Source organism: Pseudoalteromonas sp. SG43-7 (genome assembly GCF_014164295.1).
Classification (GTDB): Bacteria; Pseudomonadota; Gammaproteobacteria; order Enterobacterales; family Alteromonadaceae; genus Pseudoalteromonas; species Pseudoalteromonas rhizosphaerae.
The window spans coordinates 1-47,054 of record NZ_JACJEY010000034.1; the positions used below are offsets into that span (position 1 = coordinate 1).

The 47,054-nt window shown below is 39.4% G+C and carries 41 protein-coding genes; 26 read left to right on the top strand and 15 right to left on the bottom strand.

The features are described from left to right. Positions 1-128: 128 nt before the first annotated feature. From H5200_RS15130 to H5200_RS15180, 11 genes are all read left to right on the top strand, one after another. Positions 129-965, top strand: a complete 837-nt coding sequence (locus tag H5200_RS15130) for a viperin family antiviral radical SAM protein (RefSeq protein ID WP_182761760.1) — start codon at positions 129-131, stop codon at positions 963-965. Next, positions 962-2,269, top strand: a complete 1,308-nt coding sequence (locus tag H5200_RS15135) for a DUF4145 domain-containing protein (RefSeq protein ID WP_182761790.1) — start codon at positions 962-964, stop codon at positions 2,267-2,269. Before H5200_RS15130 ends, H5200_RS15135 begins: the two co-directional genes overlap by 4 nt. A 232-nt stretch (positions 2,270-2,501) precedes the next feature. Further along, positions 2,502-4,985, top strand: coding sequence for an EcoAI/FtnUII family type I restriction enzme subunit R (gene hsdR, locus H5200_RS15140; protein WP_182761761.1), 2,484 nt, complete (start codon positions 2,502-2,504; stop codon positions 4,983-4,985). 117 nt (positions 4,986-5,102) lie between these two features. After that, positions 5,103-6,575 carry an N-6 DNA methylase gene (locus H5200_RS15145; protein WP_182761762.1) on the top strand — a complete coding sequence of 491 codons (1,473 nt, stop codon included), beginning with the start codon at positions 5,103-5,105 and terminating at the stop codon, positions 6,573-6,575. After that, on the top strand, positions 6,575-8,359 hold the full coding sequence (locus H5200_RS15150) for a restriction endonuclease subunit S (protein WP_182761763.1): 1,785 nt from the start codon (positions 6,575-6,577) through the stop codon (positions 8,357-8,359). Before H5200_RS15145 ends, H5200_RS15150 begins: the two co-directional genes overlap by 1 nt. Positions 8,360-8,361: 2 nt before the next feature. Further along, positions 8,362-9,708 carry a DUF262 domain-containing protein gene (locus H5200_RS15155; protein WP_182761764.1) on the top strand — a complete coding sequence of 449 codons (1,347 nt, stop codon included), beginning with the start codon at positions 8,362-8,364 and terminating at the stop codon, positions 9,706-9,708. Further along, the gene (locus H5200_RS15160; RefSeq protein WP_182761765.1) at positions 9,701-11,635 is read left to right on the top strand and encodes a DUF262 domain-containing protein; all 1,935 of its coding nucleotides are present in this window, start codon (positions 9,701-9,703) and stop codon (positions 11,633-11,635) included. The genes H5200_RS15155 and H5200_RS15160 overlap by 8 nt, the downstream gene beginning before the upstream one ends. 380 nt (positions 11,636-12,015) lie before the next feature. Continuing rightward, positions 12,016-13,782, top strand: a complete 1,767-nt coding sequence (locus H5200_RS15165; RefSeq protein ID WP_182761766.1) for a MotA/TolQ/ExbB proton channel family protein — start codon at positions 12,016-12,018, stop codon at positions 13,780-13,782. Continuing rightward, positions 13,782-14,480 (top strand): OmpA family protein, encoded by a 699-nt coding sequence (locus H5200_RS15170; RefSeq protein ID WP_182761767.1) that lies wholly within the window; start codon positions 13,782-13,784, stop codon positions 14,478-14,480. Before H5200_RS15165 ends, H5200_RS15170 begins: the two co-directional genes overlap by 1 nt. Then, positions 14,480-15,616: an HNH endonuclease gene (locus H5200_RS15175; RefSeq protein ID WP_182761768.1), complete on the top strand. Its 1,137-nt coding sequence runs from the start codon at positions 14,480-14,482 to the stop codon at positions 15,614-15,616. The genes H5200_RS15170 and H5200_RS15175 overlap by 1 nt, the downstream gene beginning before the upstream one ends. A gap of 29 nt (positions 15,617-15,645) precedes the next feature. Continuing rightward, the gene (locus tag H5200_RS15180) at positions 15,646-16,155 is read left to right on the top strand and encodes a hypothetical protein (RefSeq protein ID WP_182761769.1); all 510 of its coding nucleotides are present in this window, start codon (positions 15,646-15,648) and stop codon (positions 16,153-16,155) included. Positions 16,156-16,259: 104 nt separating this feature from the next. Here the strand turns inward: H5200_RS15180 and H5200_RS15185 are convergent, their stop codons facing one another. Next, the gene (locus H5200_RS15185; RefSeq protein WP_182761770.1) at positions 16,260-17,228 is read right to left on the bottom strand and encodes an HNH endonuclease; all 969 of its coding nucleotides are present in this window, start codon (positions 17,226-17,228) and stop codon (positions 16,260-16,262) included. A 254-nt stretch (positions 17,229-17,482) separates the two neighbouring features. Next, positions 17,483-18,124, bottom strand: coding sequence for a hypothetical protein (locus tag H5200_RS15190; protein WP_182761771.1), 642 nt, complete (start codon positions 18,122-18,124; stop codon positions 17,483-17,485). A 226-nt stretch (positions 18,125-18,350) separates the two neighbouring features. On the opposite strand from H5200_RS15190, the gene H5200_RS15195 reads away from it, so the two are divergent. From H5200_RS15195 to H5200_RS15215, 5 genes are all read left to right on the top strand, one after another. Then, positions 18,351-20,369: an ATP-binding protein gene (locus H5200_RS15195; protein WP_182761772.1), complete on the top strand. Its 2,019-nt coding sequence runs from the start codon at positions 18,351-18,353 to the stop codon at positions 20,367-20,369. 54 nt (positions 20,370-20,423) lie between these two features. Continuing rightward, positions 20,424-21,170 carry a GIY-YIG nuclease family protein gene (locus H5200_RS15200; protein ID WP_182719079.1) on the top strand — a complete coding sequence of 249 codons (747 nt, stop codon included), beginning with the start codon at positions 20,424-20,426 and terminating at the stop codon, positions 21,168-21,170. A 12-nt stretch (positions 21,171-21,182) separates the two neighbouring features. Next, positions 21,183-22,157 (top strand): YafY family protein, encoded by a 975-nt coding sequence (locus H5200_RS15205; RefSeq protein ID WP_182761773.1) that lies wholly within the window; start codon positions 21,183-21,185, stop codon positions 22,155-22,157. 78 nt (positions 22,158-22,235) lie between these two features. Continuing rightward, on the top strand, positions 22,236-23,333 hold the full coding sequence (locus tag H5200_RS15210; protein ID WP_182761774.1) for a cell division protein FtsZ: 1,098 nt from the start codon (positions 22,236-22,238) through the stop codon (positions 23,331-23,333). Between the two features lie 80 nt (positions 23,334-23,413). Further along, positions 23,414-23,740, top strand: a complete 327-nt coding sequence (locus tag H5200_RS15215) for a cyclic-phosphate processing receiver domain-containing protein (RefSeq protein ID WP_182761775.1) — start codon at positions 23,414-23,416, stop codon at positions 23,738-23,740. A gap of 95 nt (positions 23,741-23,835) precedes the next feature. Here the strand turns inward: H5200_RS15215 and H5200_RS15220 are convergent, their stop codons facing one another. The 3 genes from H5200_RS15220 to H5200_RS15230 form a co-directional block, all read right to left on the bottom strand. Further along, positions 23,836-24,612, bottom strand: a complete 777-nt coding sequence (locus H5200_RS15220) for an alpha-ketoglutarate-dependent dioxygenase AlkB (RefSeq protein WP_182761776.1) — start codon at positions 24,610-24,612, stop codon at positions 23,836-23,838. After that, the gene (locus tag H5200_RS15225; protein WP_182761777.1) at positions 24,609-25,844 is read right to left on the bottom strand and encodes a hypothetical protein; all 1,236 of its coding nucleotides are present in this window, start codon (positions 25,842-25,844) and stop codon (positions 24,609-24,611) included. The genes H5200_RS15220 and H5200_RS15225 overlap by 4 nt, the downstream gene beginning before the upstream one ends. A 290-nt stretch (positions 25,845-26,134) precedes the next feature. After that, entirely contained in the window at positions 26,135-27,022 is an 888-nt protein-coding gene (locus H5200_RS15230; protein WP_182761778.1) for a LysR family transcriptional regulator, read from the bottom strand. A gap of 103 nt (positions 27,023-27,125) precedes the next feature. Between H5200_RS15230 and H5200_RS15235 the strand changes: the two genes are divergently transcribed. Both H5200_RS15235 and H5200_RS15240 read left to right on the top strand, forming a co-directional pair. Then, positions 27,126-28,241 (top strand): FAD-dependent monooxygenase, encoded by a 1,116-nt coding sequence (locus H5200_RS15235; protein ID WP_182761779.1) that lies wholly within the window; start codon positions 27,126-27,128, stop codon positions 28,239-28,241. 162 nt (positions 28,242-28,403) lie between these two features. Beyond that, entirely contained in the window at positions 28,404-31,325 is a 2,922-nt protein-coding gene (locus H5200_RS15240) for a TonB-dependent receptor (RefSeq protein ID WP_182761780.1), read from the top strand. A 38-nt stretch (positions 31,326-31,363) separates the two neighbouring features. Here the strand turns inward: H5200_RS15240 and dld are convergent, their stop codons facing one another. The 4 genes from dld to H5200_RS15260 all read right to left on the bottom strand — a co-directional run bounded on the left by dld (position 31,364) and on the right by H5200_RS15260 (position 35,060). Next, positions 31,364-33,052, bottom strand: a complete 1,689-nt coding sequence (dld, locus tag H5200_RS15245; protein WP_182761781.1) for a D-lactate dehydrogenase — start codon at positions 33,050-33,052, stop codon at positions 31,364-31,366. Positions 33,053-33,059: 7 nt separating this feature from the next. Continuing rightward, complete coding sequence (locus tag H5200_RS15250) at positions 33,060-33,458, bottom strand: ribbon-helix-helix domain-containing protein (RefSeq protein ID WP_149981898.1); 399 nt, start codon at positions 33,456-33,458, stop codon at positions 33,060-33,062. A gap of 30 nt (positions 33,459-33,488) precedes the next feature. Beyond that, positions 33,489-34,046, bottom strand: coding sequence for a DJ-1/PfpI family protein (locus H5200_RS15255; RefSeq protein ID WP_149981897.1), 558 nt, complete (start codon positions 34,044-34,046; stop codon positions 33,489-33,491). Between the two features lie 129 nt (positions 34,047-34,175). Continuing rightward, positions 34,176-35,060, bottom strand: a complete 885-nt coding sequence (locus tag H5200_RS15260) for a LysR family transcriptional regulator (protein ID WP_182761782.1) — start codon at positions 35,058-35,060, stop codon at positions 34,176-34,178. Between the two features lie 114 nt (positions 35,061-35,174). Between H5200_RS15260 and H5200_RS15265 the strand changes: the two genes are divergently transcribed. The 4 genes from H5200_RS15265 to H5200_RS15280 all read left to right on the top strand — a co-directional run bounded on the left by H5200_RS15265 (position 35,175) and on the right by H5200_RS15280 (position 38,760). Continuing rightward, positions 35,175-35,804 carry an NAD(P)-dependent oxidoreductase gene (locus tag H5200_RS15265; RefSeq protein ID WP_182761783.1) on the top strand — a complete coding sequence of 210 codons (630 nt, stop codon included), beginning with the start codon at positions 35,175-35,177 and terminating at the stop codon, positions 35,802-35,804. 469 nt (positions 35,805-36,273) lie between these two features. After that, a complete protein-coding gene (locus H5200_RS15270) occupies positions 36,274-37,203 on the top strand; it encodes a GGDEF domain-containing protein (RefSeq protein ID WP_182761784.1) in 930 nt (309 codons plus the stop codon). A gap of 17 nt (positions 37,204-37,220) precedes the next feature. Then, entirely contained in the window at positions 37,221-37,937 is a 717-nt protein-coding gene (locus H5200_RS15275) for a Sir2 family NAD-dependent protein deacetylase (RefSeq protein ID WP_182761785.1), read from the top strand. Between the two features lie 25 nt (positions 37,938-37,962). Beyond that, positions 37,963-38,760, top strand: a complete 798-nt coding sequence (locus H5200_RS15280; protein ID WP_182761786.1) for a response regulator — start codon at positions 37,963-37,965, stop codon at positions 38,758-38,760. Between the two features lie 44 nt (positions 38,761-38,804). Here H5200_RS15280 and H5200_RS15285 read toward each other — a convergent pair whose 3' ends face one another. Then, positions 38,805-40,397: a carboxylesterase/lipase family protein gene (locus H5200_RS15285; protein ID WP_182761787.1), complete on the bottom strand. Its 1,593-nt coding sequence runs from the start codon at positions 40,395-40,397 to the stop codon at positions 38,805-38,807. Positions 40,398-40,676: 279 nt separating this feature from the next. Here H5200_RS15285 and H5200_RS15290 point away from each other — a divergent pair, with 279 nt between their 5' ends. The 3 genes from H5200_RS15290 to H5200_RS15300 all read left to right on the top strand — a co-directional run bounded on the left by H5200_RS15290 (position 40,677) and on the right by H5200_RS15300 (position 41,927). Next, the gene (locus tag H5200_RS15290; RefSeq protein WP_182740471.1) at positions 40,677-41,093 is read left to right on the top strand and encodes a hypothetical protein; all 417 of its coding nucleotides are present in this window, start codon (positions 40,677-40,679) and stop codon (positions 41,091-41,093) included. 129 nt (positions 41,094-41,222) lie between these two features. Continuing rightward, a complete protein-coding gene (locus tag H5200_RS15295; protein WP_182740470.1) occupies positions 41,223-41,759 on the top strand; it encodes a hypothetical protein in 537 nt (178 codons plus the stop codon). Next, the gene (locus H5200_RS15300; RefSeq protein WP_182740469.1) at positions 41,760-41,927 is read left to right on the top strand and encodes a hypothetical protein; all 168 of its coding nucleotides are present in this window, start codon (positions 41,760-41,762) and stop codon (positions 41,925-41,927) included. It abuts the gene before it with no gap. A 58-nt stretch (positions 41,928-41,985) separates the two neighbouring features. On the opposite strand, the gene H5200_RS15305 is transcribed toward H5200_RS15300, so the two are convergent. Further along, positions 41,986-42,666: an SDR family oxidoreductase gene (locus tag H5200_RS15305; RefSeq protein ID WP_182761788.1), complete on the bottom strand. Its 681-nt coding sequence runs from the start codon at positions 42,664-42,666 to the stop codon at positions 41,986-41,988. A 346-nt stretch (positions 42,667-43,012) separates the two neighbouring features. On the opposite strand from H5200_RS15305, the gene H5200_RS15310 reads away from it, so the two are divergent. Beyond that, positions 43,013-43,867: a mechanosensitive ion channel family protein gene (locus H5200_RS15310; protein ID WP_145242032.1), complete on the top strand. Its 855-nt coding sequence runs from the start codon at positions 43,013-43,015 to the stop codon at positions 43,865-43,867. A gap of 253 nt (positions 43,868-44,120) precedes the next feature. Here H5200_RS15310 and H5200_RS15315 read toward each other — a convergent pair whose 3' ends face one another. The 4 genes from H5200_RS15315 to H5200_RS15330 form a co-directional block, all read right to left on the bottom strand. After that, positions 44,121-44,654, bottom strand: coding sequence for a GNAT family N-acetyltransferase (locus H5200_RS15315; protein WP_145242030.1), 534 nt, complete (start codon positions 44,652-44,654; stop codon positions 44,121-44,123). 3 nt (positions 44,655-44,657) lie between these two features. After that, positions 44,658-46,004 carry an N-succinylarginine dihydrolase gene (astB, locus tag H5200_RS15320; RefSeq protein WP_145242028.1) on the bottom strand — a complete coding sequence of 449 codons (1,347 nt, stop codon included), beginning with the start codon at positions 46,002-46,004 and terminating at the stop codon, positions 44,658-44,660. Between the two features lie 64 nt (positions 46,005-46,068). Beyond that, a complete protein-coding gene (locus H5200_RS15325; protein WP_182719062.1) occupies positions 46,069-46,299 on the bottom strand; it encodes a helix-turn-helix domain-containing protein in 231 nt (76 codons plus the stop codon). Positions 46,300-46,659: 360 nt separating this feature from the next. Next, on the bottom strand, positions 46,660-47,054 hold a 395-nt coding region (locus tag H5200_RS15330), incomplete at its 5' end, for a zinc-binding dehydrogenase (RefSeq protein ID WP_182761789.1).

Here is a 47,054-nt window from a genome sequence, read left to right on the forward strand (position 1 = left end):
GCGACGGCGAGATTATTTGGAAGGACTAGCCTATTTCGTACAGGTAGTAGTGCAAATCGATTGGAAAAATATGGATGTGAGTGATGTAATTGAAACTTAATAATTATTTTTGGGGATCCCTTAGGTTAATGCTTGAAAAATTAGCCGGTTACTTTTTTGACGATAATACCAACCAAGTAAAAACGGTTTTCCCTTATAAAAGTGTACGTATCAATTTCGCAGGAGGCGAGCCGTTAATTCTTAAAAAACGTTTTGCACAGTTAATTATAAAAACAAAGTCACTAGGCTTTAATTTATCGCTAATTACTAATGGCCATTATCTAACTGACTCTTTTATAGACAACTATGGTGCTATGTTTTCAATGATTGGGATCAGTTTTGACAGCCAATATTTAACTGCACGTGAAGATATTGGTCGAATAGATCGCAAGGGTAAGTCTTTTGGAAGTCACGATTTAATTAAAGCAGTTACACAGCTTCGTAACGTTAACCCATCCATCACAATAAAAGTAAACACCGTTGTTAATAACCTAAATTTTCAAGAATCATATGAGGAGCTAATAGCAGAAATAAAACCCGAAAAATGGAAAGTTTTTCAGGTTCTTCCTGTCTTAAATAACAACTTATTAGTTTCTGATGAGCAGTTTTCTGGGTTTGTAAAACGCCATGCTTCATTAAAAGAAGTCATGGTGGCAGAAGACAACGAAGCAATGACAAATTCTTATTTAATGATTAATCCTCAAGGGCGTTTTTATCAAAATAGCTCAAATCAAAATGGGTATGTTTATGGTGATTTAATTTTAGATGCAGGGGTAGAGCAAGCATTACAGGTCTGTGAAATAAACTGGGAGACGTTTACTAGCCGATATAAAAAGGATAATACAATTAGTCTCATTAGTAATAGCGAGTATCAGCTTAAAAATAAACAAAATAACGCCGCGTTAAAACAGGGAGCATTAGCATGAGCACTATAAATAATGATGAACAATTCGCAGCCTTGTTTAAAGAGTCCATAGCATCAGACTACAAAAATGCACTATTACTAATGAACGTAAGCCCTGATGTTAGCTTGTTTAAATTTCGTAAGATACTAGAGACGTTATGTCTACTATATGCGCAACGTCATAGCTATGAATTTACTAATAAAAACCTATGGGAGCAAATAAATGAACTAGCAGATATCAACGCAATTCATGGAGCTAATAGAGAGCTATTTCATGTTGTTAGAGACTTAACAAATGATGGAGTTCATAATAAGGAGTTAAGTAACGAGGTATTACTAAGTAAGGCGTTAGCCTCAAGAACAAAAGTCTTAGACTTATTGGAAAGTGCTTACCTGAGCTTAGGGCTTGGTGAGCGCATACCTAAATACGAGTTAATAAATGTGGGAGGCCAAGAGCACAAAGACTTGTGGTTTAACTGCTTAATCTCTTGTGATTATAAAGAGTATTTAAGTTTAGGTGTTTTCTACGAAGAAATGGGTGATGCTTTTGAAAGCCAAGCGTTAGATGATAAGTCTTTTAGTGTGCGCGCACAGGCTATGTATTCTTTTGCAGCTGAGTCTTATAAAAGTGCTTTTAAACTTTGCTCAAAAAAAACGATAACCGATGTTATTAGCTCTGATGATAAACAAATAACGATAGCTCAGGAGAGTCATCAAGTTCTGTTCAAGTACGCTTTTTTATGCCTAAACAATAAAGTAGATACGTTACAATTAAGTGAGGTAACAACAATACTCAGTGTATTAGCAAAAAGAGGCTTTTACGCTGCATACGCCTATTTGGGTTGGTGCCATTACTTAAGTGAAGACTATAAAAACGCACATAAATACCTTACCCATAAAAAAGCCGAGAATACAGTTTTTCTATTTCAAAGGTTAGGTGTTTTATATTCTTCAGGCAAAGCTTGCTCAATTAATGGTGATAAAGCCGTTGCGTCTTTTCAAAAAGCAGTAATGCTAGGCTGCAATAAATCAATGTTTGAACTAGGCAAATTATACCACCGAGGTGAGTTAGTCCAAAAAGATGACGGACTAGCTCAAAATTACTTATGCCAAGCAATTGCAACTGGTAACTTAGGTGCAGTTTTGTACCTTGATGAAAAGTACTTGAAAATACGTGAACTATTTTCTGGATTGCTAGACGAAATTAAAGATGCCAAAGTAAAAATAGGGCCACAAAAATCTTGTATTAAAACAACTAAATTAGGACGAAATAAACCTTGTTCGTGCGGCTCTAATGTAAAGTATAAAAACTGCTGCGGAAACTAAATACATTTATTCATAGTGTTAAGTGATTATATTTAATCAATGAATAATTGCAGCGCACCTAAAAAGGTAAACCTCAAATTAAAAACGAGAGACAGTGTCTCTCGTTTTTTAGTTTTACCTTTTATTTTTGCTTATTCATCATATTTTATATAGCATCACTAAATAGCATGAAACGCGTTGAATCAACGAGTTGTGCGCACTCATAGCGTAGTAATTAGGGATGGTATAAGTTATGGATAAAAGAAAGCTCAGCGAAACCGATATAATCAGTAAGTTTATTCTACCCGCAGTTAAAACAGCAGGGTGGGACGACATTACCCAAATACGCCAAGAAGTTAAGCTACGCGACGGCAAAGTTATTGTCCGTGGACAACTCGGTGTACGTAAATCGGTTAAATCGGCTGATATAGTGCTTTACCATAAACCTAGTATGCCACTTGCTGTCATTGAGGCTAAAGCTAATAAGCACGAAGTAGGTAAGGGCATGCAACAAGCGCTCGATTATGCCAATTTACTTGATGTGCCTTTTGTTTTTGCCTCTAACGGTGATGGCTTTATATTCCATGATAAAACCACCTTAATTAAAAACGAAAGCGGCACGCCTGATGCGCATAACCTTGAAACCGAAATACGCTTAGAAGACTTTCCATCACCTCAAGAGCTTTGGGCTAAGTATTGTGCCTACAAAGGCTATACCGAATCGCAACTCCCTATAATTAACCAAGCTTATTACGATGATGGTAGCGGTAAACACCCGCGTTACTATCAGCTTCAAGCAATTAATAAAACAGTAGAGGCTATATCGTCAGGTAAAGACCGTGTACTCCTTGTGATGGCAACTGGTACCGGTAAAACCTATACCGCGTTTCAAATCATTTGGCGTTTATGGAAATCACGCGCAAAAAAACGCATATTGTTTTTAGCCGACCGAAACATATTGGTTGATCAAACTCGCATTAATGACTTTCAGCCGTTTGGTACGTCAATGACCAAAATTACTGGAAGAACAATCGACCCCGCATACGAAATACACCTAGCACTTTACCAAGCACTAACAGGGCCAGAAGAATCTCAAAAAGCATTTAAGCAAGTAGACCCTGATTTTTTCGACCTTATTATTATTGACGAGTGCCACCGTGGTAGCGCAAGTGAAGATAGCGCGTGGCGCGAAATACTTACTTATTTTAAAGGCGCAGCACAGGTCGGTTTAACCGCAACACCGAAAGAAACCGACGAAGTGTCAAACACCGATTACTTTGGTGACCCTGCTTATACCTATTCCCTTAAAGAGGGTATAGAAGATGGTTTTTTAGCACCCTACAAAGTGGTGCGTGTTGATCTTGATGTGGACCTACAAGGCTGGCGACCCACTAAGGGCCAGGTTGATAACAACGGTGAAGTAATACAAGACCGGATATACAACCAAAAAGACTTTGACCGCACAATGGTAATTGACGAGCGCACACAACTAGTGGCCGAAACCATTACCAACTACTTAAAGCGTACCGACCCTATGGCTAAAACCATTGTGTTTTGTAACGACATAGACCACGCCGAACGTATGCGACGTGCCATTGCTAACCTAAACCCAGAGCAAATGGCTAAAAACGATAAATACGTGATGAAGATCACCGGCGACGACGAACTAGGCAAAGGCCAGCTCGACAACTTTATAAACCCTAAACGCCCATACCCCGTAATTGCCACCACCTCAGAGCTCATGACCACAGGGGTAGACGCAAAAACCTGTAAGCTAGTGGTGCTTGATCAAAACATTCAATCAATGACCAAGTTTAAGCAAATCATTGGTCGTGGTACCCGTATTGACGACCGTTACGGCAAGCTTTGGTTTACTATACTCGACTTTAAAAAAGCCACTGAGTTATTTGCCGATGAACGTTTTGATGGCACGCCAGAAAAAGTAATTAAGGTAACGCCAACCGACATTGAAAACGAAGGCGTTGATATTGAATCACAAGACGATACAACTGCCGAAGAGCAGCCTGATAGCGTATTCGATGATCAATCAACCGGCGATGAAAGCAGTGCCAATAACGACACCATAAATGACCCTAAAGGCGATGGCACCTTTTCTGATGGGGAGTATGGCGAATGGGACGATGAAACAACCAAAATGGTTAAGTACCGCGTGTCCGGTGTTACCGTTAATAAAGTCGCAGAGCGAGTACAGTATTACGATACCGACGGCAAACTTGTTACCGAGTCATTTATAGATTACACCCGTAAAACCATGAGTAAACAATTCAGCTCACTGGATGACTTTGTAAAGCGCTGGAACGAGTCAGACCGTAAACAAGTAATTATCGATGAGCTTGCACAAGAGGGGATTATTTGGTCAGCGCTTGAGGAAGAAGTAGGCAAAGATATGGACCCATTTGATATGATCTGCCATGTAGTTTATGACCAACCACCACTTACCCGAAAAGAGCGCGCAGATAACGTACAAAAGCGTAACTATTTCACTAAATATTCGGGTACCGCCCACACCGTACTCGAGAACCTTCTGTTAAAATACGCCGATGTAGGCGTGCAAGAGATTGAATCTATACAGGCGTTAAAAGTAGCGCCGTTTACTGATATAGGTAATACCAAAGAAATCATTAAAAATGGATTTGGCGGTAAGGCGCAATACGAGCAAGCACTAAAAGAGCTTGAAGCCGAAATTTACCATATGCCAGCACCTAAAACAGCCTAAATTTAAGTTTGCTGTTGCTATGTATCAGCTACAGCAAACATTGAACCATTTAAATTAAACAGCTTTCATACTCGCTTTTAGCCGCTGTTTATTAAAGTAATCAAACAAGAGAATACTATGTCTATCAGTTCAGCTATTAAGTCTATTCAAGATATTATGCGTAAAGACGCCGGTGTCGATGGCGACGCACAACGCCTTGGCCAAATGTCGTGGTTACTATTTTTAAAAGTATTCGACGCGCAAGAAGAAGAACTGGAGCTTGAATTAGACGATTATCGCGAGCCAATCCCAGGCCAATTCTTGTGGCGCAATTGGGCGGCAGATAATGAAGGCATAACGGGCGATGAGCTATTAGAGTTTGTAAATGACAAGCTATTTTTTGAACTTAAAAACCTCACTGCACCCATAGATAAAAACCCTCGGGGTTATGTAGTTAAAGAGGCATTTTCTGATGCCTTTAACTACATGAAAAACGGCACGCTACTGCGTCAGGTGATCAACAAACTAAACGAAATAGACTTTACCGACTCAAAAGAGCGCCACTTATTTGGCGACCTGTACGAGCAAATATTAAAAGATTTACAAAGCGCAGGCAACGCGGGCGAATTCTACACTCCGCGCGCAATTACTAAATTTATAGTAGCAGTAACCGACCCAAAACTGGGCGAGTCTATTATGGACCCCGCTTGTGGTACAGGTGGTTTTTTAGCGTGTGCGTTCGACCACGTAAAAGCAAACTATGTTAAGTCGGGCGACGACCATCAAATACTGCAAAAGCAAATACACGGCGTAGAGAAAAAACAACTCCCGCACTTACTGTGTACTACCAACATGATGCTGCATGGCATTGAGGTACCCGTACAAGTTAAACACGGCAATACCCTAAATAAACCACTTTCAAGCTGGGACGACCAAGTAGATGTCATCATCACCAACCCTCCATTTGGCGGCACCGAAGAAGACGGCATAGAAAAAAACTTTCCAAGTGACATGCAAACTCGCGAAACAGCTGATTTGTTCTTGCAACTCATTATTGAAGTGCTAGCAACGAAGGGGAGAGCCGCAGTGGTATTACCCGACGGCACCTTATTTGGTGAAGGCGTAAAAACCAAAATTAAAAAGCTATTGGTAGAGGAATGTAACTTACATACCATAGTACGCTTACCCAATGGTGTGTTTAACCCGTACACAAGCATTAAAACCAACATCCTATTTTTTACCAAAGGCACACGAACAAAAGACGTGTGGTTTTACGAGCACCCTTACCCAGAGGGCGTAAAAAATTATAACAAAACCAAACCAATGAAGTTTGAAGAGTTCAAAACGGAGCTCGAATGGTGGGGCAGCGAGGCAGACGGCTTTGCAAGCCGTACTGAGACCGAGCAAGCCTGGAAGGTATCAATCGACGATATTATTGCTCGTAATTACAACCTAGACATTAAAAATCCGCACGTAGGCGAGGTAATCAGCCACGACCCGCAAGAGCTACTAGCCGATTATTCGAAGCAACAAGCCGACATACAAGCCTTGCGTGACCAGCTTAAAGGCATATTATCAGAAGCACTGTCTAAAGATGCTGAGGGCAAGTAATGGCTGAGTCAAAAGCACTAAGCACAGGCGCAGAGCAGTTAATAACAGAACACCTTGATATTTGGACTACTGCCATAGAGCAAAAGTCGTCATCAGGGCGCGGTTCATCTAAAAAGCTTTCACTTTATGGCATTAAAAAACTGCGTGAGCTTATTTTAGAACTCGCAGTACGTGGCAAATTAGTGCCACAAGATCCAAACGACGAACCGGCCTCAGTACTGCTTGAGCGAATAGCCGCTGAAAAGGCGCAATTGATTAAAGATAAAAAAATCAAAAAGCCAAAAGCACTGCCAGAAATTAGTGATGAAGAAAAATCGTTTGATATACCTAGTGGGTGGGAAAGAGAAAGGATAGGCACTTTCGGGATTGTTGGTACTGGCTCTACACCCTCTAGAAGCAATCCAGCGTACTGGGAACCAGCAGAAATAAATTGGGTTTCCAGCGGGGAAACTTCGGGGTTTTTTGTTGGTTCAACAAAAGAGAAAGTGTCGCAACTTGCTATAAGAGAAACAAATGTTTCTGTTTATCCTATTGGTACATTAATTGTTGCTATGTATGGACAGGGCAAAACAAGGGGCCAAATAACAGAGCTCAGTGAGCCTGCCGGAACAAATCAGGCTTGTGCTGCGATAAGACTTGTCGATACTTCACCACCACACAAGAACTTTATAAAGCTATTTTTTAGAAAAGCGTATTTAGAATTAAGAAAGCATGCTGCTGGTGGGGCTCAACCTAATTTAAATGTGGGAAAAATTTCTAATACGGTTATACCAATTCCCCCACTAGAAGAACAAAGCCGTATAGTAGTTAAAGTCGATGAGTTAATGGGCTTGTGTGATGCGCTTGAGGCGCAAACAGAAAACAGTATTACGGCACATCAAACATTAGTTGAAGTGCTGTTAGAGGCCTTACTAAAAGCACCAGAGCAAACCGTAACACCAGAACAAACCGCTGAAAAGTTCCAACAGAACTGGCAGCGTTTAAGCGAGCACTTCGACACGCTATTCACCACCACCGCCAGCATCGACATGCTAAAACAAACCATTTTACAACTAGCAGTAATGGGCAAACTCGTCCCACAAAACCCAAACGACGAACCCGCCGCCAAACTCCTAGAACGTATAGCAGCAGAAAAAGCCCAACTGATTAAAGACAAGCTATATCAAAAAAGTTCAAAATTAAAACCGAAAGACGATAGCATAACTTACCCTAAGGGTTGGGTTTGCGTTCAAACTGGAGAAGTTTGTCCATCTATAGTTCCTAATCGAGATAGACCAAAGTCATTTACAGGAAATATTCCTTGGGTTACTTTACCAGCTTTCCCAAATATGAGCTTATATTTAGATTGCTCAAAAGTTGAGCTTAATTTATCAGAAAGTGAAGTGAAGCAATACTCAGCTCGCCTCATACCGGAAGGTAGCGTTTTAATGAGTTGTGTTGGACGATTTGGATTAACGGCGATAAACCTCGAGGCCGTTACTTCAAACCAGCAAGTACATGCCTTTATAGTTTTAAAAGGTTTACTACCAGAGTACTTAAGCTTAGTAATCAAAGTTGAAAGCAAAGCTTTAGAAAGTGTGGCTACTTCAACAACAATTGCTTATCTTAACAAAACGAACTGTGAAAGTATCCAGTTTGGACTGCCTCCGTCGGCAGAGCAGCACCGCATCGTCGCGAAAGTCGTTGAGCTAATGACACTCTGCGATCAACTCAAAGCCCGTTTAACCGACGCACAAACCACTAAACTTCACCTCACCGACGCCATAGTCGAACAGGCGTTGTAACGATGGCCATTGTCTTTAATCAGCCTCAAACTATTGCGCAGTTGTTAGAGCAGGAACTCACGATTCCTGAGTACCAAAGGCCCTATAAATGGCAACCAAAGCACGTTAATCAGCTAATTGATGACATTTTTAATTACCGTACTAAGTCGTGTTATCGCCTTGGTACTGTGGTATTGCATCAAGATAAAGAATCAGTGAATGAGAATAAAAAAGAGACACTGAACATCGTTGATGGCCAGCAGCGGCTGCTCACTTTAACGCTGCTTTGCACTATTCTTGATGGGGCTGAGAAAGTTATTGCATCCACTTTACTTGAACATAAGTTTGAATCATCAGTTAGTATTAAAAATCTCAAACATAATGCTCAGATCATTTCTGAACGAGTAACAAGTTTGACTGCCACCGAAAAGCAGGAATTACTTAATTTTGTGCTTAACAAGTGTGAGCTTATTCTAGTTACGTTAGATGATTTGAGTGAAGCGTTCCAGTTTTTTGATTCTCAAAATGCACGTGGTAAAGCACTTGCGCCGCACGATTTGCTCAAAGCATATCACTTGCGTGAAATGATGGACGCTACGACACAAACAGAACGCTTGCATCATGTGAGCCTGTGGGAGCAAGGCGTTAACCCTGATGATGATTCAGCCAATTTGCACACCATCATGGGGGAGTTTTTGTTCCGTATGCGCCGATGGATTGACGGTGATTATGGCATTACGTTTAGTCGTCATAACATTGATGTGTTCAAAGGGATTAACTTAGATAGTACGCAATACGCTTATGTGGATGCCATGCTGGGACTGGATTACGCAGTTGAAACCTTTAATGGCGATCCTGCGCGAAAATGGGACAAGCAAACCAAAGGTTATCCATTTCAAGTGGATCAGGTGGTGATCAACGGTAAGCGTTTTTTTGAATACATTCAGCACTATATGGCAATTCATACAAGTTTGTTTGTTGGCAAGGAGGCGAAGCTAGCTTCATTCATTAATAATTACACTCGGTACAGTGGCAGTCACCGTAAAGGGGATAGTTATGTGCGTAATTTATTTTTGTGTACCGTGATGTATTACTACGACAAGTTTGGTGATGTGGAGTTAGAAAAAGCGGCGCAGATTTGCTATCGCTGGGCATATTATTTACGCCTTGAATTACAACGCATTGGTATGGAGTCAGTTGATAACCATGCTAAAAGCGGTAGTGGGTTATTTAGAGTAATTCGCAAAGCCGTTCACCCTCAACAGGTGTTGAACTTTCAGCCACCTTATATTAAAGAGCCTAAGTTCAACAACGCTAAAAACGTGCAGGCATCTATTGAAGCAATGTCATCGGGAAGTATCAATGATTGATCCGAACCAAGTAGAGCAGTTATCCGTTAGAGGGCTTTTCGACAGCAAAACCCAATATGTCATTCCCATTTACCAGCGAAATTACGCTTGGGGGGCACCTGAAATTGAGCAGCTTATTCAAGATATTAGTGATGCCGCAGGGCTTATTACTCAGCCAGGTGAAACTGTTAGCGTAAAACAAGTAAAATATTACCTGGGTAGTCTTGTTGTGTATCAGCGCACAACTCATTCACAGCAATCAAATGTGGTGTACGAGACTATTGATGGGCAGCAAAGGCATACCACGCTCTCTATTTTATTGGCGTATCTAAAACATCGAAAAGTATTGGATGGGAGTGACCTAGCAGGGTTAGACATTAACCTAACTTTTGATAGTCGCCCAAAATCTTCCAGAGCGTTAGATGATATTTATAAAGGTAAGTCAAGTGGCGAGGCTGAAGAGCCTAACATTCATGCTGCGTTTAACATTATTCAGCGTTACTTCAAAACCAAAGGGCTAGATACAGAGGCTAAAATTAAGCAGTTTTGCGAATACCTGTTAGATAACGTCACTATATTGAAAGTCGTTGTGCCACCACAAACCGATCTTAATCACTACTTTGAGATCATGAATAACCGTGGTGAGCAGCTAGAAAAACACGAAGTATTAAAAGCAAAATTTATGGCTATACTGAGCAATGATGATGAAAGAAACTGTTTTTCAACCATCTGGGATGCTTGCTCGAATATGTCGCGCTATACCCAGATGGGTTTTCAATCTGATTTGCGTAAAGAAGTATTTGGTGAAAATTGGCAAACAATGCCAAAAAGCTTTGATGCAATTCATGCAAAGCATACGAGTAAACAACAAAAACAAGATGCAATGACGCTACGCGAAATTATCAACAACAAGACACCCAGTGAAAATACCGATGATGGAGAGCGCGAGAAAGAAGAGCGCTTTGGTACGGTTATCGACTTTTCAAATTTCTTACTCCATGTACTAAAGTTGATGCCTAAGATTAAGGGGGTATCGCTTGATGATAAAAAATTACTTAATGCGTTTATCAGTAAAGACAATGACTTGAAGGTTGAAGCCAAAACCTTTGTTTATGAGCTGCTCAAGTACAGAATACTATTTGATAGCTTCATAATTAAGCCAGACCAACACAATGAAAAACGTAAGTGGAGTCTACAAACTCTAATAGCTAATTCGAGCGGTACGAGCACAAGCCCTAGCTATAATATCTCTTTTGGTAAAAACCAAGACTCACTAAACGAAAAGCTGCGCATGATATTAGCAATGTTCCATGTATCAAACCCAGCCTTAGTTTATAAGCGCTGGTTAAATGATGCGCTAAGTATTTTGAATAGGAATACTACAGAGGATACGGGTTTAAGCATTGATGGAGAGGTGTACTTAACTGAGCTTGAGCACTTAAGCGATCGCTATTTTGAAGAAATCACCGGCGGTCAATGTTTAGCGTTTAGTGAAGAGAGTCCAGGAGTATTACATCAAGGAACGGGTGTTCAGAACTTTGTGTTTAATCGGTTGGATTACCTTTTGTGGAAGCGTTTATCAGATGATGAAACATTTGATGGTAAAGGTAAAAAAGAGCTTGGAAACCACTTTGATGATTTCCAGTTTAGTTTTAGAACCTCTGTTGAGCATTACTTCCCGCAAACCGATCCATCAGGCGCAAGCAAAATGGAGGATGTCGATCGCTTTGGAAATTTATGTTTAATTTCGCCAAGTAGTAACTCGAGGCTCAGCAATTACTCTCCTCAGGATAAAAAGTCCTTCTATCGTGAGAACAATCGTGCCGAGAGTTTAAAGCAAGCGATTATGATGAGTTACGATGACTGGGGCCCCGTGGGACTAGGTCGAACAAATTTAGAAAACCATGAATCGGCCATGTTAGAGGTTTTATCCGTAATAAAAATATGAGCTACAGCGATAAGTCGAGTTACTTAATAACCCGGCTGATAATTAATGGTCAATATTGGCTTGATAGTAAAAGTTAATGAATTTAAGCTTAAAACTTGGTCATATAACCTGCTTTTTTAGTTGTTTATCATTATTTTTTTGCTTATCACAGTTGATTTATATACTATCTCGCAACGACTAAAGTATTGCTTTATTTTAGTTTTGGATGGCGAAAGGGAACTTAAAGATCTTATGGATAAAGGCCGAGCAGTAATACCATATCCCCACTGTTAATTTTATACCTCTTTATAATTTTTTTCCTCGCCATTATTGCGTGTTTTCTGCTTTGAGGTTTCAAAGTGGTTGTCTATTTAATTACGAGAGTACAAAAGATAAATCATATGAATATACTAGAAAGTTTACTACGCGGTTTTGATACAAGCGTTGTTAGTGGTGTTGTTTTAATTTTAATGCTTTTTGTTTTTGGTTTAGGTTTGTTTTACACCAAAAAAGCTAAACAAATTGAGTTTGTTCAGTTTGTTCCAACACTATTAACTACTATGGGTATTTTTGGTACTTTTTTAGGTATAGTTCTTGGTTTATTGGAATTTAACCAAAGTGATATAGAAGCCAGTATTCCGTTGTTGCTAGCGGGTTTAAAAACGGCATTTATTACAAGTTTAGCGGGTATATTTTTATCTTTAGTGTTTAAAACACTGTCTACGTTTTCATTTTTAAAACCTAAGCAACTAGAAGATAGCATTTCTCATGCAACACCTGAGGCGATATTAGGTGCTATGCAAGCGCAGGTTGCAGAAACAAAAGTTTTAAAAGAGGCGATTGTTGGTAATGAAGAGTCAACACTGTTTGGGCAATTAAAAATATTACGTGGTGATATTAATGATAATGCAAAAACATCGATAAATATTGCCCAAGAACAAGCTGTAAAACAACAAGAGAACTTTGAGGCGTTTAGTGAAAAGCTATGGCTTAAACTACAAGACTTTGCAGATACTTTATCAAAGTCAGCTACAGAGCAAGTTATTGAAGCGCTAAAACAGGTGATTAGTGACTTTAATAACAACTTAACAGAGCAGTTTGGTGATAACTTTAAACAATTAAATGAAGCGGTAATTAAATTAGTTGAATGGCAAGAAAACTATAAAGTTCAGCTTAAAGAAATGAGTGACCAATACGCTCATGGTGTTGCTTCTATTTCTGCTACTGAATCATCTGTTGCTCATATTAGTGAGCAAAGCCAAATAATTCCTCAATCTATGGGTGAATTAAAAGGTGTTATGGAAGTTAATCAACATCAATTAGCTGAGCTTGAACGCCATCTAGAGGCCTTTAAAGATATGCGCGATAAAGCTGTTGAAGCCGTCCCGCAAATTCAAAAACAAGTTGAAGCTACAGTAAACGATATATCGGCAGCTGTAACAACAGCGAGTGACCATTATAAAACCCTTCTTACACAATCAGACGATTACATAAAAAATCACGTTCAGACATCTAATGTTTTATTAGACAAGTTTGCCCATGAAACAGAGAAAGGCATTAATAGTGTTGGTGAGCGTTTGATTGAAAGCTCAGACAAGATTGGTAAAGAAATCCAAACTGCAGGTAATGAGTTTACAGATAATACAGCTCGAACTAACGAGAGCTTAAAGACAACGTCTGATCATTTACAGTCGCAAACTGAAGTAATTAAGCAGCACTTACAAGATACAGTGACCGATCTTAATAACAATATGCGAGACATGATTGAAAAATTGGTCGATGACGCTAAAGATATTACTTCAACTATGAAGCAGGCTAATCAAAACTTAGTTACAGATACAGAACAAGTACGTGACACTGTAGTTAAGTCAGCTGAAAAACTTCAGCAACGCCTTAATGAAGTTATGGACGATGCTGCTACACAGCAAATTAATCAAGCTAAACGTACTTTTGACGCAATGGAAAATGAGGTTAAAAAGCAGGTTGGTATGACTGGTGAAGCCGTAGACTCACAACTAAAACTTATTGATACTGCGATGCAGCAAGAAATAAACCGTGTTATGAATGAAATGGGTAAAGCTCTTGCACAGGTAAGCGGTAAATTTGTAGATGATTATATTAAGCTAACTAAAGCGATGAATGAAGTTGTAAGCCAGCGAGTAATGTAATGGAAAAGATATTTGGCTCTCAAAACACTTCACAAGATAGTGGTGATCATTGGTTAACGGTATCAGATTTGATGGCTGGTTTAATGGTTGTATTCTTGTTTATAGCTATTGTTTTTATGATGATAACTCAAAAAGAAAACGACAAGATTAAAGATGTTGCTGTTGCTTACCAACAAAACCAAGTTGCTATATATGAAGCTCTAGAAAGTGAATTTGAAAGAGACCTTGATAAGTGGGGAGCAACAATAGACAAAGAAACGTTAGCGTTCAACTTTCAATCTCCAGATGTTTTATTTGCTAATAATGAAACTAGATTAAGTGACGCATATAAAGAAATATTAAACGACTTTTTCCCTCGATATATCAACGTGCTTGCCCCGTTTAGGGACTCTTTAGATGAAATTCGTATTGAGGGTCATACTTCAAGTGTTGGTTTAAGGGGTTCTACAGAGGCTGAAGCATACTTTTATAATATGCGATTATCTCAGGGGCGAACACGTTCTGTATTAGAGTATGGTTATGCACTTATGCCTAATGAGTCTGAGTGGATTAAAGCTAATATTGCTGCAGTTGGTTTTTCATCATCACGTTTGATAAAAGATAATGGTGTGGAAGATGCTGCCAGGTCAAGGCGTGTATCCTTTAGGGCGATTACCAATGCTGATATTCAAATAAAACGGATACTGGAGGCGCAGTAATGAAGCTAACTGTGGATTTTAGTGCGTTACATAGAGCGGTAGCACCCTTAGGGCAAGTAGTAACTGACTTTACTATTACCAGTGATGCTTCTGAACTCGAAAGCATTGGCAGTCATCTTAATCAAGGGATGATATTAGGCAAAGATATACAGTTAGACGAAATTGATGGGTCAAATGGTGTACTAAATTATGACGGCCATCAAGTTATGCTGTATATACCAGATCAAGGCGATGATATTGAAGCCGTTTTGTCTAATGGTAAATTAGGACGACGTATCCATGTGGCAGAGTGCTCAACTCTTGAGTTGATGCGAGAAACAGGCCGGTTTAAACGCTATGATGTAATTAATCGCGTCGATGGCTTTTTTCCTGTGTTTGGCTCAAGCTACAGAGGGGGGCCTAATACAGAGGGGGAGGCTGATTTAGGTGTATGCAAAAACTGCTTAAAAATTCTTAATTACAAGGGTTACTCTACTCAAAGTCCTCAAGTTAAAAACCAAGTATTTAATAGTTTTTCGTTTGAACAATTTTTCGAAGTTTATAGCTCCTACTTTAAAAGTTTACCTGTTAACAGTAGAAAAAGCACAAGTGGTTATACGTCAGATTGGCCATCAATTTCAGCTAAGTTAAGAAGCGATTTAAATTACTCATGTGAGCAATGCGGTGTTGATCTTAAATCTGAAAAAAGGCTCTTACATACACATCATATCAATGGAAATAAAGCAGATAATGAGCGAGATAATTTGAGAGTACTTTGTGCAGATTGCCATAAAAAGCAGCCACATCATGACCATATATATGTAAGCAACTCAGATATTCTTAAAATAAACCAGCTAAGACGTGAGCAACATAAGTTTGACGTGTTTAATTACGATAATCTGCGAGAGTGTGCGGATACAGCATTAGATGGCCTTCTGCAAAAATGTGAGTCGACTAGGTTACCAGGTGCTGAACTAGGTATTGTTATTCAAGATAAAGAAACATTTGTTTCAATCGATCTTTGCTGGCCAAGACGAAAAGTAGCTGTGCTTATTAATATGAGTAATTCTAATATATTAATAAGACATGGTTGGACTATATTTACTGCATTCGACGCCTTAAATAACTTTGAGAATTTTCAGCGTCGAATTAGATAAAATCATTAACTTTTAAAGGATTAAATGATATGCATTCGAAAGCAAGCTTTGTTTTTTGGCTTACATTAGCACTTTATTTGGTAACACTATTTACTGTTACTTATGTAGGGGTTTATCTAACGTACATAGCTCTACCAATTTTAGTTATTTCAGGTCTGATTATGAAGTGTACTAAACCAAAGCCTGAGGTACAAAAGCTTTATAATGATAGTAAATCTGCGGCTACTCAGGCACTAGTAGGCACAAGTAACTTTTTAGATAGTGTTACTGAAGGTCTAAGTGAATTTAATAAAAGTCTAGAAGCTGAAAATAAAATATATGAGCTAGTTAGGGAGCGAACGAAAGCTTATAAAGATAAAGTACAATCTTTAAAAGTAGAAAAAATACCATTCGAAATGAAGCTATCCCATGCTGAACTAGGCTCAGAAAAACGTAATCTACAAAATGAAATAGAGCGTATTGACAGGGAAATAGAACTGAACAACAAGCATATAGAGCAGATTAAGATAGCCTGTGAATTAGAGGTTATAACTCCGTAGTATATAAATTTGGGGATAGCTATAACCTTAGCAACTTTCTATATGAAGCCCTAATCAATTGTGCTAATCATAGGCAGTTGCGTAAGGTTGTTACATATTAAACTTTATTTACCAAGTGCTTTATCTAATTTTGATTTGGACAAAGTATTTCGAGAGACCAAATTTTGTTTTAGTTTATCAAAGTTAATTAAGTTGTTTTTTTGCGCTAACTGTTTACCATTTAACTCGTAGTACAAGTCATAATCTTTAAGTTTATTACTTACCTTAACCACAAAATTATCATTAATTTTAATCAAACCATCGTCAAAAAGCTTATGCAAATCAGAACGCAAAAGCAGGCCGTTCTCATTTTCAAAGTTACCTTTATGGTTAGTATCAGCATGTGGAATTATATGAGCAGCTTGCAGTGATTCCGCAGGACATTTTCCTGACATAAAACAAGTTTCACCATAAATACTTAAAAGTTGTTTTCTAAACGGGCCTTGACCTACTCGGACATAAACTAGGCGAATCTTATCGTTTGTGTCTCTATCCTCAAGTGTTTCTATCTCTTGCAAAGATATAGTATCAAGAGAAAGGTAGCTATAAAAAATATCGGTTGGGTTTGTATTGTCAAAAGTAATTAAGCGTGATTGCACTTTATCTGTATTTACTGCTTGTTTTATGAAACTAATAGCATGACTTGTATTTATATTACCTGTTAACTCTATCTGATGTTTAGACTCGCCATCTAAATCCATTTCTTCATGAACTACTTTTTTAACCTTGTCGTCTCCAGCAATGTAAATAGCTGCTTTTTTATTTGTTATTTTTAAAGTGAAAACACCTGCGCCTTTATTCTTTTTACAAAGCTTTCCAGCTACAGGGTATTTATGTACACCAAACCTAAACCTCCCATTTACTAAACTCCATAAATCAAAGTCGCCAATTGATGCTTGGATTTGATAAATTACTTTTTTAAATTCGACTTCATTTATTATTACATCGTCGTTAAGACGGCTTCTGATGAGTAAGTATACATAATGCGCCACCTCATCGATGTCAAACCTAGTTCCTGCTTTTATGAGTATCATTTTATTTCCCTAAAAATTATCGGTGTTTGTAAAAATGTAAATTTATTAAATTGCGCGTTTTAGCTAATTATAAGTACCTAAAAAACATCTGGTCCAAATGTTAGTTAAATTTTTTGTATCTATCATGTCGTTATTTTCGACAAGTATTAGATTAGAAACACTACTGAGGTATCTGTTTTATTTACAGAGCTTAGAGTTTTCTTTATTAGTGGGAGTCAAGTTTATGTAGTGCTAAATAAAGTTTGAATGCTTCCCTAAATCCAAATTTTTTCTAAGCATTTAGAGTTCATCATATCGTTAATCTCTATAAATTTTAGATATGCTTTTCCTTTTTTTAATGATTTATCGTTGATACCAAGTTCCGAATTTTGGTAAGTAATGGGCGTGACATTTATATAGTGAAAGCTATCAAGTCTAATTAAAACCTTGTTTAAGCTGTCGTTACTAATTTTTGAGTTGAGCTTTTTTGATATGAGTTCATGAAGCGGAGTCAGTTCAATATCGGCGGTGTGCATATATGTAAAGTGAACCTCTAAATTATCTTCACCATAATATTGATATACAAGTTCATTTGTACTGCAAATAAAAACAACTCCTTCACCTGCACTGATTTGATCTAAGATATTAAATAATCCTAAAGCTACTTTAATATCAATAGGTTTCAAATTGGGATTTGAAATCACGTTATTGGTAAAAGATTCAAAACTATCGGGAGCCTTGTCAAAAGAAAACCCTTTCTCACCATTGTTATTTTTAGTATATTTTTGCAGTAGTGGTCTATGTATATAGATTTTACTATTTTTTAGATGCTTTTGAGTGAGCTTAGTATTTTGATGCTTATTCTTTAAAACAATAGGGTTATCTACCGAGCCTGGTTTTAAATTAACTTCTTCCATATAAAGTCCATTTCAACGTTATAGTCTGTATATTGCTATAATATTCATTATAAAACAAACACTTATTTTTTTACGTTTGTTTTTCTAAATAAAAAAAGAAAAACCTTTTTTATTTACTTTAAGTTCAATGGCTTATGCCGTTTTGTGTTTGCTTTTCTTACGTGATCTAAAAATATTTCACCTTGCTACTATGTATCCATTGATTACAAACAACTAGGTACATAGCATGAACACAACCCCTCAATTAAAACGTATTGTGGCACACTTTACCACTGAATTATTAGAAGAGTTCGACACAGAAGAGCTTTGGCAAGATAAGCTATTTAAAAAGGCTTTATGTAGCATTTCTGGTTTCAGCTATACAAATTTACAGGGCTTAGATGTTGATGATTTGATCACGCGAATAGATCATTTAGCAATCAACACAATGTCAAAAACGATACAAAAAAATGTGTATATATTTTGTAAAGCGTTTTCACTGCCAAAAGTGGTTACTCCTTTAGTTATTTTTTCGTGCTGTATGACGCTCAGTAAACCATTGCGCGAACTTGTTGAATACTTACGTGACGATTACGCGAGCGTTATTTTAGAAAAAATAGCTTACGTGCTTAGTATTGATGAGGCACTGCTTAACAAGCAAATTGGGTTAATTATTGAATCTGGCATGTATTCAATGGATATGGAGATATTTGCTGGGGAAGATGAGTTTTTAATATTACCAAACGCAATTGCTAAAAGCCTGCTCGAGGGTAAGTTAAATAGTGAAAGTGATATTTTATCTAACTTGGTCACTGCCTGTGAAGCTTCTGAACTTAGCGCTGCTGATTTATCGCACTTAGATTTAAATACTTTACTAAAAGCTACACAAAATGCGACTAAGACCGGTGGGCAACCATTGAGTATTTTATTTTATGGTGTGCCAGGTTCGGGTAAAACTTCATTGGCGAAATATTTAGCGCAAGCGTGTGACTCGCAGTTGCTTAAGGTGCAAGCTAAAGGTAGCAACTTAATAAACCCAACTAACGAGCTCGATAGTCGAAGCGCAAGCTCTGAGCTGCGTTTAGAGCACTTTAATGTGGTGAGTAAGTTGGTAGGTAAGCGTAAAAAAACAATATTGTTATTGGATGAGTGTGAAAACATTTTTGAGCGTGATTTATTCTCTAAAAGCTTCTCAAAAGAGCTACTTCATACTTACATTGAAAATCATCCGGTAGTGAGTATTTGGATCACCAACCATTTAGAGGATTTACCACAGAGCGTTATTAGACGATTTAATATTGTTTACGAAATTCCTGAGCTAAACAAAGCAACTAAAGAAAAAATGATCGGCAAATATGTTAAAGGCTTGAGTGTTGGTAACAGCTTTATAAGTCAGTTAGCTGCTCAAAAGAATTTGCTGCCAGCTCATATTGCTAAAGCAGTACATGTAGCGAGGTTATGTGGGTTTAAAGCTCAAGAAGCACGTGAATGTATTGAAGAGAATATTCAAGACACCTTAACTGCATGCGGCTTTTCAACATATGAATTAACTTATCAAGCAGCGCAAAAGTTTAATCCACAAATGGTAAACGTAGAGTCTGAGTATGCATCACTCGAACAGGTGGAAGAGGCTGTAATAGAGTATTCAAGTTCACGTACATTGCTAACTGGCCCGCCAGGCACAGGTAAAACAGCCTTTGTGAATTATTTATGCGAAAAAGCTGACTTTAAACTTATTTCGATCAAAGCATCTGACTTACTAAGCAAGTGGGTTGGCGAAAATGAGCAAAACATTGCTCAACTATTTAAACAAGCTACACAAGAAGGAAGTGCAATATTTATTGATGAAGCTGATAGCTTGTTGTGTAGCCGTGAACAAGCAACGGCAAATTGGGAGGTACAAACAGTTAATGAATTATTATGCCAGATGGAGCAATTTCAACTCCCACTTTTTGCTGCGACTAACTTTGCTAAAAACTTAGATAAAGCGGTAATGAGGCGATTTGATTTTAATTTAAATTTAACCTACTTAACTTCGGTTCAAGCTAAGCAATTATTTAAAGATACATTGGGCCAAGGGGTGTTAAAGAAGGACCTAATGCATAAGCTATTCAAACTGTCGAAGTTAACACCAGGTGACTTTGCGATTGTAAAAAGGCAAATGAGGTTTTCAAAAAAACGAATGACTCAAGAGCGAATGTTATCGATTTTACAAGAACAAAACGATCTAAAAGAAGGTGATAAGCGAAAAATAGGTTTTGTATGAAAATTTAAGAGCTTATGATGTAATGAACTAAGTTTAATATATTGAGAGTTAAGTATGAAGTTTTCAAAATTAGCAAAAGAAAGTTTGGGATGTTATGTATACTGCTTAATTGACCCTAGTAATAATGAAATTTTCTACATAGGTAAAGCGTCTAAAAATAATAGAGCATTTGATCATTTAAAAGAGATTGGAAAAGAAACAGATAAGAGCGGCCGCATTTCAGATATAAGAGCTGCGGGTGAAGAGCCTAGAGTTGAAATTTTAAGATATGGTTTAGATGAAAGCACTGCATTTGAAGTTGAAGCTGCGATTATTGATACGATAGGTTTGGAGAATTTGACAAATGCAGTCAGGGGGCACGGCATAGAAAAGGGTCGCTCTAGTGTGGATGATATCGAAAGATTACATTCTTCAAAACCTCTTTTAGTTGATAGTATTAAAGAAAAGTGTATTTTGTTTTATATAAATCAGACATATTCACCGACATTAAGTGAGCCTGAAATCTACGATATGACACGTCAATTTTGGTACGGTGTATCTGAGGAAACTAGAAAAAATAACAAGTACAATCTTGCCTTAGCAGTAGTTGATGGGGTGGTAGTTCAAGTTTATACAATAGAGGCTTGGTTTGAAGCTGGCTCTACATTGTCTACCAGAGTTTATAAAGGAAAACCTAATAAGTGGGAGTTTATAGGGCAAGCTCATAAAGAACATTATCTGCGAGGGCGTATGCTGATAAATTCTGATGGTAAGCCAATACCAGCTATGCAACAAGGTTATAGTTACCTACCTAAAAAGTGATCAGATACATTAATGAATTCACACCGTCATTTATCCATTTTAGAGCTTGTGCCAATAGCGCCAAGCTCTATCACGACCCAACAGCTGCAGCAAAAACTGCTTGAACGTGGGTTGGAGATTTCAACCCGCATGCTTCAACGAGACCTGCAATCACTATACGAGCAAGGTTGCTTTGGGCTTGAAAAAGATATACGTACCAAACCCTATGGTTGGTCTATTAATGCGCAGTGGCGAGGTGGCAACGCAAAAGTAATGAGCAGCGAAGTGGCTGAACATTACTTGTTGCTGGAGCAATTACTACCGCAATCTGTACCGAGCGATGTGAAACGCTCTGTGCATACTAAAGCTGAGCAAGCGCTTAAACGTTTTAATGGGCATTTACCTGACTGGATTTCAACCTTGCCAAAACCTTCTTTAAAAGTAAATATTGATACTCAGTTGGTTAAGCAAATTGAACATGCCATTAAACACAAACGTGCTGTGAGTGCAGAGCTTTATAGGGTGCTTTATGATGAGGCGCACTGGTTAAAATTTACTGAATTGAGTTTTCATAACTTAGTTGAGCAAGGCGGTGTTTTAATGGTGCAGTTTATGGTGGGGCAACTTCACGATAAATGCTACCAAATGCCGGTTTACCGTATTCGTAATGTGCAGGTACTGCAAAAAACACGACGTGAGCCAACTACTGAGCAATTAAAATCGTTACGCAGTGCTATTAACAAAGGCATGACGCAATCAGCTATTGAGTTAATTGTTAAAGTGCCCAGCCACTCGGCGGTAAACCAAGGTTTTATTGAACTTGGCGAGCTGACTGACAAACAACATATTAATGATAAAAGCGTATTACTCACCTACCAAACTATTGATACCGAGCAACTAAACGATGAGCTATTTAAATGTGCTCATTGGCTCGAGGTCATAAAACCTGAGCGTATCCGAAAAAGAATCATTACAAAGCTTAAAGCTGCTACTACAAACTACCTCTAATGACCTTAGCTAGTCTGGGTGCGTCAAAAATTGACGCACCTGTTTGCTATGCTTCTTTTAAAGATGAAAGGAGTGGTTATGTTTCAATTAATTGAGCAGCAAGATGGTTTATCTATTGGTGTATTTGGTATTGGTGGCTGCGGCTGTAATACGTTAAATAGTATTTATGAGCAGCGAGAGAGTAAGCAGGCTAAGTTATTTAGTGTTAATACCGATAAAGTGGTGCTCGAACATACACAAAGTGATGATGCCGTGCTTATCGGTGCTGAGTTAACTCATGGTTATGGCGCTGGGGCCGATCCTGAGGTTGGCCTGCAGGCTGCTCAAGAGAGTAAAGAGCAACTGTTAGTATTAATAAATAGCTGCGATATTTTATTGTGTGCAACAGGGCTTGGTGGTGGCACCGGCACTGGCGCAAGCCCATTTATAGCGCAGCTTGCGCGTGAGCAAAATAAACCAGTGATATTTGTAGCGACATTGCCTTTTAGCAGTGAGGGGCAGTTTAGAAGCAACATAGCGCAAGCAGGGCTGAATACCTTAAAAGAGTATGCTAATGCGGTGATCACGTTACCTAATGATCAACTTATTGAAGTGTTAGGTAATGATGTTGGCTTGTTTGATGCCTTTAAACACAGCAACCAAATATTGCATTCATTAATAAAATCGTTAATCGATATGCTGTGTTATCAAGGTTTGATTAACGTTGATTTAAACGACTTTGCTAAAATTATGGATTGCCAAGGCGATGCCGTATTAGGTGTAGGCAAGTGCGATCTTGAAGATGAACTTGCAAACGCGCTTGATGGGGCGCTTAATAATCCGCTGGTTAACCAAGTTGATATGTCATCAAGTACCGGCGTTATTGTGCAAGTAAACTGTAAAGATGAGATTTCACTGGGTAGTTATAATCTCATCACCGACACGGTTCGCCAGCAAGTTAGCCCTAATGCGTTAGTGATCTGTGGTGTGTCTAAAATTGAGAGCTTAGTAACTAATTACGAACTGTTGATCATAGCAACGGGCGCAAGCGCGAAGATGCTTGTTGAACCTAATGATAAAGCGCCTAATAGTGAACTAAAAAAGCCAGATGCTGTAATCTATAAACCTCAAGCTTCAGATATTTTTGATATACCCGCATTTATTCGTAATCAAGCCCCGCCGCCCTCCGGGAAATAACGGTTATTCACTATTTGTACTTAAAGGGTTGTTAGCTGTTGTTTTCAGAGTCTGAATACTTTTTTAAGTGGTATAAATCTATGAACGTATATTTAGATGATGAGAGGGAAACTCCAGCCGGTTGGTTACGAGCCTATTGGCCCGATGAAGTGATTAAACTTTTGAAGACCGGTAAAGTAAAGCAGCTCAGCCTCGATCATGATTTAGGAAATGATAATAAAGGCACTGGCTATGATGTTTTACTTTGGATTGAGCGGGCAGTGTTTATTGATGGCTTTGTACCACCAGCAATAGCCGTTCACTCAGCTAATAGCTCAGCACGCATAAAAATGGAGCGCGCAATTACACAAATTAACTTACTGGCTAGAAATCAACAGGGTTCTAAACGCTGCAATAACGAGTGGTGAACTTTGCAAGTAAACAGGATTATTTATGACGATATTATATATCACTGGCGCAGGTGTAAGTGCAGCCAGTGGCATACCGACTTTCAATAATATATTTAAGGCTCAAGTAAATCGGCAGCACTTAATGTGTAGTTAATGGGTGGGTAGTTAAACTCAAGGCTTTTGTTTTCTTCTCCTCTGAGCTTATAGTATTGTTTTTGTTCAGATTCTGTTGCGAAAGTAAGCCGCTGGCCGTTGTTTAAATAGGGTTGGCCGTTTTTAAATTTGATAAAGGTTTTTGACTCTCTAAATGTTAGGCCAAACCATTTATTATCTATTTCACCCTTTTTAAAACTGGGCGTTTTTTGCAATATAATTTTATGGTGATACTGCGTATTGGTATCGGTTGAAAATAACACCACGCTGTTATGTGTGAGCGGTATGTCAAATTGCTCGTCACTATTTTTATGTTTAACGCGCAAAGTTCTAATATGCTTATCAGTCAATAAATCGGGGTTTTCGTAACACGAAAATAGCGCAATACATGAAGGTTTTTTAATGTCTAAGCACTGATCACTGTGATATTTCATGGTGCTGTAGCTGGCATCATACACTTCGGCCAACGCATTGTTAAAGTCAGTCTCTGGTAATGCATGTTGTTTAAGCGCTTTATTTATATGCTCAACAATTTGCTGGTGGCAGGTTAAAAACGCTTGAGCTGGGTTTTGGTACTGGCTGGTGGTTCTAACAAGGGGAATACCCGCACTGGTTTTTTCAATCAGCGTGTTACCAAGCCGGCCTTTCGTTATATTTTCTAATTGGGTATGCGCTTGTAAATGAGCAAATAAGTGCTCATCACAAGGGAGGGTTATTTTATAAAACGGGAATGTCATAATATCGGCTTTTTATAATCGCCAGAGTTCATACTAAAATGCACTGTGCCGTAATCAACGTGGCTTTGGTATTTGTTTTCTTGGTAGTAAGCATCTCTTAAATCAAGCATGTTTTCGTCATTGATATTTTTCATTTCAATGAGTTCATCATTTTCTTTTATGAAGGTTTTATCGTTTGTATAAACCGCTTCTAAATTAGAGCAGCGTATTACATAGCCCATTCTAATAGGAATTTTATCTATGTTTAATACCGAAGGGCGTATTTCATGGGTATATAAGCGATTAGTTGACAGCGGAATAATAAACACCGAGTTAGGGTATAAAGTCACGGTAAATTCTTTTACTAATGATTCATCAGTAACTGAAGGCTTAAGTTTAAAAATCAAGCGATTTAGGGCGCTTGATTTTTTATAACACCAATCGAATGTGTCGGTTTTTGGTGGTGTTAGCTCAGCAAATTTACTGTTTTCGTAAAATGTACAAAAAGCAATTAGCCCCGCTTTTGGCATATCTTTGGTTTTATCTGAGTGGGCTTTTATTTTAGCTTTAACATCTTTTGGGTTATTTTCATCTTTGGCTTTATTTTCATAAATCTGCGCCAATACATGATTAAGATCTGTGGGCTGCGTAAAATCATATTTAGCTGCCTCATTCACAACATTAACAACGTGATGGTCGGTTTCACGTAAGTTATCTGTAGCCCCAGTTAAATTGCTAGAGCAGCGTAATAAATGAAAATGCAGTTGCTCGTCGTCACTGTTCGCATGAGTTTGAGTCACCTTACTGATGTATATGCCTTTACGTAGCGCTGTTGATGGCTTATTTGATTCAGTTAATTGTTGAAAGTCATGTTCGGTTTTTATTTTTGAAAAATAGTCACTCTTATCACTAAACAGTTTACGGTAGTAAATCCCTGCATTATGAATGTTTAACGGCACTTGCCCATGGCTAATGGTTGTTAGTGTGGCATTACTTATAGGCTCAATATTAAGAGAAAATTCTTTAATAACTAACAGCTCAACATGCTCATTAAAACAACTATCAAGTTTTGCAAGATCGCCAATAACATATATTCTTTGCGCATCATTAACGCAGGTAATATCAGCTGTGCAGGTTATTTTTGTGCCACAAAAGTGCGTTAATAGGTAATTTAAATTAGCATCGCTACTATTTTGATCAGTAAGATTAATGAGTATATTTTTACTGTTAGAAAGTGAATTTTCGGCGTGCATATACATCCTTTATTACTAGCGGCTGATGAATTATTAAATCATGATAGTATTGATATATGGTTACTTTTATAATATTTACAAGTTGATGAATAAAACTTTTATAGAATATATTTAAACATTATCACGAGCGGTTATTAATACCTCTAATCACAGGGAAAAGCATGACTTTAAGGTGTTTTTGGCTCATTACACCGGCGATTGTGTCATATCGAGGGATACCTTGTATATGAGGGCTTATACTTTCCTTCTTCTAGCTTACTTGTGCATCTAATTCTAATTGCATTGATATCTTAGGTAAGCTCAATGCAGTTAGACTTTAAGAATTCTAAAAATACTTTTACCTTTTCTAGCGGGTATTTTCTGCCTGCATAAAATGCGTATAACACCAGATCTTCTGGTTCATGGTCGAGTTTAATATTGATCAATGAGCCGTTGTCTATATCTTCTTGGCATGCATGAATGGGTAAAATGGCATAGCCGAGCCCTTTTAGTGCAGCGGCTTTGGCCATGTTGCCACTGTTTACTTTAAAATTAGATTTTACTTGCACTGCTTGTTGCTGTTTAAAACGCCAAGGCATACCTTGCAGTACTGATAAGCTAGTAATACAAGGAACTTTACTTAACTCATCTAGCGAGCGAGGCGGTGGCGCATTGTTGATCAGTTGTGGCGCGCCAACAATGCAACTGGGCCAGCGCAGCAGTTCTTTAGCAACCCAACCTGAATCGTCCAATGGACCACGGCCAAAGCGTAGCACCAAATCAAATCCCTCTAACAAGCCTTCGGTTGGATTTAGTTGCGTATCGCAACTTAGCTGTATTTGTGGGTGCACAGAGCAAAACTCTGCGCTTATTTCGGCTAAAAAAGGCAGATCAGGCATGATGATTTTAAGATGCCCGGCAAGAGAATCACCATACACAGACACCTCTTCTAGCGAGTCATTCATTGCTTGTATCAGTGGGGTGATAGATTGATAAAGTTGTTTACCTGCAGCCGTTGCAATCATTTTTCGGGTGGTACGTTGTAATAACCTTAAATTAAGTTGCTTCTCTAATAACGCGACATGGCGGCTAACATTAGATGTAGGCAATTGCAGTTGTTCGGCTGCGAGTTTAAAGCTCAGTTGTTCATATACGCACTGAAAGCTGAGTAACCACTGAAGTTCGATTTTATCAATCATTAATTAACTCAAAATATGGGATTAATAACGTAATTATTACTAATTTATCTTAAAAAATGACTTTGTGATAATAGTTATTCAGTTAATTATTGAGGTAAAGAATATGAACAGCAAGCGAATTGCCATTGTGGGTGCGGGCATCGGGGGAATAGCGCTGGCCATTCTTGCAGCACGAAAAGGTTATCAGGTGAACATATTTGAGCGCGATAGTGAGATTTCCTCTATTGGTGCTGGGGTAACGTTATGGCCGAATGCAATGTTTGTGTTGCAGCAAATGGGCTTGGATAAACAGATCCAAGCGCTGGGCGGTATGCCTTTGTTTATGCGTCAGTATGATCGGCATGGCACGGTGCAAAGTGAATTTGATATTGCAAAAGTAAATACACTCAGTGGTTTTTCTAGTATCAGTATATTGCGCCGTGATCTTATGAGTGTGCTGGGCGGCATATTAGCTGATTTAGGGGTAAATATACATTTTAACTGCACAATAACCGCATCAGAGATTGCTCAGCTAAAACAAGATTTTGATTTAGTTGTGGGTGCCGATGGGCGGATGAACTCGGTGGTAAGGCAATTCTTATATGCTGAAAAAATCACTCCTCAGTATCAGGGGTTTATTAATATTATTGCTATTAGCCAGTTAAAAGTAGGCACTTTAGATAATGTGATCCATGATTTTCGGGGCAATGGCGAGCGCTTTGGTATTGTGCCTGTTAAAGCAGACCTTTGTTATTGGGCTGCCGGGTGGAGTGTAAATATTGATAAAGCGCGGCCGCTATCTGCTTGGTATGAAGAAATGCACCAACGGTTTTTAACTTGGCCAGATGCGGTACAGCAGGTGCTTAAGTCTTATGATAAAAACTCACTGAAACGAATATTTGTGCACGATATTGACCGTTTGCCATATTGGCATCAAGGTAACGTACTGATTATGGGAGATGCGGCTCATGCTCCTTTACCAACTTCGGGGCAGGGGGCATGTCAGGCGCTAGAAGATGCTTGGCATCTTGTACGGGTGTTAGAAAAGTATGATGATTTAGAGCACGCCTTAACGGCTTTTTATCAACAACGTATAGATAAAACCTCAGCCTCTCAACTTGTTGGTCGCCAAGTCGCGCAGAAAATTTTCACTACAGCAGCTGACACTAATGAGACACCAGCGCTAGGTATTTGCGCTCAGCAGTTAGTAACGTTATGGATGCAAGGTTTGAGTAATTAACCTATCGAGCTCTGTTATTTAGGTACGAGCAAGGCCACTTATGAGGTGGTTATTTATTCGCTTATTCAGTTACTTGCAAGTTATGGTTAACAATCCATTAAGTCTGGCTGTGTACAATTGCCGTCTTTACAATTGTTAACCAGTAATGGACTCGTACATTCAATGTCAACCTCAACGTGTTACTCGCCTTTAGCAGCATCGCTGCGTTTTTCAGTTATTAGTTTATCGGTTTTTAGTGCTATGAATGCGGCGGCTGCCGAGCAATTAACAGGCACTCAAACAGAAAAAGATATGGAAGTGATTGAGGTGCGAGGTATTCGCTCTAGCATGGCTGAAAACTTAGCGGTGAAGCGTTTATCGAGTTCTGTGGTTGATGCCATTACCGCTGAAGACATTGGTAAATTCCCGGATAAAAACGTGGCTGATTCATTAGCCCGTGTGCCGGGTGTAGTGATTGAACGTGAAGGCGGTGAAGGATCAACGGTGAGTATTCGTGGTTTATCGTCTGATCTTACTTACACGCAGTTAAATGGTAATTTTATTGCCTCCTCACCAGGAGAGCCATCTCGTTCATTTGATTATGCTTTACTCCCATCAGCGATGATCGCAAGCGTTGAAGTATTCAAATCACCTGAAGCGCGACTAGATGAAGGTGGCGTCGGTGGTACAGTGTTAATGCATAGCCGCAAACCATTGGATATGGATGCTAATTCGGGCGTTTTTAATGTTGAAAGTACTTATGCAGATGTAACAGAAGATTATGAACCTCAGTTTACTGGTTTGTATTCATGGAAAAACGATAGCGATAGCTTTGGTTTTTTACTTGGCTATACCCGTCAAGAGCGCACCAACCGTACGCTCTCTGGTGGCACAGATGCCAATGTTTGGCGTTACACAGGTCAGCAAGCTGTTGATATAAATGGTAACGAGGTTGATAACAGTAATGACTGGGGCGCGGTGACTGATGCCAACGGGCAACGTTATGAGAATATGTGGTTTCCGCAGGTGGTGCGCAGCTCTGTTGTGAATGAAAAACGTGAACGTGAAGGCGTGCAGTTTTCGACTCAGTGGCGACCAACTAATCGCATTGAACTAGGTTTTAATTACTTTGGCTTTAGCTTAAAGCAACAACGTAGCGACTCGGTTGTTGATATGCCGGAATGGGCGTTAAATCCTGACTTTTTAACAGGTATTACACTTGATGAAAGTGGCACAATTGTCAATGGCATGGACTATAGCGCCATGGCCAGTGGCGTTGAAAAAGATATGCAATTGCCGTGGTTGCGCGGTAGTTATGTGGATGAAGAGTCAACCTCTGATACTTTTGATTTTAACTTAAGCTACGAAGGCGACAACTTTACAGCACGCTTTGTCGTTGGTAAAACTAAAGCTAAAGGCGGGCCAAAAGAAAGTTGGCAAGCAGCGTATAAAAGCTCAAACGCGGGTGAGGGGCAAAGTAATATTGAGAACGCCTCGCAAAGTGCCGCTTGGTCAATCAGTGATGACCGTATTTCGATGCTGATAGACCCAAATACACTCAATAACTTGCTCGCAGGTGTTGGCGGAGGTCGTGATGCAGGCTCATCGAACTCAAGTTTTGTACGTAGCACCTTAGAAGAAAAGTACTACCAAGGCGACGTTGATTTTTATGTTGATTGGGGCATATTGACCACTATTCGCACTGGTGCAAAATACCGTGATGCATCACTGCATCGCGAAACGGGCAACAACTTTTTCCTTGATCCGAGTTTTGATATTGCCGCAGGCGAGGCAAGCGCAGGGGGTATCACGCAATTTGATAGCTATCAATGGAATAATGGTATGCCACAGGCACAAGATGTGTTTAATGTGGAAGGTGAAAGCAATATTGCTGGTGGCTTTAATATCAATTTAATGCCAACTATTAATTGGCATAAATATCGCGATTATATTTACAGTAACTATGTGCCGTATACTCGAATTGAAGATAACTTTGTCTATGATATTGCCGAGCAGATCAGTGCGTTTTATTTACAAGGTGATTTTGAGTACAGAGATATACGCGGTAATTTTGGTGTGCGCGTTGTACAAACTAAGACTAGCAGTGCTTCAACCGATCTCTATACTTTTTTATTGGATGAAACCGATGACGAAACGGGCGAGCAAATCACCGGTGATGATCGTTTAGTTGAGCAATACCAGTTGATCACCCAGCAAACAACAGACACTCACGTATTGCCGAGTTTAAATATTGCGTGGGATGCCAGTGATGATGTGGTGATCCGTGGTGCGCTTGCTAAAGTGATGTCGCGCCCCGATTACGGCGATTTGGGTAGTCAACAGCGTATTACTTATGTGTCGGACGAATGGGCAGATGATCGCGCCGCTTTTAATGAACAACCCGGTTTTAGTGGCAGTGGTGGAAATAAAAATTTAAAAGCGTTTGAGTCAGTACAAGCCGATTTATCTCTTGAGTATTACTACGCGCCAGGCTCTGCATTAGGTGTTGCGTTATTTCATAAACAGGTCGATAACTTTATCGTGCCACTGGTGATTGATTCACAGCGTGAATTTGCAGGGCAAGCAGGTCTTGTTGATGCTGGTACTATTAGCATTTCCCCGTATAGCACCGTAGGTAATGGTACTGATGCGGTATCAAAAGGGGTGGAAGTGTTTATTCAACACGCCTTTGATAGTGGCTTTGGTATTTACGCAAACTACACGTATAACAACACCAATCAGGCCGATGTAACAGTTGCAGGTGAAAAGTTAGCAGAGTCGCCATTAATAGGCAGTGCTGACTATCAATATAACACCTCCGTTTATTATGAAGGGGATAGTTTTAACATTCGCGCTTCGTACAATAAACGAGGTGAAACGGTGCTCGGTATTAACAGTGGTTTAAATGTCTACCAAGACCCATACCAGCAAGTAGATGTAAATGCAGCATATAACGTTACCGATAACTTAAGCTTTACCGCAGCGGTAATTAACTTAACGCAATCGGAGTCGGTAACACGTTTGGGTAAAGATACCGATGCGCGGCTACTTAATACTAGTTATTCAGGCCGCCGTTATTATGCTGGGATTAATTACAGTTTTTAAGTGTGCTAACAGCGCGATGTAAAATCGCGCTTACTAGCTTACTTAGCATAATCGCGCTTTTTAGACATGCCGCCAATGCCCGCATTAAAGCTATTGGTTGGATCTAAATTGCGGTAGTTATCAGCAAGGGCTGGTTTTGCATCATAATGATGCCCTACATTATGCTCTGCGGGGTATTGTGCGCCGCGTTGCTCTAATAACTCAAGTAAGGCTGCTTTAATTGCTTTGCCGTCTTCACCTTTACGCACTAAGTAATCTTGGTGAAATACGTGACATAAAAAGTGCCCGTAATACAGTTTCCCTACTAATTTATTGCAGATGCTTGGCGGTAATTTTTCGAACCATTCGTTGTCGTTACGTTTTAAAGCGATATCCAGCGCGAGAATATCTTCGACTTCTTGATGATTTATTTTGGCATATTGCACAGCAGCACCTGCGGCAGCAAAACGCAGTAAGTATGCCGATTTAGCTTCTTGCTCACTACACTGAAAAAAATCAATTTGGTAGTCTTTTTGAACGTGTTCAAGCAATGCAAGAGTTTGTTGATGCGCCTCGCCTTTAACTGTCAAAATGAGCTGATGTTGATATTGACTATTCCATTGCTTGAGCTTATTGGGTGTTTGGCTTGGGAACAGTTTTGCGAAGCAATAAACTAGTTTATCAATAGCATTTTTGGGTATAAAAGGCAGTTTTTGACAGACGGAATCGAGCTGGCGCTTAATATTAAAAAAAGTAGGCAACCAATTGGTGCCAAGATGTTTAATTAATAATACTGTATCTCGACCATAATTATCAGCAAGCTCAAAAATATCACGGTGTAAATATTCGGCGTAAACAGGCAAGCTGGTGGCTTGCTCTAATAACGTTTTTCGTACCGCTTGCAACGCAGTGGAGGAATTAGTACCGAGGTAAAACGTCAGTTCTTGTTGATTTTTTGCGAAGGTATCTACTCGTACGGCAAATACAGCTAGTTTTCCCGCACAGCCGCTGGCTTGATGTAAACGCCGAGGATCGGCATTAAATCGTGCCGGGGTATCATCATCTGTTTTACGAACCCAATCGGCATATTCGCGATCGGATGCTTTCTTAGCTGTCGTTTTAACATCTTGCGTGCGGTATTTTTTATTTTGTAAATTAGTGAGTATTTGCTCTGGTGTATCGCCAAGTTCAATATCTAAATTATTAATTAAACTGAGGCTACCATTGCTATTTACTTGGGCGTATAAGGCAAGTTCAGTATATGCTGGGCCTCGCTCAACTAAAGCGCCACCTGAGTTATTACATACCCCACCGACAATCGATGCGCCAATACATGATGAGCCAATAACTGAATGTGGTACTCGGCCGTATGGGGCGAGGGCTTTTTCTAATGAGAACAAACTCGCCCCAGGGAACGCGACAATTTGTTGTTGCTCAGCTAATACTTGAATGTCGTTAAGGCGCGAGGTGTTGATGATCACCGTTTTGCGATCGCAACCTTGTGTCGGTGTTGAGCCGCCCGTTAAACCGGTGTTTGCGGCTTGCATAATAACGATGACCTTTGCACTTACACAGGCTTGTAAAATATGCCATTGTTGTAATAGTGTTGCTGGTTTTACTACTGCTAGTGCCGGACCGTGACCTTCTCTAAAGCCTTTACGGTAAGGGGCAGTTGCACGATCGCTCGTTAATACATAACGTGCGCCAACAATCTTTTTAAAAGATCGAACTAAGGGGGATTGCGACATGAAAACTCTAGTTAAGTGAAGACTTTAACGATGTATCTATATACTGGCTTTTGCGCACACTGGTACGCAATTTTTCTTGTTCTAAAACTTGTGTCGCGTCGATATCATTTAAAGGTATCGCATCTTCGCGGGTTAAGTTGCCATCGGCCACCAGCGATAAATAGCGTGAACAACAGACACGTAAAAATGAAGTGAAATTACCAATGTCATGATCAGCATCAAGAGATTCAAGGTACAGCTTAGTGATCATTTGATTAACGGTCATTTGATCACGAAATGCCACTTCTTCTAAAATATCCCAAAAAAACTCTTCTAAACGAATCGACGTAACAACGCCGTCAATCCGCAGTGATTTGGTACGACAGGTCCACAACCGACTGTCGGCATTAATAAAAAGTTGACACATGATTAACCTCTTGATGCTGCTGAACTGCGATTATAGCAAGGCTACAAACTGTTTTAACATGGCAGGGTGTGCAGGCCATGCTGGTGCTGTTACTAGTTTGCCATCGGTAATGGCGCCATCCATTGGTAATTCAACGTACTCGGCACCGGCCATTTTCACTTCAGGTTGGCAAGCAGGGTAAGCGGATACTTTTTTACCTTCAATAACTCCTGCTGCTGTGAGCAATTGCGGGCCGTGACAAATAGAGGCAATGGGTTTATCCGCTGTAGCAAAATGCTGAATTATTTCGATTACTTTCGCGTTTAAGCGTAAATACTCAGGGGCACGGCCACCGGGTAAATACAGGGCATCGTAATCAGCGGCATTAATATTGGCAAATGTCGCGTTTAGCGCAAAGTTATGGCCGCGCTTTTCAGTATAGGTTTGGTCGCCTTCAAAATCATGAATTGAGGTGGCGATAGTATCACCTGCTTTTTTATCAGGACATACAGCATCAACTTGGTGACCCATCGCCAATAATGCTTGAAAAGGCACCATGTTTTCATAGTCTTCTACAAAGTCACCGGTGATCATAAGTACTTTAGCCATGTTCTGCTCCAGATATTAATTGTGCGTAAACGTATCAGAGTGGAGATTAAGCGCACTCTAATGCAATGAGCGCCTAGTAAAACATACACTAATCTGTAACGGGTAATATTCTAATACTACACTGTCATTTTATAGGATATCTTGTTGCCATCGCAGCGCTAAAAAATCAATAAACGCTCTGACCACATTTTGTTGATAATGACGAGATAAATACACAGTCCATAAATGCTGGCCAGGTGATGAAAAAGATGGATTCACTTTAACCAGTTTACCTTGCTCTAAATAGCGATTTGCCAAGTCACACGGCAAATTTGCGATCCCCATTCCTTTGATTGCTGCTTTTAGTAGCACAGACATATCATTAGCATTAATACTGCCTTTTACGGTGACTTTTTCATCCTCGTTATCACTAATAATATGCCATGTTGAATTACCGCTATGCACTAAACAATTGTGTTGCAATAAATCTTGCGGTTTAGTGATTGGACTGTTGTTCGCCAAATAAGTTGGGGAGGCGCAAATAGCCGTATTGATATACATAAGCTTACGCGCAATTAATTGCTCATCAGGCTTATGAGTATAGCGCAGTGCTATATCTACTCGCTCATCAACCAGTTGTGATAACCGATCTGAGAGTACTAGCTGAAAATGAGTATTTGGGTGTATAGCAACAAATTCTTCAATTGCATCAAACAACAGATTTTGGCCAAGTCCAATAGGGGCTGCGACTCTAATGGTACCAACCAGCTCGTTATTATGGTTATGTGCTCTACTTTGTAAATCCAATACGGTGCTGAGTATTTGCTTACAGTAGGCAAGCGCTTCTTCGCCCTGATTGGTTAAGCTGACTTTACGGGTGGTGCGGTGAAATAATCGCAAGCTCAGCCACTGCTCAATGTCTTGTACGTGGCGGGTGACTTGTAAGCGGCTGAGCTCTAAGTGAGCAGCTGCTTTTGTAAAGCTGCCACTGCGGGCGACTTCAACAAAGCTTTGGATTGCAGTTATCTTATCCATTAGCATCCTAAGGTGAACTAATGTGTATCTATAAGGTTTATTTATCATCAATTAATGAGCAAGTAAACTGATTACATCAACTCAGATGATTAATACTTTTTTAAGGATACAGACATGAATATTACTATTTTAGGCGCAACAGGTTGGATTGGTAGCCACATCATGGCGCAGGCAAAAGCTAATGGTCACAATGTGACGGCGGTTGTTCGTGATGCGGATAAGGTGACTGACGGTACAGCGGTAGAAGAGTTTGACTTACAATCTCAAAATGACATTGCAGAAGTATTAACGAACGCTGATGTGGTGATTGCCTCAATCGGTGGACGTGCAGCGGGTAACCATGAATTAGTTGCGCAAACGGCCAAGCGTTTATTAACTGCACTGTCAGGTAGCAGTACTCGTTTACTGTGGGTTGGTGGTGCAGGTAGTTTAGAAGTTGCACCTGGTGTTACGTTAGTGTCATCGCCGGACTTTCCTGCTGAATATAAAGATGAAGCGTTGGCGCAAGGTGAGGCTCTCAGTGTATTTAAAGCAACAAACACAACCACACAATGGACGTTTGTAAGTCCTGCCGCGGTTATTTACCCCGGCGAGAGTGAAGGTCCGTATCGCATTGGTGGCGATGTGTTTTTTACTAATGAACAAGGTGAAAGCAAAATATCAGTGACTGATTACGCGATTGCTATGCTGGATGAAGTGCAAAATGCCGCGCATATTAATCAACGTATGAGCGTCGCTTATTAAGGGTTTTTCGCAGGGCTTACAAATAAAGTATGATTATTTAATGATACTTTTGAACCCACTTTTATCCTTTGCTTTAGCATACCAGCTTTACCTGAGCCTTTTGCAACTTAGGTAAAGCTAAATCTAAAGGTTATTGCTAATGAGCAGCCGATTTTTTGCAGCAATGATATGGCAAAACCTATTTGCTCAGCTTAGTAATACCAAGATGTTATTCGCGTGTAAGCTTACTATTAGCAACTATTTATTCCTTTTACTTTTACAATGAGCTCATGTCTAGACTATATTTGTATTGGTAACTGATTAATTATTTTTAATTTTAGTGCAATCTTACAATCAGTTTTTGCATGCAAAGATTGCCTTTACTATTGATAAGTGATGCATTGTATTGATGATTAGCTATTCTGATATGGCCGAACGAAAACTTATTATTAGGTTCTTTTCCGTAATAGGTACGTTAACAACGCTTTGTATGGCAATAATCGCTTTGTTTAATAATCAATCTACTTTGGTTTACCCTCTATTAGGCTCATCAATTTTATTTGCTTCCCCTTTTTGCCTTGGTGATAGAGTCGAGATTTCCTCTTTAATTGTTCTGTATACTTTATATGCTTTAATGATTTATTTAGTACTTGCAGGAGGGAGCCATGGTACTGGGCCTATTTGGATTTTTATTGTATCTCCGGTAACCTTTTTTGTGCGCGGTTTTAAACGGGGAATTATTGATTTAATTATTTTTGTGATCTGCGTAACTGGTGCCTTTTATTTATCGAGCTACTTTAAATTTTACAGCGGTTACTCGGCTTATTTTCCAATTCGTATTATTGCTTCTTTTATTATTGTTGCTCTGTTGAGTGGCTTTTATGAATATTTTCGGCAAATGTATAGCCACCGTTTGATTGAACTTGTTCAAAAAAATGAATATTTAGCGACTCGCGACCATTTAACAAACCTGCCCAATCGACGTTATGCTATGGAAGAGCTCGAGCAATTCGAAGCGCAGCTGCAAACTGGGAGTATTATCATTGCGGATGTAGATAATTTTAAGGATATTAATGATCAATATGGTCACTCAGTTGGCGATGAAGTGCTAAAACACCTTGCTGATTTATTTGTTGCTCAGTTAAGTGAAAATGATATGGTGGCGCGCTGGGGCGGTGAAGAGTTTTTATTTTTTCTACGTCATAAAAATAAACAACAAGCGACACAATTTGCCAACGATATTCATCATGCTTTATCACAAAATCGTTTAGATATTATTGGTGTAAACCAGCTGGCTGTTACAGTGAGCATGGGGATCAGTAAACTAACTGCGGATGTGCCAATTGATAAAGCGATGCACAAAGCGGATGAATTGCTTTATCAAGCAAAGAAGCAAGGCAAAAATCAAACGTGTGTTTAGCGCTTATTGGGAACGCTATGAATACATTATATATAACCGGAGCCGGTGTGAGTGCCGCCAGCGGCATTCCTACCTTTCGAGGTGAAGATGGGTTTTGGACTATTGGTAGTAAAAACTATACGCCAATGGAAATGGCTACGCGTGCTATGTATGAAAACAACCCACGGGAGTTTTTAGCTTGGTATTATCATCGCTTTGCTACTTATCGCAACCATGGTCCTAACGAAGTTCATCAGTGGTTGAGCGATAAAAACCTGATCACACAAAATATTGACGGGCTAGATGGCAAAGCAGGCAATAAAAACTATATCGCCATTCATGGCCGGCTTGATCAAATGACTTTGTTTCATCATCAAGGCGATGATGTGAAAGCGCATACGACACCGTGGAATAATGTAGACGAAAGCCGCTTACATGAGTCACTGCTTGAGCTGTTTAACATTGAAAACCAGCAGCCAGTGGTGGATCAATCTTTAAAGCCTTTTGTGTTGTTATTTGATGAATACTACACTGAACTTTATCGTATTAGCGAAGCACAACAGCGGATGCTTGATGCCGATAAAATCGTTTTTATTGGCACTTCGTTTAGCGTTAATATTACCCAAATGGCGCTAGAAGTGGCACGCAATTACGATACCCCAATCGAAATCGTTGATCCAGAACCTGCGCATGTTATGTATAGTAATGTGAGTTATCATAAAATGACTGCATTAGACTATATTCAACGTAACTAAACATAGCAACACTGAAGAGATTTAAATGAAAGATTTAACAGCAATAGCCAATTTATCAATATTATTAGTAGAGCCTTCAGATGTTCAGCAAAAGCTTATTATAAAGTCACTTACTCAATGCGGTGTGTCACAAATTGAAACTGCCACTTCTCAAGCGAAAACGTTAACAATGCTGGAGAATTATCAGCCGGATTTGGTTATTAGCAGCATGTATTTTTCTGACGGTAGCGCTGACTCTTTATTGCAAAAAATCAGAGTAACCCCTGGTATTGAGCATCAAGCTTTTATGCTGGTATCAACAGAGCGCAATAAAACCTATCTTGAACAGTTAAGGCAGTCAGGGGTATTAGCTATTTTACCAAAGCCATTTAGCGCTGAGGCAATTACGCGTGCGTTAAAGGCAACCTTAGATATTATCACTGAAGAAGAAGTTGAGTTAGAGCATTTTGATGTAACGCTATTGCGTGTACTTGTGGTTGATGACAGTCGTTTTGCACGCAAGCATATTATTAGGGTATTGGCTGGAATGGGAATACCGACGCCTGTAGAAGCAGAAAATGGCAAACAAGCGATTGAACACCTTAACACCCAATCATTTGATTTAATTGTTACTGATTACAATATGCCAGAAATGGATGGCAAAGAGCTAACGGAGACCGTAAGAAGCTCGAATGCTTACTCGCATATTCCTATTTTGATGGTGAGTTCTGAGGCAAACGACACTCATTTAGCTAATATTGCTCAAGCTGGTGTAGACGCCATATGTGACAAGCCATTTGAACCTGCCACAGTCAGAGAGCTACTATTTAAAATAATGTCTTAGATATTAATCTAAATGACTTAATAGCAAGCTGAGTTACTTCAACACTATTTTATTGAGGCTTTAGCTTGTGTTACATCAAGACGAGCTTCAAGAGGATCTGGTGAAAAAGTCGCAGTACCTTGTTTATTCAGTTGTAGGATATAGCGCTCATCTTCTTTAAATGCGCGCCAAGCAGATAACCCCGGCCCATTGGGTGTGCCGTATTTAATAAAATTAGTAACGTAACGATGCATTGTTTTAGCCGTTTGTTTGTCTTGCTCGGTGGTAATATGGCCATACTTAGTTGTTACTGTATTGAAAAAGTAAGGTATTTCAGTCGCGTGCGCTGCGCCTTGTGCAGTAACTGTTTGTGCTACATAGCCAAATCGGTAAATAAACGCGGGCTGTGAAAATTTACTCACTTGTTGAGCAACAAAACGAGCAGGTTCTTGCATTAAGAGGTCTTGACCAGTTTCATAATTAAGTATTGCGAGATCTGTGTTGCCTTTACTGTCATAAGCTTGTTGGGCTTGCTCAGCGCGTGAGCCAAAACTTTTAAATAATGCTTCCTTTGTGCTGTAAATTGCAAAGCCAATATCTTTATCTGTGGTGCCAACCATAGTGGGAACATGGCTAAAGTTACCTTCGTTGAATGCTTCTTCGGTCGATGAACTAACTAATATACCGTCTAAAATGGGCCCGCCTACATAGGTGGGCGCTTCTGGGGAAGGGGTCATATTTGCTAAGTTAAGGCCATCAACAAGCTGCTCGGCGCTTAGCGCACGCAGTGCGTTTAATGCTGCTTTATTATCGCCTGTTATACCGTGCTGAGCTGCAAAGTTAACTCCCACTTGCTCAGCTGATAGGATATTTTTATTATCACTGGTTAGTGGCAGTTGATTAAAAAGCTCTCTACCACCACCAGACATAATAATAGCTTTATTGAATAATCCTTGTGCAGCAGAGGTTTGCATCATTGCATGCACCGACTTACCGCCCGCAGATTCGCCCATCAGTGTGACTTGCTGAGGATCACCACCAAATTGGCTGATGTTACTTTTGACCCAGTTTAATGCTGCAATTTGATCCATGAAGGCATAATTGCCAAGAGCATCATTTTCAAAGCTACTCAGTGCTGGATGAGCAAAAAAACCAAACCGGCCAAGTCGATAATTAAAGCTGACAAACACCACACCTTGCTTTGCAAAACTTTCACCGGAATACACACCAGGAGATGAACCGCCATTGACAAAGCCACCCCCATAAATCCACACCACTACTGGGTAAGGCTGTTTACTCTGTTTTGCAGGCTTAAACACATTCAAATATAAACAATCTTCAGCTGGTGGGGTTCCCAGTGGTGCAGCATCGCCAGCAAATGGTTTTTGCATGCAATCTGCTGCGAATTCGGTAGTACTTTTTACACCTTGCCAGTGAGTTACTGGTTGCGGTGCGCGCCAGCGCTTATCATTTACCGGCGGAGCAGCAAAAGGGAGCCCTTTAAAAGAAATCACTTTGCCCGAATCAGTACCTTGAATTTTGCCGCCAGTTACATCAGCAATGGTATTTTGGGATGGCTCGGAGCAAGCTTGTAGAATAAAAATAGTAGCGATCAGTGATGGAATAAAAAGCAGAGATTTAAGAGAACGCAATACCATTTTTAAGCCCTGTAATGGTTGTTTTAATGTCTATAGTTATCAGATAGTAGCATCTAGACTCGTATAATAAAAAGTGACTATACAGAGAATAATCAAATGCTATACCGAGAGACTCGTTGTATTTATTAGATTATTAATTCATCAATGCTAGACTTATTGCTACATAAAAATACTTTCGTTACTCAAGCAAATAACTTACCCAAATGTGGGTTATAAAAATGCTAGCATTGCAGTGCTGCCAATAGCTAGATCCAAGTGTATGTAAAGGAATACGTTGATATGCAATACATTGAGTATATTACAATACTTGCTGTGATATCTATCAGTGGTTGCAGTGATATTAAAATAGAGAAGCAGTGCTTTGAGCCCATTCATTATCAAGCAAATAAATTATTTCAAAGTAGTGAAATTCGTGTCGAACCTATATGGGTTGGCCATCCTCGAAACGACTACTTAAAAGATCACAACGTAGAGGGTCATCTCAGCCCTTACGGCGGGTTTGAAAAGATATCAGCCTCTAGTCAGCTTACTCTTACCGGAAATATATATAAGATAACGCCAAATATAGGTGAGCGTTATATTGGCAGAAATTCAGAGTATCTTTTATTTGAAGTCACAGTTGATGCAAAAAAGTATGTGATCTCTGATCAGATCCCTGAGCATATCCAGCTACCTTTACGGTGTTTTTTTAATTAATGGCGTGTCTATATAGATAATGTTATTTCGTTGGCTGCTAGTGGTGCTTATCTTGTCACCTACTTGCATAGTTAAAAACATGGAAAGTCGTTGTTCAAAAATTTAATTTAAATAAGGAAATGTTTAACAATGAAGTATTTTAAAACCCCTGAATTTTTGCATGAAGTGTTTGGCGAAAAACAATCGATTTTAGAGATCACCGGTACTATTTTGTTTGCTTTAGTCGGCAGTTGGGTTATTTATTCGGTTGCGGAGATTAAACTCGATAATTGGCGAGCAATCTTAGCTTTTATATTAATTGCTGACGTATTAGCAGGATGTATTGCTAATTTCACTCTTGGTACCAATGAGTTTTACACAAAGCGTCCTAAAAATAGGCTGATTTTTATTGCCATTCACGTTCATATAATAGTGATTGCGTGGTTACTTTCACAGCCACTAGATACTGCACTGCTTATATGGGCATATACGATAGTGGCAGCATCTGTTGTTAATGCGTTACATGGTAAATTAATACAGGGTTTTATTGCTGCAAACTTAATGTGTTATGGCATCTTTTTGTTGATTTACTTATCGCTGCCAACGTGGTTTTTGATGGTGAGTCTATTTTTTATGATCAAAGTTTTATTTAGTTTTGCTGTTGATCACTATCGGCAATCAGCCTAGATGAATCCACTTAGGTATAAAAACAAGTACAGCTTAATTATTGATGCTCTGCAAAATAAAGATGCGTTAAGTGAGTCGCAAGTTATCGAGATCAATCATGGTACGATTGCGCAAGTTATCGCATCAATTAACCGATTAAAACAGGCGCGTTTAAGTTGCAGTAATTAATTTACTGCTTGGATCAAATTAAATGCCCTGTTAAGGGCATTTATTACTGTCGAGTCCGTTAATTACTCGGCATCAAAAATAACTCTCGTACATTGCAACGTGGGTTTGCCTCTATAGCAAATAGTACCGCCTCGGCTACATCATTTGGGTCGAGTTTGTCGGGTTTTGCTTCATCAAAAAAAGGCGTATTGACCATGCCTGGGGCAATAGTGGTGCAGCGTCCTTGCCATGGCTTCATTTCTTCAGCTAAGTTTTGCCCAAAACCGTAAGCAAACCATTTTGTTGCGCCATAAACAGAGCCTTTAAGGGCAATCCGTCCTGCGGCTGAGCTGGTTAAAATAAAGTGTCCTGTGGTTTTTCTTAGGTGTGGCAGAGTGAGTTTTGCGGTGTAAAGCAGTGCATTGATATTAATATCAATCATTGTTTGCCATTGCTCAGGATCGCCCTCTTCAACACCTGGCGTTTGAACACCCATACCGGCATTGGCAAATGCAACATCAAGGCGGCCAAAGTGTTTTATACCTGCATTAACTACGTTTTCAAGCGATGAAAAATCAGTGGCATCTGCGCAAACTGCTAATGCGTTATCAGCCCCTAACTCTTCAACCAGCGCATTAAGTTTGTCTTCACTGCGAGCGGTCAAAATTACTTTATGACCGTTTGCGACTAAGGTTTTTGCTGTTGCTTCACCAATACCACTGGAAGCGCCTGTAATAAGTACAACTTTCTCTTTACTCATGACTTGCTCCTCGATTAAATCTGAGACTAGGTTTGATACTCTTAGTGGTGATGGTAACAGTGAAGGATTAACCTCCATTGAATGCTTATTACACCAACTTGCTGGCTTGATTTAACTATATGATTTTTAATTGTTTTTAAAGATTAAAATAAAAAGTTAGGTTTATATTTATTATGCTATATAATCGCGCGGTTTCGCTTTGAGGCCAGCTTATTTTTTAGCAGGCTAAAAATCGCAAATGGTTATAGCAGCTTACACTTATTGGCTTATAACAATGTGGTTTTAACCTTGTGTAAGCTATGTTAAACCTTGCTCAATTGCAGCAATTACTTAGTGGAAATAAACAGTGAAAGATAAGTTATTAGTGTTTTGGCAAAATCATTCAGAAACCATAATGACTCTAGGTTATAAACTGATTCTAGCGTTGGCTATTGTTATAGCTGGTGCTCTAATTGCGCGCTCTGTTAAAAGAGCGATCCAAAACTCTAAGTCGCCTCTTAAGAAAATGGATAAAACCTTACTACCAATTTTATCGAGTGTGCTGGGCTACTTGGTGTATATCATTGCAGGGTTGTTTATTTTAGATATTTTTGGTGTTAATACAGCCAGTTTAATAGCACTTATGGGGGCGGCTGGCCTTGCGATTGGCCTTGCGTTAAAGAATACCCTCAGTAATATTGCCGCAGGTATTATGTTATTAATACTTAGGCCATTTAAAGTTGGTGACTTTGTTGATGCCAGTGGCACAACGGGTACTGTGAGTGAAATTAACCTCTTTACAACTATTTTTAAAACCAATGATGGCCTATATATCGCTTCGCCAAATGGCAAAGTGTGGGGTGGCAATATTAAAAATTTCACTCGCAATGGTAAAAGACGCATGGATATTGTAGTAGGTATTTCGTTTGCTGACTCAATAGATGATGGCTTAAATGTACTTAAAGAAATAGCCGCATCAGAAAGCCGATTATTAGCGGATCCAGCACCTAAGGTGATGGTGACATCGATAGCTGAAAGCTCAGTGAATATTCAATTACGTGCGTGGACAGTTAACGGTGATTATTGGCAAACAGTCTGGGATCTTAATAAGCGTGTAAAAGAGTCTATTGAGCAAGCAGGGCTGACAATTCCATTTCCGCAGCGTACGTTACATATATCGGAGTCGATGGCATCGGCAATAACCGTTAACAAGGATGTGTAAATAACAGATAGTGATTTAATATATTAAATAGCAATCTGTCAGCTTAACGCCAGTTAATTAATATTGACTGGCGTTTTCTTTTTGTGCTCATTGAAAACATGCTGATAAGTTCGTCTACTTGATCCCATTTTATCCGTTCTGTCAACGTATTAGCAGCGATTTAAACGTTATAGTAAATGCCTTTATGGTAGGTTACAAAAGCGAAGTGACTGCTGATAACATTATAAGGTTGTAAGCGATTGACGAATTTAACTCACTTAAGTAATTTATAAAACAGCACAGTACTTTGTAATTCGCCCGATGAACTAAGGGCAAACTGTGGTATTTCACCGGCTTCTATATAGCCTAATTTTTCATATAAAAGTGAGGCAATATCGCCTAAGCGGGTATCCAGTACCAGTAGTTTTAATTGTTGCTGCAGCGCACTTTTTTCAAGGATATGCATAAGTTGTTTTGCAAATCCTTGGCCTTGGTATTGGCTATGTACCATTAGCTTTTCAACCTCACCGCGGTGAGCGCCATTAGCTTTTTGACACAGCGCTAATTGCACTGCACCAATTACCTCAGATCCTTCGGTGATAACAAATAATTCGCGGCTATCATTTAATAAATCGCATTCAATACTGTACCAGTAGTGATCTGCTTGTGCGCGCGTCAATGGCGCGATAAAACCAATCGATGCACCATTGTTAACGCTATCAACCAGTAAATGATTTAGCGATTGCTGATATCCCGCTAGTGAACTGATTTTATGTATTTGCGTATCTACAACGCTTGTATCTTGCATGGTTTATCCTTCTAATTGAAATGGATACACAGAGCCTAGGTGCAGATGTTGAGTTAATTCATCCAGCGCTTGCCAGCTTTCACGTAACAAGTTTGGATCTGCAAAATCATCATTGCTAAGTTTGTCACGATAGTGCTTATTCGCCCAATCACACAGTTGTTGGTACTTACTATCGTTTAAAATAACCGCAGGGTTGACTGCCGCGAGTTCTTGTTGATTTAGCGCTACACGTAAACGTAAGCAAGCAGGGCCACCACCATTTTGCATGCTTTGTTTTAAATCAAAAAATTGCACTTGATCAATTGGATTGTCTGCAAGGATCATTTCTTCAATATAACTGTTAACTGCCTGATTGTTTTTACATTCTTGTGGAGCAACTAGTAACATTTTGCCATTGTTTAAACTAACTAGTTGGCTATTAAATAAATAGCTAGTTACAGCATCTTGCACGCTTACTTTGGCTGTTGGCACCTCAATAATATGCAGTGTTTTGTCGCCAATATATGCATCTTTTATTTGTTGTAGGGCGATAGGCTGATTTAAGAAAGCTTGCTCGTGACAGAGTAATACATTGGCGTTACCCACCGCGATTACGTCATTATGGAACACCCCTTGATCAATCACCTCAGGGTTTTGTTGAATCATTAATTGGCTAGATGGTTTTAGCTGATGTAGTCGGCATATTGCTTGTGATGCTTCAAGTGTCTGCCTTGCAGGAAATTTAACTGGCTTAGGCAGTGCGCTGTTAAATGCGCTGGCACCATATACAAACAGCTCCAAACCTTGAACACCATGCTCGTCGCCTAAGCGAGTATGGTTAGCCGCGCCCTCATCACCAAAAAAACCTTGATCTGGCAAATGGGTATGATGACTAAAGTAGCCTTCGTTATTAAACATGGCTTTAAGTAATCGTGTTGTTGTTTGAGGCTCAAGGGAGCGATGAAATTTGTTATTCAAATTAGCAGCAGTAAAGTGAACTTTGCCATCAAGTGTGTCGGCTGATGGTGATACAGTGCCGGCATTGGCAGTCCACATTGATGATGCTGAATAACATGCGCGAACTAAAACAGGATCAGCTTTAAACGCTTTACTGATCACTTGTTCAGCAGTGCCTGTAAATCCTAAACGACGCAATACATTTATATCAGGGCGGGCATGTGGGGCAAATACCCCTTGAGTTAGTCCCAAGTCATGCATAGCTTTCATTTTCGCTAAGCCTTGCAGTACCGCCTCTTTTGGATTGGAGTAACTTGCCGCATTATTTAATGATGCTACGTTACCGTATGATAATCCCGCGTAGTTATGAGTCGGGCCTACAAGGCCATCAAAATTAACTTCTACAGCTGTCATAGTTATCCTGCAATTTTACTAATTTTAGTGTATTTAAACTATACAGAAAATAATCAGTAGTAGGTTAATTAAAATTAGCTAATTCTAGTTCTACGCTCTGCAAGTTTTGTTGCAAACGTTTTTGTGCTGCGAGTAGATAGCTTTTTTGCTGTGCTATTTTTGCTTGTTGTTGACGCAGTGCTTTATAGATCACTCGTTTGGGTAAATCATAGTGCTCGGAGGCTTGGCTAATTGTTAATTGATGCACCGACAACTTTTTAAGCGCTTCATCTAAGTGCGGGTAGTTACTTAACATATTCACGCTCCTTTTCTGCGGTGGTGTGAGGATCATTGGCATGGTGAATATGCCAAATGCTTATATCTAAGCGCCATAGTAAATACAACATATGATAAATATTAGTCATAGCTCGCTCCCTGTAGACGAGGTAAATGAAGATAAAACTCAGATTAGTGAGTTACTCTTTTGTAAGGAAGATCTGTGCCAGTCTGAATAATTATTTTTAGTTAAAACAAATCAATAGCTTAAGGTTTTTTCGTTGTTGTATGATTGAGTATAAGCACTAATGTAGTGAAAAATAATGATGGCTTGCACTTTGCTGGAGCAGAAGGGGAATTATTGCGCGTTCAGATGAGCGCGCAATAATATTAAATAAGTTTAAAACCCTTCAAGTACCAGCTTACCGCGTGATTGATGAGATTCTAATATTGCGTGCGCTTTGAGCAGGTTTTCTATATTAATTTTCCCTAAATGTTGGCCTAAGGTAGTTTTAATGATGCCGTTATCAACTAGCTCTGCTAATTCAGTAAGTAACTGATGTTGCGCTATCATATCGTCAGTTTGGAACATTGAACGAGTATACATAAACTCCCAATGCAGTGAGATACTCTTGCGCTTGAGCGCTAAAATATCAAAACTTGCTGGGTCGTCTATTAAAGCTAATTTACCTTGTGGTTTGATCACTTTAATAATTTCATCAAGATGTTGATCGGTATGAGTGAGGCTAATTACATAATCAAATTCAGCAAGATTATGCTCTATTCGTTGTGCAT

Coding starts and splice junctions, on each gene's coding strand:
- H5200_RS15130 (WP_182761760.1), top strand. CDS start 129: ATGCTTGAAAAATTAGCCGGTTACTTTTTTGACGATAATACCAACCAA.
- H5200_RS15135 (WP_182761790.1), top strand. CDS start 962: ATGAGCACTATAAATAATGATGAACAATTCGCAGCCTTGTTTAAAGAG.
- hsdR (WP_182761761.1), top strand. CDS start 2,502: ATGGATAAAAGAAAGCTCAGCGAAACCGATATAATCAGTAAGTTTATT.
- H5200_RS15145 (WP_182761762.1), top strand. CDS start 5,103: ATGTCTATCAGTTCAGCTATTAAGTCTATTCAAGATATTATGCGTAAA.
- H5200_RS15150 (WP_182761763.1), top strand. CDS start 6,575: ATGGCTGAGTCAAAAGCACTAAGCACAGGCGCAGAGCAGTTAATAACA.
- H5200_RS15155 (WP_182761764.1), top strand. CDS start 8,362: ATGGCCATTGTCTTTAATCAGCCTCAAACTATTGCGCAGTTGTTAGAG.
- H5200_RS15160 (WP_182761765.1), top strand. CDS start 9,701: ATGATTGATCCGAACCAAGTAGAGCAGTTATCCGTTAGAGGGCTTTTC.
- H5200_RS15165 (WP_182761766.1), top strand. CDS start 12,016: ATGAATATACTAGAAAGTTTACTACGCGGTTTTGATACAAGCGTTGTT.
- H5200_RS15170 (WP_182761767.1), top strand. CDS start 13,782: ATGGAAAAGATATTTGGCTCTCAAAACACTTCACAAGATAGTGGTGAT.
- H5200_RS15175 (WP_182761768.1), top strand. CDS start 14,480: ATGAAGCTAACTGTGGATTTTAGTGCGTTACATAGAGCGGTAGCACCC.
- H5200_RS15180 (WP_182761769.1), top strand. CDS start 15,646: ATGCATTCGAAAGCAAGCTTTGTTTTTTGGCTTACATTAGCACTTTAT.
- H5200_RS15185 (WP_182761770.1), bottom strand. CDS start 17,228: ATGATACTCATAAAAGCAGGAACTAGGTTTGACATCGATGAGGTGGCG.
- H5200_RS15190 (WP_182761771.1), bottom strand. CDS start 18,124: ATGGAAGAAGTTAATTTAAAACCAGGCTCGGTAGATAACCCTATTGTT.
- H5200_RS15195 (WP_182761772.1), top strand. CDS start 18,351: ATGAACACAACCCCTCAATTAAAACGTATTGTGGCACACTTTACCACT.
- H5200_RS15200 (WP_182719079.1), top strand. CDS start 20,424: ATGAAGTTTTCAAAATTAGCAAAAGAAAGTTTGGGATGTTATGTATAC.
- H5200_RS15205 (WP_182761773.1), top strand. CDS start 21,183: ATGAATTCACACCGTCATTTATCCATTTTAGAGCTTGTGCCAATAGCG.
- H5200_RS15210 (WP_182761774.1), top strand. CDS start 22,236: ATGTTTCAATTAATTGAGCAGCAAGATGGTTTATCTATTGGTGTATTT.
- H5200_RS15215 (WP_182761775.1), top strand. CDS start 23,414: ATGAACGTATATTTAGATGATGAGAGGGAAACTCCAGCCGGTTGGTTA.
- H5200_RS15220 (WP_182761776.1), bottom strand. CDS start 24,612: ATGACATTCCCGTTTTATAAAATAACCCTCCCTTGTGATGAGCACTTA.
- H5200_RS15225 (WP_182761777.1), bottom strand. CDS start 25,844: ATGCACGCCGAAAATTCACTTTCTAACAGTAAAAATATACTCATTAAT.
- H5200_RS15230 (WP_182761778.1), bottom strand. CDS start 27,022: ATGATTGATAAAATCGAACTTCAGTGGTTACTCAGCTTTCAGTGCGTA.
- H5200_RS15235 (WP_182761779.1), top strand. CDS start 27,126: ATGAACAGCAAGCGAATTGCCATTGTGGGTGCGGGCATCGGGGGAATA.
- H5200_RS15240 (WP_182761780.1), top strand. CDS start 28,404: ATGTCAACCTCAACGTGTTACTCGCCTTTAGCAGCATCGCTGCGTTTT.
- dld (WP_182761781.1), bottom strand. CDS start 33,052: ATGTCGCAATCCCCCTTAGTTCGATCTTTTAAAAAGATTGTTGGCGCA.
- H5200_RS15250 (WP_149981898.1), bottom strand. CDS start 33,458: ATGTGTCAACTTTTTATTAATGCCGACAGTCGGTTGTGGACCTGTCGT.
- H5200_RS15255 (WP_149981897.1), bottom strand. CDS start 34,046: ATGGCTAAAGTACTTATGATCACCGGTGACTTTGTAGAAGACTATGAA.
- H5200_RS15260 (WP_182761782.1), bottom strand. CDS start 35,060: ATGGATAAGATAACTGCAATCCAAAGCTTTGTTGAAGTCGCCCGCAGT.
- H5200_RS15265 (WP_182761783.1), top strand. CDS start 35,175: ATGAATATTACTATTTTAGGCGCAACAGGTTGGATTGGTAGCCACATC.
- H5200_RS15270 (WP_182761784.1), top strand. CDS start 36,274: ATGGCAATAATCGCTTTGTTTAATAATCAATCTACTTTGGTTTACCCT.
- H5200_RS15275 (WP_182761785.1), top strand. CDS start 37,221: ATGAATACATTATATATAACCGGAGCCGGTGTGAGTGCCGCCAGCGGC.
- H5200_RS15280 (WP_182761786.1), top strand. CDS start 37,963: ATGAAAGATTTAACAGCAATAGCCAATTTATCAATATTATTAGTAGAG.
- H5200_RS15285 (WP_182761787.1), bottom strand. CDS start 40,397: ATGGTATTGCGTTCTCTTAAATCTCTGCTTTTTATTCCATCACTGATC.
- H5200_RS15290 (WP_182740471.1), top strand. CDS start 40,677: ATGCAATACATTGAGTATATTACAATACTTGCTGTGATATCTATCAGT.
- H5200_RS15295 (WP_182740470.1), top strand. CDS start 41,223: ATGAAGTATTTTAAAACCCCTGAATTTTTGCATGAAGTGTTTGGCGAA.
- H5200_RS15300 (WP_182740469.1), top strand. CDS start 41,760: ATGAATCCACTTAGGTATAAAAACAAGTACAGCTTAATTATTGATGCT.
- H5200_RS15305 (WP_182761788.1), bottom strand. CDS start 42,666: ATGAGTAAAGAGAAAGTTGTACTTATTACAGGCGCTTCCAGTGGTATT.
- H5200_RS15315 (WP_145242030.1), bottom strand. CDS start 44,654: ATGCAAGATACAAGCGTTGTAGATACGCAAATACATAAAATCAGTTCA.
- astB (WP_145242028.1), bottom strand. CDS start 46,004: ATGACAGCTGTAGAAGTTAATTTTGATGGCCTTGTAGGCCCGACTCAT.
- H5200_RS15325 (WP_182719062.1), bottom strand. CDS start 46,299: ATGTTAAGTAACTACCCGCACTTAGATGAAGCGCTTAAAAAGTTGTCG.